Below are 46726 nucleotides of genomic sequence, written 5' to 3'. Positions count from 1 at the left end.
TGAAGTTATCGCAGCACGATACCGATAACGCTTGAGCTGGTGCGATCGCCAAATGCACGTGAAAAAAACATTTCACAGTACGACATGGGATCCTCCTTTTCTATTCAGTTAGTTGATGGGTGACGGCAGTGTAGAGGGATAAAGGGTTTTTGGCTAGCGATGAACGACCCTGGACCTGATTTTCAGGCCTTGGGTCGTTCCTTCGTTTTATCAGCAGCGTTTTCGCTTAAATCGAAGTCCGGCGATAATTCCGGTATTCCGGTTGCCAGAAGTTATCGGCAATCGCCTGCAACAGCGCTTCTGCCGACGTTTTCACCGCCACGCCCTGTTCCTGGGCAACTTTCCCCACAGCAAAAGCAATCGCACGCGAAACGGTTTGAATATCCTTCAGTTCCGGCAGAACCGGGCCCTCACCGTTATTCACCAACGGTGAGTGTTTCGCGAGAGTCTCGCTGGCGGCCATCAGCATCTCGTCGGTGACGCGGGATGCGCCGGAAGCAATAACGCCAAGCCCAATTCCCGGGAAGATGTAGGAGTTATTGCACTGGGCGATAACGTACTGCTTGCCTTTGAGCGTCACCGGCGCGAACGGGCTGCCGGTGGCGACCAGCGCTTCGCCGTCGGTCCAGCTAAGGATATTCTGCGGCGTTGCTTCCACGCGGGAAGTTGGGTTCGACAGCGGCATCACAATCGGCCGCGGGCAGTGCTTATGCATCTCGCGGATTATCTCTTCGGTGAACAGCCCCGGCTGGCCGGAAACGCCGATTAAAATATCCGGTTTGACGTTGCGTACCACGTCAAGCAACGACAGCACATCGTTAGTGGTATCCCACCCTTGCAGAGACTCGCGCTTTTGCACCAGTTTGCTCTGGAACGACAGCAAGTTCGGCATGGCGTCGGTCAGCAGACCAAAACGGTCAACCATAAATACGCGTTTGCGAGCCTCTTCTTCGCTTAAACCTTCACGTTGAATCTGCGCCACGATCTGCTCGGCGATACCGCAGCCCGCGGAACCGGCACCAAGGAAAACAATTTTCTGCTCGCTCAACTGGCTGCCCGCGCCTCGGCTGGCGGCAATTAGCGTGCCGACGGTCACTGAAGCGGTACCCTGAATATCGTCGTTAAACGAGCAGACTTCATTGCGGTAACGGTTAAGCAGCGGCATGGCGTTTTTCTGCGCGAAGTCTTCGAACTGCAGCAGCACATCCGGCCAGCGGGCTTTAATCGCCTGAATAACGTCATCGACGAACTGGTAATACTCGTCGTCGGTGATACGCGGGTGACGCCAGCCCATATACAGTGGGTCATCGAGTAATTGCTGATTGTTGGTACCAACATCCAGCACTATCGGCAGGGTGTAAGCCGGGCTGATGCCGCCGCAGGTGGTGTAGAGCGAGAGCTTACCGATAGGAATACCCATCCCGCCAATACCCTGGTCGCCGAGACCGAGAATACGCTCGCCATCAGTCACGACGATCACTTTGACGTTATGGTTCGGCACGTTTTGCAGGATGTCGTCGAGGTTATTACGGTTCTGATAAGAGATAAAAACGCCACGGGCGCGACGATAGATCTCAGAGAAACGTTCGCAGGCAGCACCTACTGTCGGAGTGTAAATAACCGGCATCATCTCGTCGAGATGGTTGCCAACCAGGCGGTAGAACAGCGTTTCGTTGGTATCCTGGATGTTGCGCAGATAAATATGCTTGTCGATCTCGGTCTTAAATCCCTGATACTGGATCCACGCGCGTTCGGCTTGTTCTTCGATGGTTTCGACCACTTCTGGCAGCAGTCCCAGCAGGTTAAAACTGCTACGCTCTTCCATACTGAAGGCGCTACCTTTGTTGAGTAACGGAAACTCAAGGAGAACGGGGCCTGCGTAAGGGATGTAAAGAGAACGGTTTTTCTTATGAGTGAATTGCATCGCACTAACTCCTTGGTGAACGCTTCAGCCCAGGCGCGGCGACAGGCGAGGGGCTGGCAGGGAATTGCAGCGGGCAGAGTATAGAGCAGATGGCATCAAAGAAGGGTAAACATGCAGTCGATAGTCTTAAAAAAACACCATCCTGCATGCAGGACGGTGTTTCTATCATCACTCAGCTGAAAAATTAGCCACCGCGGCGTTTGCGACCGGTAGCATGGATGTGGTTTAGCGTGGTTTCCGCATCGCCTTCCAGCAGCACTTTTTTCTGCTGGGAAAGTTTGTAGTTCAGACCAAGAAGATGACGTGCCTGATGGTTCGATTTCATTCTTACTCCTTTATCCTGTTCTGGTTTCAAGGACAAGCCCGATATATATCGGACGAAATTTAACCCTAAGTTCGCCGCCCATTTTTGGTGCGGCGATAATCAGCGTGGTTCACATTCCCACCAATAGCAAGGTTACAACGGCTGATTAAGAACAATCTCTGATAACGACCGGTAAGACGCGAGCCATCGTCCGGCGCAAATACCCGTAATAGCCAGAATTACCACTTCATCTCGCCGGTATTCACTTTGGCGCTCAGCTCCAGCGAGCTCTCTTCTGCGAGCCCGGGCCAACGTTGTTTCATAGCCTTAATCACGCCAGCCGAATCTTTATGCTCGTTAAGCGCCTGCTCAAACTGCGTCAGGTAATCGCGGGTGAAGACAATCGCGCGGTCGCCTGCTGGCGGCGTGCCAAGATAGTGGCCGGGGATCACCTGCTGCGGATGCAGTGAAGCCATTTCGTTGAGCGTATTAATCCACTGCTGGCGGCTTTCGACGCTCTGGGTATCCGCCGTCCAGACGTGCATTCCCCATGCCACGCCGGTTCCGCCGAGAATCGCCTTATTTGCCGGGATCCACACGAAAGCGGCGTAGTTCTGCGGCTGGCGGATTTCGACTTTTTCGCCGTCGATAGTGAAGGTATTCGCTGCCATCACCTGCGGGACGTAAAGCTCTTTCGGCACACCGTCTTTCATTTGCGGGCCCCAGTACGCCAGTTTGGCTTCTTTGGTAGCATTAATATGTTTGACCACTTCAGCGGTAGCGACAATTTTGGCTTGCGGGAACGCTTTGACCAGCGGTTCCAGGCCAAAATAGAAATCCGGATCGCCGGAGGTGATCACGATACGAGTCAGTTTCTTACCGCTTTTTTGGACCATCTCGACCAGCTTCTCACCATCCTTCACGCTGAACTGGGCATCGAACAGTACCGCTTCATGCGGGCCGGTGGCGAGGGTGGAGTTGACGGCAAAAATGCCATTCTCCTGTGGGTTGTAGGTTTGCAGCGTCAAAGGCGCAGCCAGTACGGTGGTGCTGAACAGGGTGGTAGCGATGGCAAGGACAGATGATTTCATGCGCGTTTTCTCTTTATCAGGTGAATGAATGCTATTTTACGCATTTCATGATTTGCGAATATTCCTGAAAAAAGAGATGCTGAGTTTCATAAATCGTGCAGATGGAATCGAATGATGGATCGGGTGATCGCCGCTCAGGTGTATATACGTATTTGTGAACTGGGGAGTTTGAGCGCTGCCGCGCGAGCGTTGGGGATGTCGCGCCCGATGGTTAGCCGCTATCTCGAGCAGATGGAGCAGTGGGCCGGAAGCCGGTTGGTACACCGTTCAACCCGTAAGCTGACGCTAACCTCCGCCGGGGAAAAGGTACTGCAAAAAACGCGCACGCTCACGCAGCTGTCGGATGAAATCGCCGGACAAACCGAGCGTGCGGTCCCCAGCGGGACGCTGCGCGTTGCCTGCGCTCATTTCACTGCGATGCAGCTTATTTCGCCTATGTTGCCTGATTTTCTCGCCCGCTATCCGCAGCTGCGCCTTGAGCTGGATATTAATAATCACCCGGTGAGCCTGATTGGCGAACGGATAGACGTGGCGATCCGCATCACCGATAACCCGGAGCCGGGAGCTATCGCTCGTCGTCTTGGTGTTTGTCGTTCAGTGCTGTGCGCCTCGCCACGCTGGCTACAGCAGAATGGACCACTGCACACGCCGGATGATTTATCTCGCCACAATTGCCTGCATTACAGCCATTTCGCCAGCCAGACCTGGCAGTTTACTGATCCACAAGGCGATAGCGTGGCGGTGGCGGTTTCCGGTAATCTTAGCGCCGGGATCTCCTCTCTCTTGCTGGAGGCGGCGGTGGCCGGTTGTGGCATCGCGATGCTCCCGGAGCTGGAGGCGCAGCGGGCGCTTAACGGCGGGGCGCTAAAGCAGGTTTTACCAGCTTATCAGCCAAAAGCGCTAAGCGTGTATGGGATTTATCTCTCACGCGATTATCAGCCCAGCGCGCTGCCGCTGTTTCTGGAAGAGGTTCAGCAACGACTGGCGCAACCCACGGATCTTAAAGGAGTGAATGGATGATTTTGTTTCGACCCATGTGCGAGGATGAGTACCCGGCTTACCTCGATTATTTTATCCCCGATTACGCGGCGGAAATTGCGGCAAACTACGGGCTTTCGCCGTCGGCGGCTTTATCTCAGGCACAGCAGGAAATAGCCGATGATTTACCCGATGGCGTTAACACTGGCGGCCAGGTTCTGCTCTGTTTACTCAATCATGTTGAGGGCGTGGAAACCCGAATTGGCTATCTCTGGTATAAGCCGGATGTGAAAACGCGCTCTGCGTTTATCTGCGATTTCTATATTTCCCCCATTTTTCAAGGGCAGGGATTGGGCAAGCAGGCGATGACCGCTTTTGAACGTGAACTTGCAAGCAAAGGGTTTGTGCAAATTAAACTGCGCGTCGCCGGGGATAATCAACGCGCTCGCCATGTCTACGAAGCCACCGGATTTCGCGTTACCGGCGTTAATATGAGCAAAAATATCCCATTGGATTCGTCTGATTAAAGGATAGTGCGCTGCCTGAAAGGGAAATGGCTTCTATACTTTATTTCTTTAATGTCAAAAAGGAGCGATATCATGGCAATCCATAAGAAAGGTCAGGCGCATTGGGAAGGGGATCTGAAAAGCGGTAAAGGAACCGTCTCCACCGAGAGCGGCGCGCTGAACCAGCAACCTTATGGCTTTAACACCCGCTTCGAAGGCGTGAAGGGAACCAACCCGGAAGAGCTGATCGGCGCGGCCCATGCGGCCTGTTTTTCGATGGCGCTGTCGTTGATGCTCAGCGAAGAGAGCTATACCGCAACCTCAATTGATACCGTGGCGGTGGTGACGCTGGACAAATCCGGCGGCGGTTTTGCGATTACCAAAATCGCGCTGCAGAGCAAAATTGTGCTGCCTGGCATCGAGGCCGATGTGTTTGACGGCATCATTCAAAAAGCGAAAGCCGGTTGCCCGGTCTCGCAGGTGCTTAATGCTGAGATCACCCTCGACTATCAGCTTAATCCATAATTCCCCGCTGCCCGCATCAGGCGGGCACTCCCTCCTTTAACGCCACGGCTGGCAAATGTCACCCGCGTAGATTAATGCTATCTTTGCCGCTTACGCAAAGGAGCAGGTAACGCAATGAGCAGCATACGCGGAATGATTGAAGCTCAGGTTTTGGGCTTAACCGGCATGGCACTCAAAGAGATCGATTTTGAACACCCCAAGGGTGAGCCGGGGCTGTTTGGCCCGCAGTCGGCCATCTGGCAGGTTCATGGAGATTTTACTTCTATGCTGTGCGGCGGGGTCAGCGCGTTGCTATTGCAGATGCTGCATCCGTTAGCGTTGGCTGGCGTCTGGGATCACTCGAACTTTCGCGAAGATATTTTTGGTCGCCTGCGCCGCACCAGCCAGTTTATTTCCGCCACTACCTTTGGTACCACTGTCGACGCTGAACGGCTGATTGCCAAAGTGCAGGAAATTCATCTGCGCGTGGGCGGTCAGGATAAAGACGGTACGCCGTATCAGGCCAGCGATCCGGCGCTACTCACCTGGGTACACGTTGCCGAATGCAGCAGCTTTATGGCTTCCCATTTGCGTTACAAACGGACCGTGATCAGCGCTGCCCGCCAGGAACAGTACTATCAGGAAGCTGCCGAAATTGCCCGCCGTCTGGGGGCACGCGACATCCCGGTCACGCCGCGGCAGGTTGCCGACTATTTGCAGGATATGCGACCTGTGCTGCGCTGCGACGAACGCACGCAGGAAGTGGCTAACGTGCTGTTATCTACGCGGCTGCCGGGCCGCCTGATTCAGCCGGTCGGGCGGATGATGATGCGCGCCGGTATCGACCTGCTGCCATCCTGGGCGCAGGAGATGCTTAATTTGCCAATGAGCGCTATGCAGCGACATAGCGCGCGAATGGCGGTGCACGGTGTGGCTCGCGTATTGCGCGCTTCGGTACGCAATGGCGCTTATCATTGCGCGATGCGACGGATGAATGAATATTAATTATTCGGGAGTGCAAAGCGTTGCATAAATATAGCTAAGGCTATTATTGTTGAGGCTATATTTTATAAAAAGAAATTATTCGCATTTAAATATTGACGGTATTATAAAAATTTAAATATTGGCTTAACGGCAGCATGTTGTTCAGGAAAAATTAAACAAAATCGTGTACGTTGTCTCTCTTTCAATAGAGGTGTTCAATGACGATGAAAACTCAGGCTGATGATAAATATCATCAGCGTTCCACGGTCGCACGTAAAAGTACGCTAATCAGCGTGGTGGTAAATCTTTTTTTATCCAGCTTTCAAGTGCTGGCAGGGATATTTTCCGGCTCACAGGGTTTGATAGCCGATGGGATTCACTCCTTTTCCGATCTGATCGCTGATTTTGTGGTTCTGCTAGCCAATAAAAAAAGCCGCAAGCCTTCGGATAGCGATCACCATTATGGTCACTGGCGTTATGAGAACGGTGCTTCAATGGTGATTGGCGCACTGTTGTTGCTCGTTGGGTTGGGTATGCTGTGGTCTGCTGGCAACAAACTGCTGCACCCCGAATCCATTCAGGATGTTCATATCATCGCCCTGTGGGTCGCTCTTGCCGCGCTGGTCGCCAAAGAAGTTTTATTTCGCTATATGCTGGCGGTGGCGAAGCGAATTCAGTCCTCAATGCTGATTGCCAATGCCTGGCACGCCCGTTCCGACGCTGCATCGTCGGTGGTGGTGGCGGTTGGTATTATCGGTAATCTCGCCGGGGTCGTATGGCTTGACCCGGTTGCCGCACTGGTTGTCGGCGTGCTGGTCACCCGCATGGGTTACTCGTTTGCCATTGATGCACTGCATGACTTAATGGATCGCGCTGTGGATAGCGATACCGAACAGCAGATAAAAACGACTATTCTGGCGACGCCCGGCGTCATCGCACTGCATGATCTGAAAACCCGCCGCGCCGGAGATTTGATCCTGGTGGATGTACACGTTGAGGTGGCGGGGAATTTGTCAGTTGTTGAAGGACATGATATTGCGCTATCGGCCCGCGCGCGGGTATTAAAAAATCATAACGTTCTTAATATGATGATTCATATCGACCCCTGCCAGTCGGCAACTAAGTCTGTTCTAACTTAGCTGAGGGTATGGTTTTATTTCCATGCTGCACTCATGGTTATATATTTTTAGCATGAGATTGCCAGCGAAATAAAAAGGGTCCATAATTCAGCCGCTATTTTACATCGCGGATTAATAGCAGGTCTGACGCATTGTCGTGTTTTTAAACAATATAAAAATACAATCGGTTAATAGATAAATGATTATTCGGCCAGAACAACACTGGTTTCTTCGTCTGTTTGACTGGCACGGCTCGGTGCTGTCAAAAATCGTCTTTCGCCTGCTGCTTAACGTGGTGATGTCGGTTATCGCCATCATCAGCTACCAGTGGTATGAACAGTTGGGTATCCATCTGACCGTTGCGCCATTTAGCCTGCTGGGGATCGCTATCGCTATTTTCCTCGGCTTTCGTAATAGCGCCGGATATAGCCGTTTTGTCGAAGCGCGAAATCTGTGGGGAACAGTGCTGATTGCTGAAAGAACGCTGGTTCGTCAGTTGAAAAATATCCTTCCGGCGGAAAGCGAATCTCATCAACGTCTGGTTAGCTACCTGGTCGCTTTTAGCTGGAGCCTTAAGCATCAGCTGCGCAAAACGGACCCGGGCGCGGATTTAGCGCGGCTACTGCCGCCACAGACGGTTACCGAGATTCTTGCCAGCTCGATGCCGACCAATCGCATCCTGCTGCTGGCGGGCGATGAGCTGGGGCGGCTTCGCGCAGAAGGGAAGATGAGCGATATCACCTTCGGTCTGATGGATAATAAGCTCGATGAGCTGGGTCATGCCCTTGGCGGCTGCGAGCGTTTGGCCAGCACACCGGTGCCTTTTGCCTATACGCTGATTTTGCAGCGTACGGTTTATCTTTTCTGTACGCTGCTGCCTTTTGCGTTGGTTGGCGACCTGCATTACATGACGCCGTTCGTGTCGGTTTTTATCTCCTACACCTTTCTGTCGTGGGATTCTCTGGCGGAGGAGCTGGAAGATCCGTTCGGTACTGCGGCCAATGATTTACCGTTGAATGCGATGTGCAACACTATCGAACGTAATCTGCTGGATATGACCGGCCAGCATCCTTTGCCGGATAAACTTGAGCCGGATCGCTACTACAATTTGACCTGATGTCGTTGGCTTTCTGTATGTTTATTATTCGTTAAATAAGTTAAATCTAACGCGTGATAGATAACATTGATTATACAGCTACCGCCCTGATTGTTATGCTTTCGTTAATAAAACGCCCGTTATACTTACTGGTTGCGGGCGATAAGAAATAATGCGGCGCTTCACCTGCAATCCGCCGCCGAAAGCGTATCAGGAGTCAACATGAGTAATAAAAGACGCGTCGTCCCTGGCGTCCATCCCTATGATGGCCCGGCGGGCGGTTGGGGAGCATTAAAAGCCACCGCCATCGCCGTTCGCACGCAAATGGATGCGCTTGATGCCCCCGCCACGCTACTGCGTACCAACCAGCCGGATGGTTTTGATTGCCCCGGCTGTGCCTGGCCGGACAAAGAGCATAAATCGACGTTTCAATTCTGCGAAAACGGTGCGAAAGCGGTCACCTGGGAAGCCACCAGCAAACGCGTCACTGCGGAGTTTTTGGCAGCTAACACCGTCACTTCGCTGCTGGCGAAGAGCGATTTTGAGCTGGAAGGCTACGGGCGCTTAACCCAGCCTTTGGCTTACGACAAGCAGAGCGATACCCTACGTCCGGTTTCATGGGAGGATGCCTTCAGTCGTATTGGCGAAATCCTTCGCACCATGCAGCCCAACGAAGTGGAATTCTACACCTCCGGGCGTGCCTCCAATGAAGTTGCTTATTTATTCCAGCTTTTTGCCCGCGAATTTGGCACCAATAACTTCCCTGACTGTTCAAATATGTGCCATGAGTCGACCAGCGTCGGCCTGCCGCAGTCTATTGGCATCGGCAAGGGAACGGTCTCACTCGATGATTTTGACAAAACCGAGCTGGTTATCTCCATCGGTCATAACCCCGGCACCAACCATCCGCGCATGATGGGGACGCTGCATGAACTCGCGCGTCGCGGCGTGCCGATTATTGTTTTCAACCCGCTAAAAGAGCGCGCGCTGGAGCGTTTCGCCGACCCACAGAACGTCATCGAAATGGCCACATACCGTTCGACCAACATTGCCTCTACCTATTTCCAGGTGAAAGCGGGGGGAGATGCGGCGGCGCTTAAGGGGATTGCGAAGGCGTTGTTACGTCTGGAAGAAGAGCAGGGTGAGGTACTGGATCAGGCGTTTATCGCCGAGCATACGTTGGGTTTTGCTGACTTTGCAGAGGATCTGCATGCCACAAACTGGCAGGACATTGAACGCGAGTCGGGTTTGACGCGCGACAGCCTTGAACGCGTGGCGGCGGCTTACGCTAAATCGAACGCCACCATTATTACCTACGGTATGGGCATCACCCAGCATAACAAGGGCACCTCTAACGTGCGCCTGATTGCCGATCTGCTGCTGATGCGCGGTAATATCGGCAAGCCGGGGGCGGGAATTTGTCCGCTGCGCGGCCATTCCAACGTTCAGGGTAACCGCACCGTTGGCATTACCGAAAAACCGAGCGCCCAGTTCCTTGCCAATCTGCAGCGGGTGTTTGGCTTCACGCCGCCGCAGGAGCACGGTCACGATGCGGTAAAAGCGTTACAGGCAATGATCGACGGCGAATCGAAAGCGCTGCTGTGCCTTGGCGGTAACTTTGCGGTGGCGATGCCGGATCACGAGCGCGCTTTCCCGGCGGTGCGAAGTCTGGATCTAAGCGTGCATATTGGTACCAAACTTAACCGCTCGCATCTTCTGGTGGCGAAAGAGACCTTTATTCTGCCGTGCCTTGGCCGAACTGAACTGGATATTCAGGAAACGGGGCGCCAGTCGATTACCGTGGAAGATTCGATGTCGATGGTTCACGCGTCATCCGGTAAGCTGAAACCCGGCTCGCCGCAGCTGCGTTCGGAACCGGCGATTGTCGCCGCGATGGCAATGGCGACCTTACCGGAGAGTAAAATTGACTGGCTGGCGCTGGTCGCTGACTACGACAGGATCCGCGATCTGATCGAGCAGACGATTCCGGGTTTCGATGATTACAACCAGCGTATTCGCCACCCCGGCGGTTTTCGTATGCCGCTGCCGCCAACAGAACGTATCTGGCCGACGCCGACCGGCAAAGCGATGTTCTCGGTTTTCCACGGCGTGCACGAAAACCAGCAAGTCGATGGTGACGATGTGATGCGTCTGGTCACGCTGCGCAGCCACGATCAGTACAACACCACGATTTACGCCATGGACGACCGCTATCGTGGGGTTTTTGGCCGCCGCGATGTGCTGTTTATGAACGAACAGGATATGGCTGCGCAGGGGTTCGAGCACGGTGACCGGGTGGATATTCGCTCCGCGCTGCCGGGTAATCACCAGCGGCTGGAAGATATCACGCTGGTCGCCTACAGCATCGCGCCGGGCACCGTTGCTGCCTACTATCCGGAAGCTAACGTCCTGGTTCCTCTGGACTATCTTGATAAAGAGAGCGGTACGCCTTCCTATAAATCAGCGCCTATCCGTTTGACACTGCGTTCGAAAGAGATCCGCGCCCTCGAAGGAATTCGCTAGCCGAAATTTCGCCCACGACGCATCTACCGCCGTGGGCGTTCCGCTACTTCTGCGCCAGAATCAGCCTAATACCCAACCCGACAAAACCGGCGGCAAAGCCCACTCTGAGCCCCTGTAAAACCCTGGGGCGAGTCAGCACGTATCCGCGCATCGCCGCCGAAAACGCGCCATAGAGCATAAAAATCAGCAGCGTCATCAGCATAAACACCCCGCTCAGTATCAGCATCTCCCTGACCGGAGAAGCCGAGCTGCTGTGGATAAACTGCGGCAAAAAGGCGAGAAAAAAGAGCGGCAGCTTGGGGTTAAGCAGATTGATCAGAATTGCGTGGGTAATCACCTGGAGTAGATTGCGTCTCTCACTGTTTTTCACACTCAGGCTACCGCGCTGGGTGAGGGTGGCCCACGCCAGATACAGCAACCAGGCGACGCCCGCATATTTCACCACGTCGAATGCGGCGGGCGTGCTGTGGAGGATCGCCGCCAGCCCGGTTGTCGCCGCAAGCATATGCGGAATAATGCCCAGCGTGCAGCCGAAGGCGGCGGCAAAACTCATACGCCTTCCCGCTGATAAACCGGTGGCGATGGTGTAAAGCGCCCCGGTGCCGGGGGCGATAACCACAATAAGTGAAGTCAGAAGAAACTCAGGGCTGATTAACGACATAACGTAGTTCCTGGCGTAAAGAATCGAAGGCCTGAGTATTTATGAAAGCGTCGCGTCGGTATTGAACAAAATTGCACTCCGCCAGCTAACGGAGCTCCTGATAGCGTCCTGGCGTCATGGCGAACTGTTTTTGAAAGGCGCGGGTGAGATGGCTTTGATCGGCAAAACCGGCCATCAGGGCGGTATCAGCAGGTGAATGGCCAGCAGCTAACAGACGGCGTGCCAGCCGCACGCGGGACTGTATCAGGTAGGCGTGTGGCGTGATGCCGGTTTCGCGAGCGAAGCCGCGGATCAATTGAAAGCGGCTGATACCGCTCAGGGCGGCGAGAACGTCGAGAGAGATTTTCTCTTCGGGGGCATCATCAATATATTGCCTGGCCAACGCAATGGCGGGGGAATCGCTTTTGCCGGGCAGCCGTGCACAAAGATGAAAACGGGTGATCTGCATCAGGCTTAGCAGTAGCGCTTCTTCCACTGCGGTGTCGTCGGCCACAAGGGCGGTAATTTCGCCGAAAAGCCGTTGCATAAGCTCCCGCAGCAGTGGATCGTCAACAACCGGGCGCAGGAGAATATCTTCGGCCTTCCTCTCTCCCTGAAATTCGCCAGCAACGAGTTCAGGATCGAGATAAACCATCTGCCAGCTGCGGGGGCCATCCAGCGGGATGCCATCGTGCATCTCCCCAGGGTTGACCATAATGATATTTCCGGCGGCGGCCTCGATTTTGCCAAGATGGCTCCACGAGCGCTGCGCGCCCTGAGTGAAAATGCCGATACCAAATTGATCGTGCGAATGGCGCGGAAAGCTCTGTTCCGTGACTAACGACATGGCTTCCAGCCCCGGCAGAGTTAGCCGGTGCTGCTGAACGTGATGAAGGCGAGTTTTCAACGGTTTCTCCTGCCAGCGCATGATACGAGTGTAGCCTTGTGAACGCAGGACGAGCAACAGCCTGATGGCGCTTGAATTTCATGGTTGCTGAACATAACATTTAACTAACATTTTTCCTGCTGCGCTCACCATGGATAACGGATGGATATCAAACAGCTTAAATATCTGATTGCGCTCGACAGGACGCGTCATTTTGGCCAGGCCGCGGCGGCTTGCCATATCACCCAGCCCACGCTTTCGATGCGTATCCGCAATCTTGAAGAAGAGCTTAATTTGACGCTGATCCAGCGCGGGCAGCGATTTGAGGGATTTACCCCAGAAGGGGAACGCATTCTGGCGTGGGCACGAGCGCTGCTGGCAGCGCACGACGGGCTGGAAGCGGAGGCGGCTATCTGTCGCGGGCAGATGGTCGGCCAGCTAAGAGTAGGAATGGTGCCGTTAGCCAGCCTGAATCCGATGCAGCTGATTAAACCACTGGCTGATAAATACCCGGAGCTGCAGTTCAGCCTGCTGTCGATGACTTCGGAGCAGATTATCGACGGCGTCAGCCGCAACCAGCTGGACCTGGGGATCTGCTATCTGCATCACGTCGATAGCCAATTGTTTAATGTGGTCTGGTTGCCCAATACCCGCATGGGGTTGCTGCATGATAAACGTCACTATCAGTTTGAGGATACGACTCCTGAATGGGAGACGCTGGCCGCACTGCCGCTGGGGTTTCTGACCAAGGGCATGTATTACCGTGAATCAATTGAAATGAGTTTTAAAGCCAAAGGGCTGGCGCCAAAGTACGTTTTTGAAAGCGACTCCACTTTTCAAATTATTCAGGCGGTGCAGGCCGGGATCTGCTGCGCGATTATGCCGCTCAATAACGGTCTTGAAGCGTTGAGCGATAATCTGGATATCAGGCCCATCGCGGAGACGGAAGTCGACTCGATGCTGGCGCTGATTATGCGTAACAAAGAACCGGTGTCGTCGTTGGCGGAAAAATGTTTTGCTGATGCGCAGGTGATTTTTGGCGAATCAACACACGCCGCCGGTTAATCCCGGCGGCGCTTGCAATCAGATATTCTCCAGGCTTATTCCCCGGGTTTTTGGACCGAAAATACCCACTGACAGCATCACCATCAGCATGCTGGCGACAATAAAGCTGATGACGCCAGGCGTACCGGCATATTGCAAAATAATACCGATCAGAATGCTGGTGATCGCTGTCGACAGGCGGCTAAAGGAGTAGCAGAAGCCTACCGCCCGCGCGCGAATATGGGTCGGAAAAACCTCCGCCTGATAAGCGTGATAGCTGATGGTCAACCAGGCGTTTGACCAGGTTATCATAAATCCGCAAATCACCAGCAGTAGCGGACTGTTTTGCAGGGCAAACAGGGTGCCGAACACTACCGTCATCAACGCGGAAAGAACAATTTGCCATTTGTTTTCAAAGCGGTGTACGAAGCGGGTGCAGAACAGACAGCCAATCGGGTAGGCGAGGGTAATAAAAAACGCATACAGCAGGCTATGGGTAATGCTCGCCCCCTGGCCCGAAAGCAGCGCGGGCAGCCAGTTGCCAAAGCCAAAGAAGCCGATGGCCTGGAAGAAGTTCATCACCATTAGCATGATGGTGCGTTTGCGGTACTGCGGAGCCCAGATCTCTTTAAAGTTTCCCAGTTTACGCGGGCTGTTGTGCTGCTCAACGGAATGCCGTGGTGACGGAGAAACGCCGCAGCGCTGCTCCATTTCGCACATCACCTTGTGGGCGTCCTCGTGGCGGCCTTTTTCCTCCAGCCAGCGCGCCGACTCCGGGAGCTTCTTACGGATAACCCATATCACCAGTGAGCAGAGCGCGCCGAAGATAATCACCCAGCGCCAGCCGGTGAGACCAAAAAGCGTGGTGGGCACCAGCATCCACGACATCAGCGCTACGGCGGGAACCGATAAGAACTGAATAAAGAAGGCGAAAGCGAAGGCTTTATTACGCAGATGGGTCGGTACCCATTCGCTTAAGTAGGTGTCAATGGTGACCAGCTCAATGCCGAGACCGACGCCGACCAGAAAACGGCAGAAAATCACGCCTTCGGCGCTGCTCTGTAGTGCCATGATCAGGGAAAAAACGCCGTACCAGGCGAGGGCGAACATAAACGTCAGGCGGCGCCCCAGTTTATCCGCCAGAGGGGCAAGCAGGCTGGCGCCGATAAACAGTCCCATAAAGGTTGACGAGGCAAACGCCGCCTGGTCGGATATACCGAAGATTCCGTTCTCGCCGGTATGGAAAATATCCTCCGCCAGCAGGCCTGTGCTGATATATCCTGTCTGGAAAAGATCGTACAGCTCGAAGAAACCGCCCAGCGCCAGCAGCGTGATAAAGGTCCACAGGCCAACGGAGGCGGGAAGCGCATCAATGCGAGCGGTTAAGCTGGCGTGGGGGTGTCCTGGGGAGACGAACGGTGTATCGCCCAGAACCTGGGTGGTAGACATATTATTATTTTCCTCAGATAAAATGTTTGCCTGCTAATGTTAATTGATTGTTAATAGTTTTAAATTTTTAATCGCTCGTCATACGAGCAACGCACAGCCGAAAATGTTGATAAAATGTGAAAATGTTGATGAATGAACTGGTTTTTGCTAAAGCCGCCTGCAGGTTTTGAAGTAAACCACCGGGAAGAGAGGATGAAGGTTATCGTTGTCAGCGCTGAATGATGTTAAAACGCGAATAATTTGTTTTATTAGACAATTCTAAACAAATCCTCACCGAAGCGAGATTTTAACTTTACTCAAATAATTGAATGACTATAATGAGCACAAATTCAAACAGGAGAAATATGTTGGACAGTCACCCTTACTTAAACATCAAGGCAAGCTGACGCTATTTTTCCTGCGCTGCTTGCCAAACCGGCGGGCAGCAATCTCCTCACTCAGACGATTGCATCCCATAAAGAAAAACGCAGCATAGCTGCGAGGATAATCGTCATGTTCATGTTTAAAAATACATTATTCCCTCCGCCGTCAACACGACGTTAATCGCCTCCCCGGCGACAATTTGTCGTGTGCTGAATAAAGCACGTATTTAATTCTTCCAGCAAAAATGGAGGAACGTATGTTGATGTTTCCTTATATCGCAAATTTACTCGCAGCGATGCTGTTGGGTGCGCTGATTGGCGCCGAAAGACAATGGCGTCAGCGTATGGCGGGTCTACGCACTAATGCACTGGTGGCAACCGGCGCGGCGGTTTTTATTCTCAGCTCAATTTCAACATCGCCGGATAGTCCTGGGCGTATTGCGGCGCAGGTGGTCTCCGGCATAGGCTTCCTTGGCGCGGGCGTTATCATGCGCGAAGGTATGAACGTGCGTGGCCTGAATACCGCCGCCACGCTGTGGTGCTCCGCGGCGATTGGCGTGCTGTGCGGTCTGGGCCAGTTCTGGCAAGCAGCGGCGGCAACGCTGATCATTCTGTGTGCGAATATTTTGCTTCGCGAAGCGGCGCAGCGGATTAATCAGATCCCCGGCGCGACTGAAGAAGAGAAATGCTACGTCCTGAATATTATCTGTAATAGCGAACATGAAAGTGCTATTCGTCAGCTATTACTGAATATCAGTAAAGAGATGACGCTCAGTTTACAGGGGCTAGTTTCAATAGCAGCAAAAGAACAAGGGCATAAAGAAATTCGTATTGAGCTGGTCGGCAATGCTGATTATCGAAAGTCACGAGACCTTATTATGTCAAGAATTGGCGGTCACGAAAATATTACGTCAGTCCGCTGGTGCGTCGAGGGGAGCTAATCTCCCTGATATTTTACTATTGCAATGGTTTGCATAAGGAGGGAATGATGGATATTCCCATAGGCCTAAAGTAATACGCGCTTCAAAGCGAAAGAAATACATTATGCATAGACATTTTATGCAGGGACAAACACGTTTTAAATTTGGGGAACAATCATGACTGACATGAAAATAGAAAACCGGAAAGTAAACCGGTCTGCGTCAGAAAATGATAAGCAGCATAAAAAAAGTTTTGCTATTGAAACTGAGGCCTTTAACAGCCCTGACCATACGCTGGCGCGGCTCAACAGCAGCCGTCAGGGGCTGACAACGGAAGATGCCTTCGAGCGACTGGAGGATTATGGCCGCAATGAGGTTGCGCATGAACAGGCACCTCCGGCGCTGATCCAGCTTTTGCAGGCATTCAATAACCCGTTTATTTACGTTCTGATGGCGCTGGCCGCCGTCAGCTTCGTGACCGATTACTGGCTACCGCTGCGTAACGGCGAAGAGACCGACCTGACCGGAATTATCATTATTGTGACGATGGTCAGTCTGAGCGGGTTATTGCGTTTCTGGCAGGAGTTTCGTACCAACAAAGCGGCACAGGCGCTGAAATCGATGGTTCGTACTACGGCGACGGTGCTGCGCCGCGGGCCCGGCAATATTGGCCCGGTACAAGAGGAAATAGCGATAGAGGAGCTGGTGCCTGGGGACATTATCTTCCTGGCTGCGGGGGACCTGGTTCCGGCGGACGTTCGCCTGCTGGAGTCCCGGGATCTGTTTGTCAGCCAGTCGATACTCAGCGGCGAGTCGCTGCCGGTTGAAAAGTATGACGTCATGGCCAGCGTGTCCGGCAAAGGCAGCGACAGGCTCCCGGAGCCGAACAAGGACAAGAGTCTGCTTGAGATGGGCAACATTTGCCTGATGGGAACCAACGTGACCAGCGGCAGGGCGCAGGCGGTGGTTGTGGCCACCGGCAACCGCACCTGGTTTGGTTCACTGGCGAAATCCATCGTCGGAACTCGCACCCAGACCGCGTTCGATCGCGGGGTGAACAGCGTTAGCTGGCTGTTGATCCGCTTTATGCTGGTGATGGTGCCGATCGTCCTGCTGATCAACGGATTCAGCAAAGGCGACTGGGTAGAAGCCTCGCTTTTTGCTCTGGCAGTGGCGGTTGGCCTGACGCCAGAGATGCTGCCGATGATCGTCAGTTCTAACCTCGCGAAAGGCGCCATCGCGATGTCACGGCGCAAAGTGATCGTGAAACGCCTGAACGCCATTCAGAACTTTGGCGCGATGGATGTTCTATGTACCGATAAAACCGGCACCCTGACTCAGGACAATATCATTCTCGAGCATCATCTTGACGTGAGCGGTACCGAGAGCGATCGGGTACTGACGCTGGCGTGGCTTAACAGCAGCAGCCAGAGCGGGGCGCGTAACCTGATGGACAGAGCGGTGCTGCGTTTTGGCGAAGGACGAATTACACCCTCGACAAAAGAACGTTTTGTGAAGCTCGATGAACTGCCGTTCGACTTTGTACGTCGTCGGGTGTCAGTCTCGGTGGAAGATGTACGCCACGGTGACAAGAGCCTGATCTGCAAAGGCGCGGTCGAAGAGATGCTGATGGTGGCGACCCACCTGCGCGAAGGCGATAAGGTGGTTGAGCTGGATCAAACCCGCCGAGATCTGCTGTTAGCCAAAACCGAGGACTACAATGCTCAGGGGTTCCGCGTGCTGCTGGTGGCAACCCGCAAACTGGATGACTCCGCCTTGACCACGCCTCTCAGCACTGCCGATGAGCAGGGATTGACGGTCGAAGGTATGCTGACTTTCCTCGATCCGCCGAAAGAGAGCGCCGGAAAAGCAATTACGGCACTGCGTGATAACGGCGTGGCGGTGAAGGTCCTGACCGGCGATAACCCGGTGGTCACGGCGCGTATTTGCCTCGAAGTCGGGATTGATGCCCACGGTATCCTGACCGGTGCGCAAATTGAGGCGATGACGGATAACGAACTGGAGCGCGAAGTGGAAACACGCTCGGTGTTCGCTAAGCTGACGCCGTTGCAGAAGTCGCGCATTTTGAAAACGTTACAGAAAAACGGCCATACCGTCGGTTTCCTTGGCGATGGCATTAACGACGCGCCAGCGCTGCGCGATGCTGATGTGGGGATTTCGGTTGACAGCGCGGCGGATATCGCCAAAGAAGCATCCGATATTATCCTGCTGGAAAAGGATCTGATGGTGCTGGAAGAAGGCGTTATCAAAGGCCGTGAAACCTTCGGCAATATCATTAAGTACCTGAACATGACCGCCAGTTCTAACTTCGGTAACGTCTTTTCGGTACTGGTGGCCAGCGCGTTTATTCCATTTTTGCCGATGCTGGCGATTCACCTGCTGATCCAGAACCTGATGTACGATCTGTCCCAGCTTTCGCTGCCATGGGACAAGATGGACAAAGAGTTTCTGCGCAAACCGCGTAAGTGGGATGCCAAAAATATCGGCCGCTTTATGCTGTGGATTGGCCCAACGTCGTCGATTTTTGATATCTCCACTTTCGCGCTGATGTGGTACGTGTTCGCGGCGAATAATGTTGAAGCGCAGTCCCTGTTTCAGTCAGGCTGGTTTATTGAAGGGCTGCTGTCGCAGACGCTGGTGGTGCATATGCTGAGGACGCAGAAGATTCCGTTTATCCAGAGCCGCGCCACGCTGCCGGTGCTGCTTACCACCGTGCTGATTATGGCGATGGGGATCTATATACCCTTCTCGCCGTTGGGGGCGATGGTCGGGCTGGAGCCGCTGCCGCTGAGCTACTTCCCGTGGCTGGTTGCGACGCTGCTCAGCTATTGCCTGGTGGCGCAGGGCATGAAGCGTTTCTATATCAAACGTTTTGGTCAGTGGTTCTGATGATAAGGAGGCGCAGAGATGAATCGTTCTCCGGACACCCTCATTGCGCTGATATTTTTCCTGATGGGTCTGCTGGTGCTGCTGTTGGCTCTCTGGCAAATCCTGTTCTGAAGAGGGGGAACAATGCGCAAAGGATCGCTGGATAAAGTCTTTATTCAGGTGGCGATTATTGCGGCCATCATCATTCTGTTGACCATCTGGATAAGATAAAAGGAACCCCGGGACTGTGGCCGGGGTTTTGACTTACCGTTGCGGCGGTAGCGCCTGTAAAATCCGCTCAGCCTCTTTCTTATTAAGCGGATAATCAAAAAAGCGCTGATAGAAATCACGGGTGACGCTCACCATATCAACATTGGCAAAGCGCTGAGGATGAAGCAGCTTAGCCGCCCACTGAATTTGCAATGCGCTTTCGGTGCCATAACGATCCCACGGGAAAACGCCTGATGGATTCTGCACCACCTGACCGTTTTTCACCGCGTTCAGGCTGGCGAAAAGCCCAGCCCAAGGGGATGTCTTCCAGTCGCCGCTGCCGGGGCCGAGAATGATAATGTCCGGCTGCCAGGCCAGCACTTTCTCCGGCGAAATCTCCTGCATATTGCCGTTAATTTCCTGCGCGACGTTCCTGCCGCCCGCCAGATGGATCCAGGTGTCAATCAGCGTATGGCTGCCGTCAACTTTGAGCGGCTTCAGCGATTGAATATGCAGTACCCGTGGGCGCTCATTGTCACTGAGTGACGCTGTTTTTTGCCCGACGATATCAATAACTGATTGAAGATATTGATTATATTCGCTAGCCCGCGCCAGAGCCTGTTGACTACCAATCACCTGCGCGGTAGTGGTTAACGAGTGCTGTAGCGAAGGATAGTCGGTAAAACGCATCTCCATAACCGGCAGGCCCGCCTGGCGAAACGCCGCGGCATCACCGTTATCTTTCGCGACAAATACGACCTGGGCTCCATGAGCGAGCAGCGCCTCGCTGGTGAAGTGCGGCCCGCGAGCGATAAGCGCTTGATGCAATTTCGGCGCAATATGGAACATCCACGGCCGAGCGTCGGGGCGGTTGACGGTAGCGACGATGTTATCGCCAACCCCCAGTGTCATCAGCAATGAATGGTGGGCGTACCAGCCTTCGGCAATCCTGTCCACGCTGTCGGGAAGGGTAACGTTGTGTCCGGCATCGTCGGTCACCTGACGGGAAGCCAGCGCCGGGAAGGCCAGAACAGCGCAGAGTAAACCAGCAGCTAATTTTTTCATTGGGCTCCTTAGAAGTCGAACTGCACTGAGACCGTCGCTTCACGCGGCGCGCCTAATTGCGCGCTGGCGTATCCCGCACCGGTATAACCGGTTAACGCGCCGGGAACGATATTGGTCCAGTAGTGACGATTGGTAATGTTAGTCACTGCTAACCTAAAGGTGGTGTCGGTATTGAACAACCGGGTGCGATAGTTGCTGCCGAGATCGACGGTGGTATAGCTGCCGACCCAGCTATCGTTAGCGTTATCGGTCGCGCGCCGACCAACGTAATGAATGTTGCCATTCACGTCGAGGCCCGGCAGCTGCTGGATGCTGTAAACCGCCAGCATATTGGCGGTAAAGCGCGGAAGACCGACCACCTGTTTATCATCCGCGTTGGCGCTTGAGGTGTCATGCAGGCGCGGATCAAGCCAGGTTGTTCCACCAAACAGGCGCAGGTTGCGAGTAACGTGGCCATCGGCCATCAGCTCGATCCCGCGGTTTTTCTGCGTACCGTCCTGGGTAAAATCGCCGTTGCCGTTGGTGTAGGCAAAAGGGCGCTCGGCCTGAAACAGCGCGGCGCTTAACAGCAAGTCTTCGCCCGGCGCATATTTAGCGCCGACTTCAATCTGATGGCTGCGGTAAGGATCGAGCACTTCTCCGGCGTTATTGGCCCCGGTCGGTGCGGTGTCGCCTTGCTGCATGCTGTTGGCCCAGGTGGTATAGAGGGTCACATTATAAATCGGTTTATACATCAGGCTGGCGGAACCGCTGACGCCGTTATCATCGCTTTTGCTGCTGCGCTGGCTGCTTTTGTTGTAGTTACTGACGGTAAACAGGTTTTCACTGCCGGAAAGCAGCAGGCTCCACTGCGGGTTAAAGGTCAGCGTATCGCTGAGTAAAAAGACGTGCTGGGTGGTGGTAGCCGAATGGTAGCGGTCAGTGAAGTCAGGGTAATCTGGCCGCTCAAAAGTTGGGTTATCGCTGAGTGATGAACTGCCTAATGTCTGGGTGCCGCCGCTGCGCGGATTATAGTTTTTCCAGACAAAACCGCGCATGCCGAGCGCCAGATCGTGCTGTAGCCAGCCAGTCTCCACGCTGCCGGTGAGGTTCGCCAGATAGCTGTTGATCGTAAAACGGCTGGCGGCTGAGTTGGCAGTCGTGGTGGTGTAGTTGCCTTTATTATCGGTAAGCGTATTGGTGACGGCGGTGGATTCGCGATCGGCAATCTGACGCAGCACGCCAACATCCAGCAGCCAGTTGCCGTCAAAGTCATGTTTGATATGCAGGCTACCGGTAGTGGTGGTGTCATCATTCCCGGCGTAATACTGGCCATATTTATCTTTCGTTGGATCCAATGCCGACGGGAAATGGGTGCCTTTGGCGAGAGCAAAGCTGCCGGGCATCCCTTTTTGATAGAAGTGGTAGTAGCTGAAGTTGCTCTCCAGCACGGTTTTATCGGTCAGCTGAAAATCCAGCGCCAGCCCGGCATACTGATTGCGCTGGCGGCTGCCGTGAGTATAGCCGCTGCCGTCCTGATCCATCAGGTTGAGACGATATTTAACCCGGTCGCCCGCATCCAGTGGTCCGCTCAGATCCAGCGCCGCGTTGGCACCTGAACCCGTGCCGCCGCCGACGGTTACCCGACGCAGCGGGACATCGGTTGGCCGCTTTGATACCAGGTTAAACATCCCCGCTGGGTTAGCCGGCCCGTACAGCGCGCCCGCCATACCGTTCAACACCTCGATACGCTGGAACTGCTCCGCCGGGTATTCGGTGGTTGAGACTGCGTTAAGGCCGTCAATCATACTGTTTTGTACTACGCTACCCTGCATGCCGCGGGTTTGCGGGCGCACGCCTTCGCCCTGTACGGAAGGCATATAGCGGTAAACGTCTTTAACGCTGCCGAGCTGCTGCTGGCGAATCAGAGAATCCGATATGGTTTGTACCGCCCACGGTACATCGAGAAGCTTGCGTTTGCCGAGGTTGCCCAGCGTCGCCTGCTTTTGTGCGGCAGGGGTATTGTCATCCAGAGATTCTGCGTTGGCCTGCGGCGCGGCGCTGACCACCATGGTTTCTTCCGCATGAGCGGTAATCGCCATAAACAATGAGGAGCAGGGAATAACCCCGGTCAATAGAGCGAGTTTCGTTAAGCGCATGAGTTTTAATTTCAGACTGATGAAAGTGGAATGAGGCGAGAGCGACTCACGTCTCCGTCTGAAGGGTACGAATTATAATTGTATGATGATTAAGGGTAGGGATGATCGATATGTATGTCAATATATAACGATTGTTGCCAGTCGTTAAACTTTGCCTGGTTCCGTTATTCGGCGCTTTTATTTAATTGATTATTATATAAATTTAATGACGTTCTCCCCATCAGGGAGTAGGCTCTGTTCCCCTGAAGGGCTCAGGGGAACGGCAATTACTTGAGAAGCGGTAATTCGGCAAGCATCTGCTTAAGGTTTATTGCGTCCCAGGGCAGATGTTCAGCGACGGTGAGTCCTACCGGTAATGCCAGCGCAGTAGCCTGATTTACCAGCGTGACCACTTCACTCATCGTCAGTTTCCCTTCGGCTACATCACCAAAATCGTGTTCACCGCGTCCGGGTCTGGCAAAGAGTACCGAGCGAAACAGATCGGGATTCAACACATCAAGATCGAGGTGGATCGCCAGATATTCAATACCTTCGCGGGTTATCCAGTCACTTACCGCTTGAGCGCCGTCTCTCACCGCTTGCGGATCGCAGGTCGCAATAGCGTGGTCGGCAATAAACTGAGCTTCATATTCCAGCGGGCTGTGAATACCGGCAATCATCGCTTTACGCGGCGATAGAGGCGTTTTAACGTCGCGAGTCAGCTCGCTGTCGCCCACGCCCATCAGCGCGCCAAGAACGTGAGCATGAGAGTGCGGATATTGTGCCGGGGTCATCACGTCCGGGTGCGAGTCAATCCACAGGATGCCGAGCTTATCGCCATATTTCTCAGTGAGATAAGCGAACGGCGCCAGCGAGACCAGGCAATCGCCACCCAGCGTCACAATGGTTTGTGGACGGTGCGCGGCGATTTTCTCCTGCGCATCATGCAGTTGGGCGACAACCTGGCGACGTCCCACAATCCCGTTTTCATTAACCAGCGGTTTATCGGATGGTGGTGTGACGGCGACTTCAGCAACCGACCCCTTCGATGCGGGAGCCAGCCAGGCAAGAAGCTGGGAACCAAAATAGTAGGGCGCATTGTTGCCGCCCTGCCACTGTGGAAATATCAGACGGAGATTGTTGTGAGTTGAGTGAGTCATGAAGTCCTCGGTTCAGATATGAACATGAAAATGAACGAACGTTCATTCACTCTATCTCTCAGCTGAAGTTTGCGCAAGTATCACGATACAACGTCTAGCCAGTCGCGCGCAAAAGAGGCTAAAATTGCCCATCGCTGGAGGTTGTAAAAATGTCAAAAGATTCAGAAACGTACCATAAACTGATCGTCGCGGCGGCGGCCTGCTTTGCTGAAAAGGGCTTTAACGGCACCAGCGTGCGGGAGATTGCTTTGCGGGCAGGGATTAGCCTCGGGGCAATGTATACCTATTTCAAAGGCAAAGATGAGCTGATTGAAGCGATCATCTTTGAGGAGCAGAAGTCCGCACTGGCAAAGCATCAGGAACAGTTTCACGGCTCCTGTTTCGAGCAGATTTGCAGTCTCACGACCTCGTGCATACAGGAAGTGGGCTATCCGTCATCCCATCAACTGTGGGTGGAGATCATTGCGGAGTCGGCCAGAAAAGAGAACCTGCGTGTGGCGTTTATCGCCAGCGATAAGGTCATGCGTGAAGGCGTGGCGGACATTATCCGCAAAGGCGTAGCAGCTGGAGAGTTTAGTCCACATGTTGACACGCAAGAGGCCACAATGACCATTTTCGCGCTTATTGATGGCTTTATTGGCCGCAAAGCGATAAATCCTGCGTTTAACGTTAAAACAGATGTGCGGAATTTTACAGTCATAATGGCGAGTATTTTGCAAAAGTTGCCGTGAACCGACTGATGGAAATAGGGAGAGAAAAAGCCCCGACAGGCGAGAAGCCCGTCGGGGGAAGGGATTACAGATCGAAGCGATCCAGATTCATCACTTTGGTCCATGCCGCCACAAAATCGGTGACGAACTTCTGCCGCGCATCGCTGCAAGCGTAAACCTCAGCCAGCGCGCGAAGCACAGAGTTGGAACCAAACACCAGGTCAACGCGGGTGGCGGTGTATTTCTCTTCGCCGCTCTTACGGTCGCGGCCAATAAACAGCTCAGACTGCTCGTCAGCGGCTTTCCAGACGGTGCCCATATCGAGCAGATTGGCGAAGAAATCGTTGGTGAGTACGCCTACGCGGTCAGTAAACACACCGTGCTTGCTGCCGTCGAAGTTAGCGCCCAGTACGCGGAGGCCACCAACCAGCACCGTCATTTCCGGCGCGGTCAACGTTAACTGCTGTGCCTTGTCAATCAGCAGCGTTTCAGTGGAAATACCCCCTTCAACGCGACGATAGTTGCGGAAACCATCGGCCAGCGGTTGCAGCAGATCCATAGCTTCAACATCAGTCTGATCCTGACGCGCATCGACGCGGCCAGGGGCAAAAGGCACGCTAACCTGTACGCCCGCCGCCGCCGCGGCCTGTTCGATACCAACCACACCAGCCAGCACGATAATATCGGCCAATGACGCTTTGCCCGATGCTTTCTGAATCGCTTGTAGCGTCGGCAGAACGCGGGAAGCAATAGCGTTGACCGGCCAGGATTTCTGCGGCTCCAGCGCCAGGCGCGCGCCGTTAGCGCCACCGCGTTTATCACCGCCGCGGAAGGTAGAAGCAGATGCCCAGGCCACTGAAACCAGTTCGCTAACCGACAGACCGGCATCGGCAATCGACGCTTTCAGGGTAGCGATATCATCGGAGGTCGGGTTGTGGGTGGCTGCCGGTAATGGATCTTGCCAAATCAGATCTTCTTTCGGCACTTCCGGGCCCATGTAACGGGATTTCGGCCCCATATCACGGTGGATCAATTTGAACCACGCGCGGGCAAAGGCTTCGTTAAAGGCCTGCGGATCGTTAAGGAAACGGCGGGAAATCTTATCGAATTCCGGGTCGAAGCGCAGCGTCAGGTCGGTGACCAGCATCGTTGGCTTGCGTTTTTTCTCCGGATTGAATGGGTCAGGAATAATCTCCGGCGCGTCTTTCGCTTCGAACTGAATCGCGCCGGCCGGGCTACGGGTCTGCACCCACTCATATTTATACAGGTTTTCGAAGAAGTAGTTGCTCCACTGGGTTGGGGTTTGCGTCCAGACCACTTCCAGCCCGGAAGTGATAGCGTCCGCGCCAACGCCGCTGCCGTAGCTGTTCGCCCAGCCGAGCCCCTGAGCTTCAATGGGTGCGGCTTCCGGTTCTGCGCCAACATGGCTGGCTGATGCGGAACCGTGCGTTTTACCCAGCGTATGACCGCCGGCGATTAGGGCGACAATCTCTTCATCGTCCATTGCCATATTGCCGAAGGTGGCGCGAATCGCGGAAGCGGCGGAGAGCGGATCACCGCTGGCGTTAGGGCCTTCAGGGTTAACGTAAATCAGCCCCATCTCGGTGGCGCCAATAGCTTGCTTATTCAGGCTTTCCGGATGACGATGCGCCAGCCATTCGGTTTCATTACCCCAGTCAACGTCCAGATCCGGTTCCCAAACGTCTTCACGACCGGCACCGAAACCAAAGGTACGGAAACCGGAGTTTTCCAGCGCTACGTTACCCGCCAGCATATAAAGGTCGGCCCAGGAAATTTTCTGACCATATTTCTGTTTCACCGGCCACAGCAGGCGGCGAGCTTTGTCCAGACTGACGTTATCTGGCCAGGAGTTTAGCGGTGCGAAACGCTGCTGTCCGCGGCCCGCGCCGCCGCGACCGTCAACGGTACGATAGGTACCTGCGCCGTGCCAGGCCATACGAATAAACAGCCCGATATAGCTACCCCAGTCAGCAGGCCACCACTCCTGTGAGTCTGTTAGTACGGCGCGGATATCGGCCTTCAGCGCCGAATAATCGAGCTTTTTGAATTCTTCCCGATAGTTAAAATGTTCACCCAGCGGGTTCGAACGATTGGAGTGCTGATTCAGCAAATCAACACGTAGTTGGTTTGGCCACCAATCGCGGTTGCCGGTACCACCGCCTGCGCTCTGGGTTGGCGCTTCGGCGTGGAAGGGGCATTTCCCTGCGGGTGCGTTATTCGAAGGGTCGTTTGACGTGCTCATATCAGGCTCCGTTTGCTTTTGTGAATGCCATTACGATATACACTGCTACCAATAAGCGATATTTGAATGAGTCTACGGATTTAATAGCTATTTCCGTTCAATTACTATTATGAAAACCGTGCAATTATTGTTGTTAAACGGTTGGTTATCAAAACCACCTCATTAACCATAGTCGTAACGAAGGGGTATAGGAAACGTTAAAGTGGGATCGCCATCGCCGAATGCTAATTGTTTGAGTTATGACAACTTTAGTGCGTATAACCGCTTAGTGCTGCCAGTATAAAGGTGTACCAAAAACGTCGATAAAATAGTCGATCACCGTGCGCACGTTCAGTGAGGGGTGCCTGGCATGAGGGTAAATGGCTGAAATCGGGGAAGGTACGCTGCTGATCGAGGCGCTATAATCGGTCATCAGCTTAATAAGCCTTCCCTCTCTAATCGCTTCGTTCACCATCCAATCAGGAAATAGCACCACCCCCATACCGCCCAGGGCAGAGGTCAGCAGCGCATCGGCATTGTTTGAGGCCAACTGCGGTGTTTGCGGATAGTGCACCCATTCTCCATCCGCAAGGCGGAACAGCCAGCGATTAGGTCCGTTTGAACCGCTGTAGACCAGCGTGTTGTGTTGCCGAAGATCCTCCGGTGTCTCCGGAATGCCGCACCGTTGTAGATATTCCGGGGCTGCAACCAGGTAGTGGTGCTGCATACCAAGCACTCTGGCATGAATGCTGGAGTCCGGCAGGCTACCGATACGAAAAATCACGTCGGTCGCTTCACGGTGCGGGTCGATAAAATCATCGGTCAGCGCCAGTTCAATTTGCATCTGCGGATACTGTTCCGTCAGGCCCGGCAGCCACGGCGCGATATGGCGCTGACCAAAATAGACCGGGGCGTTGATGCGCACCAGGCCACCAGGCTGGAGGCTCCGGTCCTGAAGATCGCGCCTGGCGGCGCTGAACTGTTCGCTGATGCTTCTGGCATGAACGGCAAACAGGCGTCCGGCTTCGGTTGGCACCACTGCGCGGGTGTTGCGATAAAACAGCTGTTGGCCGAGGGAATCCTCAAGCTGATGGATGACCCGCGACACCATAGAGGGAGAAACGCCTTCCCGCCGTGCGACGACTGAAAAACTCTGGCTGTCGTAAACAGCGATAAATAGCTGTAGCGCCCGAAAACTCACATTGTCTGCATCGCTCATTAATGCAATATCCGCAAAAGTGTTTCCTTGATTATATCGTTTTTTACATCACTCTGCTGCTTTATGCTCTGCCGCCTGATCAATAAGCGAGTAGCAATGATGCAGTTATTACTGATTTTTTTGGTGATTGTCGGCGGTATGGGATTGTCCGTTGAAGCCGGTCTTTTAGGACCGCTGGCCGGCCAGGTAGGGGATTTATGGGCCACATTCAGTATTTTTAGCGTTGGAACCGCGCTGACGTTTCTGTTGATGCTGCTGTTTGGCCCACGGCAAAGTCCTTCATTTTTCTCTTTGCCGGGCTGGCAGCTCACCGGGGGTATTCTGGGGCCGATTTACGTCGTCATCCTAACCGTTGCCGTGCCGGTTATCGGTATCGCCATGACCATGATCGGCATTCTTGCCGGTCAGGTATGCAAAAGCCTGCTGATCGACCATTACGGATTATTCGGTTCGCCAAAACGTAAAATTGATGGTCGGCGGCTTATCGCTCTGCTGTTTATCGTTGTCGCCCTGATTTTAATCGCCACAAGCTGAGGATATCTCATGAGTAGCATAATGATTTTGCTGGCGCTGGTTGGCGGCGCAATGTTGAGCATGCAGGCAGCGATTAACGGCCGTTTAGGCAGCCAGGTTGGCGTATTTCGTAGCGCGTTTCTCACTTTCGCGGTAGGGGGAGTGATTACGGCGCTGCTGATTTTTTACTTTGAACCCCGCCAGGTGGTTACGCTACTGGATGTACCGAAATGGCAGCTATTAGGCGCGTTTTGCGGCGTGCCCTATATTGTGATTATGGTGCTGGCGGTACAGCGTATTGGTACCGCAACGGCTACGGTGGCGGTAATTTTTGGTCAACTGGCCATGAGTCTGTTGATCGATAACTTTGGCTGGCTGGGAAATGATGCCATCGCTTTTTCGCCTGGACGGCTGGGGGCGATTATCTGCCTTGGGCTGGCGCTTTTCTTTATCTATCGCTCCAGTACGGCGGAAAAAGACAAAATCAGCTGAAAGAGGGCGCCTACCTGTTCAGGTGAGTTGCCGCTTGCCGACGAACGCGATCATACTGTTCTGCACCATGTTACTGGCGCTTAAGACAGGTTACTGTCGGGGAGCATGGTGTTAGCCGCCGCGCGCCTGGGCATCACTTCATTCACTGGAGATACGCTATGCCTGAATTTTCGTCGCTGCTAACCTTTGCTCTTGTCGCCCTTGGTCTGGTGCTGACGCCAGGGCCGAATATGATCTATCTGATTTCACGCTCGATTTGCCAGGGGAGAAGGGCCGGGCTGGTTTCCCTGGGCGGCGTGGCGCTGGGTTTCGTGTTTTATATGCTGTGTGCCGCCTTCGGTATTACCGCGCTGATCTTCGCCGTTCCCTATGCGTATGATATTTTACGCATCAGCGGCGTTGCATATTTGCTCTATCTGGCCTGGCAGGCGGTGAAGCCCGGAGGACGCTCGGTCTTTGCGGTGCGCGATCTGCCCGCAGACAGCGGCCGCAAACTGTTCTTGATGGGCTTTGTGACCAATCTGGCGAATCCAAAAATCGCCATTATGTATCTCTCTTTATTGCCGCAGTTTATTACTCCGGGACACGGCAGCATCCTCTCTCAGTCGCTGATACTGGGGTTTACCCAGGCGATAATTAGCGTGGCGGTCAATGCGCTGATTGTGGTGATGGCCGGACAGGTTTCGTTGTTTCTTGCCGGACGCCCTTTATGGCAGCAGTTTCAGCGCTGGTTGATGGCGACGGTACTGGCGGGGATGGCGGTTAAAATCGCCTTTGAGGCCCGTAGATAGCAGATGGTCCTCTCTGTATACCGGTTAATCGGTATTGACCTCTGTTGCGTTGCCAACAGAGGTCAATAGTGTGACGTTGTCACTTATTATCCCTCACATACTGATACATTTCTGCCAGATCATTAGCAACCTTTCGGTAGGGCTCCCGCGTCGATAACGCTATTCTTCCCCGCTTTTCCCTTTTCAGGCCCTTTGTAATCCAGGTAAATGACCGCTAATGTCCCTAATGAGAGATGAAATTCGCGACCACTCAGCGGAAGAGATGCTATTTATTCGCCGTGCTGTCATTGCTTTTCTACTGGTGGTGGTCTGCTTTGCCATCCTGATTATTAACCTCTACCGCCTGCAGGTAGATCAGCACGACTTCTATCAAACCCGCTCAAATCAGAACGACATCAAAATGCTGCCCATCGCGCCGAGCCGGGGGCTGATTTTCGACCGCAACGGCATTCCGCTGGTGCAAAACATCACCCTGTACCGTTTGCAGGTCATCCCGAGCAAAATCGCTGATATGACGGCGCTGCTGCAGCAGTTGACGCCGATTGTCGATCTCACCCCGGAAGATATCGCCGGTTTTCGCGACGATATGCATCACAACAGCCGCTATAAAGAGGTGACCTTAAAATCGGATCTCAGCGACGTGGAAGTGGCGCGCTTTGCGGTCAATGAGTTTCATTTCCCCGGTGTTACCGTTGAGAGCTATCAGCAGCGCGATTACCCCTACGGCGCAGAGCTGGCGCATGTGGTCGGCTATGTGTCGAAAATCAACGACAGCGATCTGCAAAAGCTGGCGAAAGCGGGTGAAGAAGAGAACTATGCCGCCGACCATAATATCGGTAAGCAGGGCATTGAAGGCTATTACGAGAAAGCGCTGCACGGCACTACGGGTTATCAGGAAGTTGAGGTGGATAACCATGGCCGGGTGGTGCGCTTGCTAAAAGAGGTGCCGCCGGTTGCCGGGAAGAATATCTACCTGACGCTGGACCTGCACCTGCAGCAGTATATCGAGTCGGTGCTGAAGGGGCAGCGTGCGGCGGTCGTTGCGGTCGATCCGCGTGATGGCGGGGTACTGGCGATGGTCTCCAGCCCGAGCTATGACCCAAACCCATTTGTCAGAGGTATTGGCTATCAGGCCTACCGTTCACTGCTCGATAACCCGGATCGGCCGCTGATTAACCGGGTCACCCAGGGGCTGTATCCGCCGGCCTCCACGGTTAAACCCTATATGGCGCTGTCGGCGCTGTCGGCTGGGGTCATCACCCCAACAACTTCTTTCTTCGGCGCGCCGACCTGGACGCTGCCGGGAACCCAGCGCCGTTATCGCGACTGGCTAAAGAGCGGTCACGGTATGCTGAATGTGACAAAAGCGATTGAAGAATCGGCGGATACCTTTTTCTATCAGGTAGCGTTCGAAATGGGCATCGACCGTATCCATGAGTGGTTAAGCAAATTTGGCTATGGCCAATCAACCGGCATCGATCTTAACGAAGAGTACGCCGGAGTGTTGCCGAGCCGGGAGTGGAAGCAGCGAGTGCATAAAAAACCGTGGTATCAGGGGGATACTATCTCCGTCGGTATCGGCCAGGGCTACTGGATTGCCACGCCAATCCAGATGGTGAAAGCGCTGACTACGCTGATTAACAACGGTAAGGTACAAAACCCGCATCTGCTCTATTCCATGAAGCAAGGCAACAAGGTCGAGCGCTATCAGCCGCCGCAGAATCTGCCGCAGGTTGGCGATCCGCATTCACCATACTGGAGCGTGGTGCGTAACGGCATGTATGGCATGGCGAACTTGCCAAATGGCACCGGCTATAAGCTGTTTCATACCGCACCGTATCAGATTGCGGCCAAGTCCGGGACTTCCCAGGTCTTTAGCCTGAAAGAGAACCAGACCTATAACGCCAAAATGATCCCGGTACGCCTGCGCGATCATATTTTCTATACCCTGTTTGCGCCATATCAGCATCCGAAAGTGGCGATGGCGCTGATTCTGGAAAACGGTGGCGGCGATGGCGTGGTTGCGGGGCCAACGGCGCGGGCAATTCTTGACCACATTTTTGACCCGGCGAATACGCCGGCGGCGCAAGATGCACAATCGACCGTGCCGCAGGTAGACAGCGCCGACGCGCAATAGGGCATTATTCACTCAAAGCATAAGCGTTAACGGATTGGTTATTTGCCGCCGTTAGCGCTTTTGCTCATAGTAGAGTTCTGTGTTGTTGTGAAAAAGGCGTTCTGATGTCGTTAAGCCGAAATACGCTACTTCTTATCCAGACCGGCACGCCGCCGGTCGAAATCGCCTCTGACCATGGCGATCTTCCCGCTTGGTTTGGCAATTTACTCGCGCCGTGGCGCAATAAAATCCGCGTGGCGCGGGTATTTGCCGGGGAACCGCTTCCCGCGCCAGATAGCGATACCATCGCAGTGATTACCGGTTCATGGTATATGGTGACTGAGCGCCTGGCGTGGAGCGAAATGACCGCCAGGTGGATCTGCGACGCGATGGCTATTGAGATGCCGCTGTTTGGCGTTTGCTATGGGCATCAGCTTATGGCGCATGCCCTCGGTGGTAAGGTGGATTACCATCCTGCAGGGCGCGAAGCCGGAAGCAAAACCGTTACTCTCTCTGCGAATGGATTGACTGACGGGCTGCTGGCTGACCATCCGGCCCCCTTCAGCGCACATCTTACGCACATGCAAACCGTAAGCCGGTTGCCGCAAGGGGCTACGGTGCTGGCTTCGTCGCAGCACGATCCGCACCAGATTGTTCGCTATGGCGAGCATGCTATCTCCACGCAGTTCCACCCGGAAATCACTCCGGAAATTGCCCGCTCGCTGATTGCTTACCGTCAGGCGGCACTGCGCAATGAGGGGATTGATCCGGACAAGCTAAGTCGTGAAGTCGTAGAGAGCCCGGTGGCCTCGGCGATTTTGACTCGTTTTGTAGCTAACTATTTGCCGCCGGATAACGTCTGATTTTTCCGTTTTGTATCACCGTGTATCTGAGCGCAATGACGATACACGGTGCGACAAAATCCCCCCTCTGCACGCACAGTGCAGATACATCGCGGTGTTGTGATAGGCCTGTCATCCAAACCATGAAGAGGCAACCATCATGAGCACCACTTTTTTATCCCGTAAATATGCCGCCCTGGCGCTGATCTGCTCCTCACTGGTTTCCGCCAGCGTCTGCGCGGCGGAGGACAGCGCCGCCTTTAACGCTCTGCATCAGATACAGGCGGGCGATCTTAATATTGGCTATGTGGATATCGGCCCCCGCGACGGGCAAGCGGTGATCCTGCTGCACGGCTGGCCTTATGATATCCATAGCTACGCCGCCGTCGCCCCGGCGCTGGCGCAGAAGGGCTACCGGGTTATCGTGCCTTATCTGCGCGGTTACGGCACCACGCGCTTTGTTTCCGCGAAAACGCCGCGCAACGGTCAGCCTGCGGCGATGGCGAAAGATATCGTCAATCTGATGGATGCCTTGCATATCAAACAGGCTGATTTTGCCGGTTTTGACTGGGGCGCGCGCACGGCGGATATCGTAGCCGCGCTGTGGCCTGAACGGGTGAAATCGCTGGTTTCGGTGAGCGGGTATCTGATTAGCAGCCAGCAAATTGGCGAAAAACCGCTGCCGCCGCAGGCCGAGCTGTCGTGGTGGTATCAGTTCTATTTTGCCACTCCGCGCGGTGAAGCAGGTTATCGGCAGAATACTCACGATTTTGCGAAGTTTATCTGGCATCAGGCCTCGCCGGGCTGGCAGTTTAGCGATACGCAGTTTGCACAGAGCGTGCAGGCGCTGGATAACCCCGATCACGTGGCGGTGACCATTAGCAACTACCGCTGGCGCTTAGGGCTGGAGAAAGGCGAAGCGAAATACGCAAACTACGAGCAGAAACTGGCGGCTTTGCCGACTATTGGCGTTCCAACTATCACCATCGAAGGTGATAACAACGGCGCGCCACACCCGGCACCTGAAAGCTATCGCGCTAAATTTACGGGCAAATACGAGCATCGCGAATTCAAAGGCAATATCGGCCATAACCCGCCGCAGGAAGCCCCGCAGGCGTTCGTGCAGGCAGTTGTCGATGCCGATCATCTGTAACTGCTGCGCCGGGGTGTGAAGTTGCGCTTCCGGCGATAGCGCATATTCTCTTTGAGTGGCATTTTTTTACCGGAGCCTGCTTTGGAACGTATTGATCATATTCTGGTTGTTGATGATGACCGCGATATTCGTGAGCTGGTCACCGGTTATCTGGAAAAGTCGGGATATCGCGCGACGGGGGCCGCCAACGGCAAGGCGATGTGGGCGGTGCTCAACGCGCATCAGGTGGATCTAATTGTTCTGGATCTGATGCTGCCCGGCGACGACGGTTTACTTCTCTGTCGCCAGCTACGCAGCAACGGCCAGCAGGATATTCCGGTTCTGATGTTGACCGCGCGCACCGACGACAGCGACCGAATTCTGGGGCTTGAAATGGGTGCCGATGACTATCTGGTGAAGCCCTTTGTCGCCCGCGAACTGCTGGCGCGCATCAAGGCTATTCTGCGCCGCACCCGGGCGCTGCCGCCCAATTTGCAGATTACCGAGGCCGGACGACTCATCGCCTTTGGCGACTGGCTGCTGGATACCTCGGCAAGGCATCTGCTTGATGACAGCGGCACTATCGTCGCGCTAAGCGGTGCGGAATATCGGCTATTGCGGGTTTTCCTCGACCACCCGCAGCGGGTACTGAATCGCGATCAGCTGCTGAATTTGACGCAGGGAAGGGATGCCGAACTGTTCGAGCGCTCCATTGACCTGCTGGTGAGCCGTTTACGTCAGCGCTTGCGCGAAGATGCCCGCGAACCGGCCTATATCAAAACCGTCCGTAGCGAAGGCTATGTGCTTTCGGTTCCGGTGTCGATTCGCGAGGTCCGCGAATGAAGCTCTGGCCCGCATCGTTGCAGTCCCGACTGGTCGTGATGATTTTCCTCGCGCTGCTGCTGGCCAACGCCTTAACGCTATCATTGTTACTTTATGAGCGGATGAGCAGCGCCCGCAGCGTGATGCTGGGCAACCTCGAATACGATGTCGCCACCAGCGTGGCGATCCTTAATCGTCTTCCTGCCGCCGAACGCCCACAGTGGCTGGCGCGGCTGGCGCGCGGTAACTATCGCTATCAGCTTACGGCGGGGCAAGGTGGCGACTATCCCACCAGCTGGCGGGTACGTGATGCGGTGCGGACTTTGCAAGAAACGCTCAGCGGCACTTATCCGCTAAGCATTGTGGCGATCCCCGGTCCGCGCGAGCATATCCAGGCCCACGTCACCCTGCACGACGGCGCGCCGCTAACCATTGACTTGTGGCCGCGCCTGCCGGCGATCGCCCGTTGGCTACCCGTGGTACTGGTCGCACAATTCTTACTGTTGTTGTTTTGTGCCTGGTACGCCGTGCGTCAGGTGGTGCGCCCGATGACCCGTTTCACCCGCGCCATTGACCACCTCGAACCGGCAATGAATGTGCCTGAAGTGATGGCGGAACAGGGGCCGGTTGAAGTTCGCCACGCGGCGCGGGCATTTAACGCCATGCAGGCGCGTATTCACGACCATTTGCAGGAGCGGGCGCGGATCCTCGCGGCGATATCTCACGATCTGCAAACGCCAATTACCCGTATGAAGCTGCGGGTCGAGATGGCGGATCGGCCAGAACTACGCGACAAGCTTTTTGAGGACTTGGACAATATGACCAGACTGGTCAGAGAAGGGATCGCTTTTGCCCGCTCCGCCCAGCCGCTGGAGGAGACGCGCCAGCGTCTCAACCTGAATGATTTTCTCGACACTATCGTCTGTGATTACGCTGATGTCGGCAAAGCGGTGCGCTTTATTCCCGGCAGTATCCAGCAACCGGTGCTGATTCAACCGCAGGCGCTGCGGCGCATTATGAGCAATCTGATTGATAATGGGCTGAAATTTGGCGATAGCGTCACCGTTAGCCTCGAAGATGCGCAAAACGGTGATGTTACAGTCAAGGTTGCCGATGAAGGGCCAGGGATCCCCGATGATCAACTGGAGGCGGTGCTGCAACCTTTTTATCGGCTGGAGAATTCGCGCAATCGCGATACCGGTGGCACCGGTCTGGGTCTGGCAATTGCCGCACATCTAGCCAGCCAGATGGCGGGAAAACTGACGCTGCGCAACTGCTCAAGCGGCGGTCTGGAGGCCTCGGTGCTGCTGTTTGCCACCGCTTTGTATCCTTCTGTATCCCCGGGCGCTACAGATAACTAAGCTGACAAATTCCCGCTATTTCAGACACTTTAGCCATACATACGCCTGCTGTAATGGGTTGGCTGCCGCTTCAGGCAGCTAATTCATCTGAGGAGAGCGTGTATGTCCATTCTGATTGCTTTTTTCGGCGGTATGCTGACGCTGCTGAGCCCTTGCACCTTGCCGGTTATCCCGTTAATTTTTGCCAGCGTGCGTGGTAAAAGGGCACATCTGCTGCTGATGCTCAGCGGCATGGTGCTGATGTTTACCACCGTTTCGCTGCTGGTAACGGTTGCCAGCAGTTGGGTGGTGAGCCTGACACTTGCCGGACGCTGGCTGGCGCTGCTGTTTTTGGTGCTGGTCGGAGTGAGCCTGATATCCACAAAGGCCGCGCAGCGCCTGACGGCTCCGGTGGTGGCGTTAGGTAATCGTATTAACGCGCGTAGCTACCAGCACGCCGGAGGAGCGGGCGCACTGCTGGCGGGTCTGGCAATTGGCCTGCTGTGGGCACCGTGCGCCGGGCCGGTACTGGGCGCGATCCTCAGCCTTGGATTTATTCAGGGCAGCTCGGTCACCAGCGGATTACTGCTGCTGTCTTACGGCAGCGGCAGCGCGCTGATGCTGGCTCTGTTGTGGCTGTTCGGCTCCCGGTGGACTGCGCGTTTGCGTAAAGGTCTGGCTTTTAGCGAACGCCTGCGTCAGCTGGCGGGCGTGGCGATGCTGGCATCGGTGGGGCTGATAGCCAGCGGGGCGGATAGTTTTCTACAAGGGGCTACCGGATTGACGCAACGGCTGGAGCAGAGTCTCAGTGCTAATTTGCCGCAGTCGGAGCAAAAAGCGTTTCTCCAGCCGGTTGTTGCGCCACAGCCAACCAGCGAAATGCCTGCACTGGAAGGCGGCAGCGCGTGGATTAATAGCCCACCGCTGAGCAACTCCGCACTAAAGGGGAAAGTGGTATTAATCGACTTCTGGACCCGGGATTGTATTAACTGCCAGCACACGCTGCCCTACGTGCGCGAGTGGGCGAATAAATATCGCGCTGCCGGGCTGGTGGTGGTGGGCGTACATACTCCGGAGTATCCATGGGAGCGTTCGCTGCCTGCGCTGCGTGAAGCGATCACAAAATGGCAGCTGACTTACCCTATTGTGGCGGATAACGGTTACGCCATCTGGAACGCGTTTGGTAATCAGTATTGGCCCGCGCATTATCTGTTCGATGCCAAAGGCAAGCTGCGCTATACGGCTTTTGGCGAAGGAGATTACGTCCAGCAGGAGAAGATGATCCAGCAGTTGTTACAAGAGGCGAGAGCCTGAGCTAGCGATTGCAGTTGCATTGCGGCTGTTTTCCCGGAGGCAGCTGTGTAGCTGTAGCCCGGACAGGTGCGCAGCACCGCCTCCGGGAAAAATGTAAAAAAAAGCCGATAATGTGAATTATCGGCTTTCAGCGTTTATTGCGAAACTAGCTTACTGCGCCAGCAGTTCCTGAGCGGTGCGTTCTACCAGATTCAGCAGCACCTTAACGTCATCTAAGGTGACGATCGGGTTCAGCAGCGTCAGCTTCAGGCAGGTCACGCCATTGTGCTCGGTCACGCCGACGTTCGCACGACCGGAGGCCAATAGCGCATCGCCAACGCGCTGGTTGAGCAGGGCGATGGCGGCATCGTCGCTGCCCGCCATCTGCTGCGGGCGCGAACGAAACAGCACGCTCGCCAGCTGCGGCTGCATTACCAGTTCCAGCGTTGGCTGCGTCTCGATGTAATCCGCCACGTTCAGCGCCATCGTCACGCCGTGATCGATGATCTCCGCGTACTGCTTCTGGCCCAGCGCCTCAAGACCCATCCACAGCTTCAGCGCATCGAAGCGGCGGGTGGTTTGCAGCGATTTTGACACCAGATTTGGCACGCCGTGCTCTTCATCGAACTCAGAGTTCAGATAGGCCGCCTGATAGCGCATCAGCTCATAATGGCGGGCTTCTTTTAGCAGAAACGCACCGCAGCTGATGGTCTGGAAGAACTGTTTGTGGAAATCCAGGGTGATGGAATCCACTAATTCAAGGCCGTCCAGACGATCGCGATATTTCTCCGACATCAGCAGTGCGCCGCCCCAGGCTGCGTCAACGTGCAGCCAGATCTGATGCTCTGCCGCTACTGTCGCGATTTCCCGCAGCGGGTCAATTGCCCCCGCATCGGTGGTACCTGCGGTGGCGACGATCGCCATAATTTGCTCGCCGTTAGCCTGGGCTTGCGCGATTTTCGCTTTCAGGTCAGCAACGTCCATTCTCGCGAATTCGTCGGTTTTCACCAGCGTCACGGAACGGTAGCCAAGGCCCATCAGCGCCATATTCTTCTGCACCGAGAAGTGGGCGTTTTCAGAACATAGCACTTTGTATTGGCGAATATCGCCCGGCAGACCATCCTGCTGGATGGAATGACCCATACGTGCGAAAAAGGCATCGCGCGCCAGCATCAGACCCATCATATTGCTCTGGGTGCCGCCACTGGTGAATACGCCTGCATCGCCAGCGCCGTAGCCTACCTGAGCGCGCAGCCATTCAATCAGCTTGATCTCAATGATGGTCGCTGACGGGCTTTGGTCCCAGGAGTCCATGCTCTGGTTAGTGGCGTTAATCAGCACTTCCGCCGCCTGGCTAATGACCAGGCTCGGGCAGTGCAGGTGCGCCACACACTGCGGGTGGTGTACCGACAGGCTGTCTTTCAGGAAGTACTCGATCGCACGTTCAATCGCCGCCTGGTTGCCCAGACCCTGTTCGTTGAAATCAAGGGTGATGCGCTCACGCAGCTCGTCAACGCTTTTCCCCTGATACATCTCAGGTTGCTGCAGCCACTGCGCTACCGCCTGGCTGGTCTGGGCGATAGCTTGCTGATAGGCGTCAATACTCTGCGCAGAACCAGCAAGAATCGGATTCAATTTGGACATTGCGGTCACTTACTCCACTCAGACCGGTTTTACGCCGGCGGCCAGCAGGGCCTGTTCAAATTTGTCGAAGAAAATTTCCAGTTCTGCGTTGCTGATCAGCAGGGACGGCAGCAGGCGCAGTACGCAGCCGTGACGGCCACCGCGCTCGAGGATCAGGCCCGCTTCGAAGCATTTTTTCTGCAGCAGTGCAGAAAGTTCGCCATCCGCCGGGTAGCTACCCATGTGATCCGGCGCTTCGTTCGGTTTCACGATCTCGATACCGATCATCAGGCCCAGACCGCGCACGTGGCCGATAACCGGGTAACGTTTCTGCATCTCGGCCAGTTTGCCTTTCAGCCACTCGCCCTGGGCGGCGACTTTATCGGCAATGTTGTTGTCTTTCAGGTGACGCAGGGTGGTCAGGCCGGTAGCCATCGCCAACTGGTTGCCGCGGAAGGTGCCGGTATGGTGACCCGGTTCCCAGGCATCGAACTGTTTTTTGATACCCAGAACGGCCATCGGCAGACCGCCGCCTACCGCTTTAGACATCACGATGATGTCCGGCTCAATGCCCGCGTGTTCGAAGGCGAAGAATTTACCGGTACGGGCAAAGCCCGCCTGGACTTCGTCGATGATCAGCAGAATGCCGTGTTCCTGCGTCACTTTACGGATGCGCTGCAGCCACTCGACCGGAGCCGGGTTCACGCCGCCTTCACCCTGAACGGCTTCGAGGATCACCGCCGCCGGTTTACGCACGCCGCTTTCAACGTCGTTGATCAGGTTTTCGAAGTAGTAGGTCAGCGCTTTCACGCCTGCGTCACCGCCGATACCCAGCGGGCAGCGGTACTGGTGCGGATAAGGCATAAACTGCACTTCCGGCATCATACCGTTGACGGCTTCTTTTGGTGACAGGTTACCGGTGACGGACAGCGCGCCATGGGTCATCCCGTGGTAGCCGCCGGAGAAGCTGATAATGGAAGAACGACCGGTGTATTTTTTCGCCAGCTTCAGCGCCGCTTCCACGGCATCAGCACCGGTTGGGCCGGTGAACTGCAGGCAGTATTCTTTACCTTCGCCAGGTAACTGGGAGAGCAGGTATTCACAGAAGCGATCTTTTAACGGAGTCGTCAGATCGAGAGTATGTAACGGCAAGCCGCTGGTAATGACACTTTGGATGCTCTGCAGCACATCAGGGTGGTTGTGACCGAGAGCCAGAGTACCGGCGCCGGCAAGGCAGTCCAGGTACTGTTTGTTATCCGCATCGGTCAGCCAAACGCCTTCCGCTTTGGTAATCGCAAGGGGTAGCTTGCGCGGGTAGCTCCTGACATTCGATTCGAATTCAGCCTGACGGGCCAAAAAGGTATCGTTGTTTGCATCTAATAAATCTGCGCCTAAAGTATCAATACGGACTTTATCCGTCATCATATCACTCCCACAACCAGCGTTACGGTTGAATGCTGGTTGAATAAATTGGTGTAAGAAATTGAATCGCTATGCATAAAGCGGGCACAATATATGGCTTTTTAAATCCGCATTCAACGTTTTATTGATTGCGGTATTTTTACGTTATTTTTACATTGTTAAAAATGGGCGTAACTCATTGATAGAAGTGAAGTGTTTTAAAGGATAAAAGACCTTTAAAATTGTAATTATTAGTGAAGTAATTTCTCATTTTTTATTACCGCTTCGCTGACGTTGCTGGCGAAAAAATTTCCGCCAACACCAGGATGAATCAATGCAGTTCAAGCGCATAATTTGCCAAAGGTGTGACTTTTTTCACCAACTTGTTGTTATATAAAAACTGTTCGTAAGCTTCGTAACGTGGTTTATCCAGCGCGGCCGGATCGGTAGCAAACAGAGGAATGGTTTTCAGCCATGCCTGCTTGTTGAGCTCGGTGTTGAGTTCCGGATGCGCGGCGGCAAACGTCTGCCAGGTCTCCTGCGGATGGGCGCGCAGGTAAGTGACGCCTTTTTGCAACGCGGTGAGGAATGCTTTGATTTTCGGGGCGTTAACTTCATCGCGGTTGGCGACAATAACCAGCTCATCGTATGCCGGTACGCCATAGTCCTCGACGTTCATCACCACAGGGTCTTTCCCCTGAAGCTTAATTTCCAGCGCTTCTATATTACGGTAACCGCCAATGACCGCATCAACCTGACCGGCCAGCAGGGCGCTGGTTAACTGGAAGTTTACATTGATAAGCTTAATGCTTTTGGGATCGATTTGTGCGTGTTGCGCCATGGTTGCCAGCGTTGCCTGTTCGATACCGCTGACCGAATAACCGACTTTTTTATCTTTCAGGTCAGCTGGAGTTTTGATGTTTTTATCCAGCGCAATGACCGTGTTTAGCGGCGAGTTAATCAGTGTACCAACGCGCACCAATGGCAGCCCTTCATCAGCAAAAAAATGCACCTGTGGCTGGTAGGTGATCGCCAGGTCGGCCTGACGGGCAGCCACCAGTCGTGGCGGCAGCGCCGGGTCGGACGGTGGTACAATTTTAACGTCCAGGCCCGCTTCTTTAAACGCGCCAATCTGCTCGGCGACCATGATCGGCGCATGATCGGGGTTGATATACCAGTCCAGCACCAGTGTGAGCTTCTCGTTAGCCTGCGCCTGAGCGCTGAGCAGCGCGGTGAAGGCCATCCCGGTGAATATATGTTTATGCATCATTACTCCTTATATTTCGAAAAGGTTATTCCGGCGTCCAGTTGATCAGCCGATGTAAAAAAGCATCCACCGCCAGCCACAGCAGGACGGTCAGCAGTACTAAAATAAACAGGGCGGCAAAGCAGATATCGGTTTGCAGGCGGGCGTTGGCGTTAAGCATGACGTAGCCCAGTCCTTCAGCTGAGCCGACCCATTCGCCGATAATTGCGCCGATGGGGGCCACGGCGGCGGCCATCCGCAGGCCCGAGCCGAGCGCCGGGAGCGCCGCCATCATCCGCACGTGGCGCAGCTGAGCGCCAAAAGATGCTCCCATGGTGCGCGCCAGATCGAGATAGTCGTTATTGACCCGCCGCAGACCGTCAAAAAATGCCGAAGTGACGGGGAAGAAAATCACCAGCACCGCCATCATGACCTTGGCGCTCATGCCGAATCCAAACCACAGCACCAGCAGCGGGGCGAGGGCAAAGACCGGGATTGCCTGGCTGGTCAATACCAGCGGCATCAGCCAGCGCTGAAGACGCGGCGAGACAATCATGCACAGCGCCAGAACCACGCCGAGCAGAACGCCAAGCAGCAGTCCGCTGAGAATTTCACTCAATGTGATGAGCAAGTGCCAGCCGAGATAAGTCCGATTGACCCACAACGCGCTGGCTACCGCCGAAGGAGAAGGCAGCAGGAAAGCGGGAATGCCGCTGCGGCTCGCCAGCCACCAGAGCAATAGCAGGCCGCAGAACACCACGCAGCCACGAAACAGTTTTGCGCTCATCCGTTAGCCCTTATTAACTGTTGTAACAGTTCAGCCTGACTGGTTAATAGCTGCGGATCGTCCGGCGCGCGCGGCGGTACGCCGGATAAGCGGTGTGAATCGTCGATATTACCGGGGGCGGGAGAGAGCACCAACAGGCGATGGCTTAGCCGACAGGCCTCCATCGGATCGTGGGTGATAAGTACCACGGTGCGGTTCACCAGCAGCTCGGCGGCCAGCGTCTGAATTTTCGTGCGGGTGATGGTATCGAGCGCGGAAAAAGGCTCGTCCATCAGCACAATGGGTCGGTCTTCATAAAGGGTGCGAGCCAGCGCCGCCCGCTGGCGCATACCGCCGGAGAGCGAGGCCGGGCGGTCATTAGCGCAATGCTCAAGGCCAACCTGCTGTAATAAAGTCGCAACCCGCTGGGTATCAACCCGTTCCCCGCGCAGACGCGCGCCGAGGGAGACGTTGTCACGCACGTTTAGCCAAGGATAGAGCAGATCTTTTTGCCCCATCCACGCCAGCCGTTTAGCTATCGGTTGACCATCGCTGGCGCGAACCTCGCCCGCAGTTGCTTTTGCCAGCCCGGCGAGAATGCGCAGCAGGCTGGTTTTCCCGGCACCGCTGGCCCCCAGCAGCGAAACCCACTGACCGCCGGGGATATCAAACGTCAGATTGTCGAAAACCAGCCGCGAACCGAAGCGCAGGCTCAGACCACGCACCGTAATGCCGGGCGCAGTCACGCCGGGCGCTCCGTGACGACATTCAGCCCCATTTGCCAGAAGTTAGCTTCCAGCCGCGTGGCGGTGGTAAAAATAGTGCTGAGTTCAGCAAAACGTGCCTCGCCGCCGCGCTGTTGCCAGAGCGTTTCCAGCAGGCTAATGGCGGCATTGACGCCGTTCAGGTAGCCCTCATCACCGTAGTTACGGATCCAGGAGGCGTAAGGATTAGTGGTGATGTTAGTCGCGGGATCGTGGAGCAGACCGAGGCCGATTTCCGCGTATCCGGCAACGCAGGGCATCAGCGCCGCCAGCAGATCCAGCGCGTCGCCGGAATAACCAATATCCAGCACGTAGCGGGTGTAGTTGACGGTTTCCGCGGCTTCAGGTTCGCTGGCCATTGTCACCTCATTTAGCCCCCAGCTGTTGCAGTAGCCAACATGCAGCGGGAGTTCGTCGAGGATGGCGTTCATCGACGCGGCAGCGGTACGCATTTCCGGTAGCGTACGCAGTTTGCTGACCAGCAATGCATAGCTGCGGGCAAAGTGGATCAGGAACAGGTAGTCCTGGGTCAGATAGCGACGGAAAGCGGGTTCGGGCAGGGTGCCGTCGGCAAGTTGGCGCAAAAAGGGGTGGGCGACGTAATGTTGCCAGTCATCACCGGCCTGCTGGCGCAGATGACCGTAAAGACCTTGAGTAAACGCGGGAAGAATCACAGGACCTCCTGATTAAAGGGAGATCCGGGCGTGCTGAAGTGTGAACAGGCAATGGCGCAAAACTGGCGGAAATGCCAACCCGTCCCTTCGCTGGCATGACCCAGATCAGGTTCAAAGGGTTCGGCTTACGCCATCTCAGCCCTCACGGGACACCCCTCGGTTTGGCCAATGTTATACGACATTCGCTTTTTGATTACAATGCTGTGATTTTGTTGGTTTTATGTGACGTTGTCACGATAGTGTGGCACGAGAAAGTGGTTTTGTGCGACATTTTGCCGGGTGGCGGCTGACGCCTTACCCGGCCTACGGTGATCGAGGCCGTTGCAGGCCCGGTGAGCGCCACCGGGCAAATGTCCCCACGGAAGGTTAACGAAACTCAACCCAGCTGGCGCCCTTATCCGCCGAACGCACGCAGTTCTCCACCCAATGCACGCCGAGCGCGCCGGCTTTGGCATCCGGATACCAGAAGTTTTCCAGCAGCGCAGCATCGCGGCGATCGGTCGCATCCATGGCGATAGCAAAGCGCCGATACAGGTTTGACCATGCCTCAAACAGCCCCTCGGGATGACCGCCGCCGATCCTGTCGTCCTGCAAGGCTAGCGGATCGAGATAGGCCATCCCGCGTTCCAGAATTCGCACCGGCTCGCCCTGGATTTCATAGCGAAGCTGGTTTGGCTGTTCATCCCACCACTCCAGGCTGGCTTTTTCACCGACGATACGTACTTTCTGCCCGTGCATTGAACCGCTGTTGACCGCCGAGCACCACATCGAGCCGATCGCGCCGTTGTCGTATTCCATCAGCACATGGGCGTTATCCTCCAGCGGGGCGCGGCTTTTGACAAAGCTCTGGCGAGAGCACATCAGACGGGTAATGTTGAGCTTCGGGGCCATGGTTTCTGCCAGAAACAGCGGATGCGTGGCCAGGTCGCCCAGGACATAGCTGGGACCGACAAATTTCGGGTCAACGCGCCAGCGGGTGCTGGGGTTTTCCTGCTCTACCGGCTGATTGTGGAAACCGTGTGCGAACTGCATATTGACGATACGGATCTCGCCCAGCAGCCCTTGTTCAATCATCTGTCGGGCCTGCAAAATCAGCTGATGCCCGGCGTAGCCATAGGTGACGCCAATGATTTTGTGCTGCTTTTCGCTAAGCGCCACCAGCGCATCGGCCTCTTCGCCAGTAAAGCACAGCGGTTTTTCGCAGACTACATGCAGCCCGGCTTCCAGCGCCGCCCGGCAAATCTCGTAATGAGTGTTGTTCGGCGTAGCGATGGAAACAGCTTCAATACCGTCTTCTCGCGCCGCTTCTTCACGAAACAGGGTTTTATAGTCGGGATAGCAACGTTCAGCGCTCACCCCCAACTGCTGACCAAATTCTCGCCCCCTTTCGGCATCAATATCGAATGCGCCTGCCAGCAGGGTAAACGCACCGTCGCGCAGCGCTGCCGAGCGGTGAATATAACCAATCTGGCTGCTTCCTCCGCCGCCAACCATGCCCCAACGTAACGACCGGCCTACAGGTTTTGTACCGTTAATCATGTGGTTATCTCCTGATTAAAATCCGACGGAGCGCAGGTAGCGCAGGCTTTCCGTGACCGCCTGCAAACTGCCTTCGACGTTGCGCGGGTCACGTTCTTGTTCAATGGTTATCCAGCCCTGATAGCCGCGCTTATCCAGAAACGCGTGAACCGCCGGATAATCAATAGCGCCGCTGCCAAGCGGGCACATCACACCTTCCGCGCAGGCGGCGAAGAAGTCGATACCGCGGGAAATCACGCTATCGAAGACTTCCGGATCGACATCTTTAAAGTGCAGGTAGTCGAGCCGGTCAAAGTGGCGATCCAACCAGCTAATCGGGTCCATACCTGAGTAGTAGAGGTGACCGGTATCAAGGCATAGCCCGGCAACGTCGTGCGGGATTTGCGTTGCCAACAGGTCTATTTCATCGGCAAATTCGATACAACCGCCAGCGTGAGGGTGGATAACCGGGCGAACACCATACTCCTGCCACGCCAGTTTGCTGATGGTGATAATGTGACTAATCATCCGCTTCCAGTCGGCGGGGGAAAGCCGTGGTGCCAGGTCGCTGCGTCCGGCGAATTTGGCCCGTTGCGGATTACCGAAATCAATGATCACCAGATAGGGCGGTTGGAACGAGTTTCCGGGCGTTTTTTCCGCCGTTGGAACCTGCGACAGATTGCGACAGAGGTTGTGCGTGAGTTCGACAATGTTCGGGAAGTTCTCTTCGCTGACCAGATCGTCAAAGATCGTTCCGGCAACCAGCGACAGTCCCTGTTTATTCAGCGCGGCACGAAGCTCATCAGCCTGGGTTGGCAGATAGCTCCAAGGCCCCAGTTCAATACTTTTGTAGCCTGCGGTCGCCGCTTCCTGTAGTACCTGTGACCACGGCGGTAAATAAGGGTTTTTGGGATCATCGACGCCCCAGCTACATGGCGCATTGGCAATATGTATGGTCATGATAGATTCCTTTTTAGAATGAGGAGAAAACATGACCAGTATTGAATGAAAATTTCAAAATCAACAATGATGAAATTTAAATTCTTTGATGTGATTCAAGCTTTATTTTGATGGATAAAATGATTGTTTTTTATCAAATGCAGTGGCGAAGCGGGGCGCGGAGAATTTCCCATGCCCCTGCCGATTAGAGGTTTTCTTTAGTGATTAAATCAAACGGTTGTAGCGCGTTGATAAATGACGCCTGCGGATGGCTGGCAGCCTGGACAAACGCGGAGATTGTCGCGGTGGCAAACTCGCTCAGCCGATGCGCAATCATCAAATCAATGGTGCCGTCGATTAACGCCAACTCGCCGTTCTCTACGGGACCATGGCAAATCAGCGTGACCTGATGCTGGCGCTGATGAGCATGCAGCGCGGCGATGATGCCCTCAACGCCTCCGCAGGGCGCGTAAATCGCCGTCAGTGAAGGGTATTGCTGCAACATTTTGTCCG

At 54.8% G+C, this 46726-nt stretch carries 42 protein-coding genes and 2 riboswitches; of the genes, 22 read left to right on the top strand and 20 right to left on the bottom strand.

Annotation, left to right across the window (positions count from 1 at the left end; all coding sequences use genetic code 11):
* Positions 1-226: 226 nt before the first annotated feature.
* The 3 genes from QVF11_RS23275 to QVF11_RS23265 form a co-directional block, all read right to left on the bottom strand.
* Entirely contained in the window at positions 227-1924 is a 1698-nt protein-coding gene (locus tag QVF11_RS23275) for an NAD-dependent malic enzyme (RefSeq protein WP_287859557.1), read from the bottom strand.
* A gap of 184 nt (positions 1925-2108) precedes the next feature.
* The gene (gene sra / locus QVF11_RS23270; protein WP_110276534.1) at positions 2109-2249 is read right to left on the bottom strand and encodes a stationary-phase-induced ribosome-associated protein; all 141 of its coding nucleotides are present in this window, start codon (positions 2247-2249) and stop codon (positions 2109-2111) included.
* A gap of 218 nt (positions 2250-2467) precedes the next feature.
* On the bottom strand, positions 2468-3319 hold the full coding sequence (locus QVF11_RS23265; RefSeq protein ID WP_287859554.1) for a Vmh family MBL fold metallo-hydrolase: 852 nt from the start codon (positions 3317-3319) through the stop codon (positions 2468-2470).
* A gap of 114 nt (positions 3320-3433) precedes the next feature.
* Between QVF11_RS23265 and QVF11_RS23260 the strand changes: the two genes are divergently transcribed.
* From QVF11_RS23260 to QVF11_RS23230, 7 genes are all read left to right on the top strand, one after another.
* Positions 3434-4339: a LysR family transcriptional regulator gene (locus QVF11_RS23260; protein ID WP_287859566.1), complete on the top strand. Its 906-nt coding sequence runs from the start codon at positions 3434-3436 to the stop codon at positions 4337-4339.
* On the top strand, positions 4336-4824 hold the full coding sequence (locus QVF11_RS23255; RefSeq protein ID WP_142513830.1) for a GNAT family N-acetyltransferase: 489 nt from the start codon (positions 4336-4338) through the stop codon (positions 4822-4824). Before QVF11_RS23260 ends, QVF11_RS23255 begins: the two co-directional genes overlap by 4 nt.
* A 72-nt stretch (positions 4825-4896) precedes the next feature.
* Complete coding sequence (locus QVF11_RS23250; protein ID WP_112214211.1) at positions 4897-5328, top strand: OsmC family protein; 432 nt, start codon at positions 4897-4899, stop codon at positions 5326-5328.
* 114 nt (positions 5329-5442) lie between these two features.
* Positions 5443-6312, top strand: coding sequence for an oxygenase MpaB family protein (locus QVF11_RS23245; protein WP_287859550.1), 870 nt, complete (start codon positions 5443-5445; stop codon positions 6310-6312).
* Between the two features lie 203 nt (positions 6313-6515).
* The gene (locus QVF11_RS23240) at positions 6516-7430 is read left to right on the top strand and encodes a cation diffusion facilitator family transporter (protein ID WP_425402914.1); all 915 of its coding nucleotides are present in this window, start codon (positions 6516-6518) and stop codon (positions 7428-7430) included.
* 178 nt (positions 7431-7608) lie between these two features.
* The gene (locus QVF11_RS23235; protein WP_112214876.1) at positions 7609-8526 is read left to right on the top strand and encodes a bestrophin family protein; all 918 of its coding nucleotides are present in this window, start codon (positions 7609-7611) and stop codon (positions 8524-8526) included.
* Positions 8527-8727: 201 nt separating this feature from the next.
* Positions 8728-11028 carry an FdhF/YdeP family oxidoreductase gene (locus QVF11_RS23230; protein WP_112214877.1) on the top strand — a complete coding sequence of 767 codons (2301 nt, stop codon included), beginning with the start codon at positions 8728-8730 and terminating at the stop codon, positions 11026-11028.
* Positions 11029-11071: 43 nt separating this feature from the next.
* Here the strand turns inward: QVF11_RS23230 and QVF11_RS23225 are convergent, their stop codons facing one another.
* A complete protein-coding gene (locus QVF11_RS23225; protein WP_112214878.1) occupies positions 11072-11689 on the bottom strand; it encodes a LysE family translocator in 618 nt (205 codons plus the stop codon).
* Positions 11690-11774: 85 nt separating this feature from the next.
* On the bottom strand, positions 11775-12575 hold the full coding sequence (locus QVF11_RS23220; RefSeq protein ID WP_287859541.1) for a helix-turn-helix transcriptional regulator: 801 nt from the start codon (positions 12573-12575) through the stop codon (positions 11775-11777).
* Between the two features lie 141 nt (positions 12576-12716).
* Between QVF11_RS23220 and QVF11_RS23215 the strand changes: the two genes are divergently transcribed.
* Positions 12717-13619 (top strand): LysR family transcriptional regulator, encoded by a 903-nt coding sequence (locus QVF11_RS23215; RefSeq protein ID WP_142513824.1) that lies wholly within the window; start codon positions 12717-12719, stop codon positions 13617-13619.
* 18 nt (positions 13620-13637) lie between these two features.
* On the opposite strand, the gene QVF11_RS23210 is transcribed toward QVF11_RS23215, so the two are convergent.
* Positions 13638-15047, bottom strand: coding sequence for an MFS transporter (locus tag QVF11_RS23210; RefSeq protein WP_142513823.1), 1410 nt, complete (start codon positions 15045-15047; stop codon positions 13638-13640).
* A gap of 607 nt (positions 15048-15654) precedes the next feature.
* On the opposite strand from QVF11_RS23210, the gene QVF11_RS23205 reads away from it, so the two are divergent.
* The 4 genes from QVF11_RS23205 to mgtU all read left to right on the top strand — a co-directional run bounded on the left by QVF11_RS23205 (position 15655) and on the right by mgtU (position 19449).
* Complete coding sequence (locus QVF11_RS23205; protein WP_112214881.1) at positions 15655-16350, top strand: MgtC family protein; 696 nt, start codon at positions 15655-15657, stop codon at positions 16348-16350.
* A 156-nt stretch (positions 16351-16506) separates the two neighbouring features.
* Positions 16507-19239: a magnesium-translocating P-type ATPase gene (gene mgtA, locus QVF11_RS23200; RefSeq protein ID WP_287859535.1), complete on the top strand. Its 2733-nt coding sequence runs from the start codon at positions 16507-16509 to the stop codon at positions 19237-19239.
* Positions 19240-19257: 18 nt separating this feature from the next.
* Complete coding sequence (gene mgtR / locus QVF11_RS23195; RefSeq protein ID WP_112214883.1) at positions 19258-19350, top strand: protein MgtR; 93 nt, start codon at positions 19258-19260, stop codon at positions 19348-19350.
* Between the two features lie 12 nt (positions 19351-19362).
* A complete protein-coding gene (gene mgtU, locus QVF11_RS23190; RefSeq protein WP_254244378.1) occupies positions 19363-19449 on the top strand; it encodes a magnesium transporter protection protein MgtU in 87 nt (28 codons plus the stop codon).
* Between the two features lie 33 nt (positions 19450-19482).
* Here mgtU and QVF11_RS23185 read toward each other — a convergent pair whose 3' ends face one another.
* From QVF11_RS23185 to QVF11_RS23175, 3 genes are all read right to left on the bottom strand, one after another.
* Positions 19483-20493, bottom strand: coding sequence for an ABC transporter substrate-binding protein (locus QVF11_RS23185; protein ID WP_287859532.1), 1011 nt, complete (start codon positions 20491-20493; stop codon positions 19483-19485).
* 8 nt (positions 20494-20501) lie between these two features.
* Positions 20502-22631, bottom strand: a complete 2130-nt coding sequence (locus QVF11_RS23180) for a TonB-dependent receptor (protein ID WP_287859529.1) — start codon at positions 22629-22631, stop codon at positions 20502-20504.
* Positions 22632-22897: 266 nt separating this feature from the next.
* Complete coding sequence (locus QVF11_RS23175) at positions 22898-23770, bottom strand: arginase family protein (RefSeq protein WP_287859527.1); 873 nt, start codon at positions 23768-23770, stop codon at positions 22898-22900.
* 149 nt (positions 23771-23919) lie between these two features.
* Here QVF11_RS23175 and QVF11_RS23170 point away from each other — a divergent pair, with 149 nt between their 5' ends.
* Positions 23920-24501 (top strand): TetR/AcrR family transcriptional regulator, encoded by a 582-nt coding sequence (locus QVF11_RS23170; protein ID WP_287859524.1) that lies wholly within the window; start codon positions 23920-23922, stop codon positions 24499-24501.
* Positions 24502-24565: 64 nt separating this feature from the next.
* Here the strand turns inward: QVF11_RS23170 and katG are convergent, their stop codons facing one another.
* Positions 24566-26743, bottom strand: a complete 2178-nt coding sequence (gene katG / locus QVF11_RS23165) for a catalase/peroxidase HPI (protein ID WP_287859521.1) — start codon at positions 26741-26743, stop codon at positions 24566-24568.
* A 265-nt stretch (positions 26744-27008) separates the two neighbouring features.
* Positions 27009-27941 carry a LysR family transcriptional regulator gene (locus QVF11_RS23160; protein ID WP_287859518.1) on the bottom strand — a complete coding sequence of 311 codons (933 nt, stop codon included), beginning with the start codon at positions 27939-27941 and terminating at the stop codon, positions 27009-27011.
* 99 nt (positions 27942-28040) lie between these two features.
* On the opposite strand from QVF11_RS23160, the gene QVF11_RS23155 reads away from it, so the two are divergent.
* The 9 genes from QVF11_RS23155 (at position 28041) to QVF11_RS23115 (ending at position 37303) form a co-directional block, all read left to right on the top strand.
* Positions 28041-28475, top strand: a complete 435-nt coding sequence (locus QVF11_RS23155; RefSeq protein ID WP_142513980.1) for a DMT family transporter — start codon at positions 28041-28043, stop codon at positions 28473-28475.
* A 9-nt stretch (positions 28476-28484) separates the two neighbouring features.
* Positions 28485-28946: a DMT family transporter gene (locus tag QVF11_RS23150; RefSeq protein WP_112214891.1), complete on the top strand. Its 462-nt coding sequence runs from the start codon at positions 28485-28487 to the stop codon at positions 28944-28946.
* Positions 28947-29005: 59 nt separating this feature from the next.
* A riboswitch (ZMP/ZTP riboswitch) is annotated at positions 29006-29085 on the top strand.
* A gap of 19 nt (positions 29086-29104) precedes the next feature.
* Complete coding sequence (locus QVF11_RS23145; RefSeq protein ID WP_112214892.1) at positions 29105-29737, top strand: LysE family translocator; 633 nt, start codon at positions 29105-29107, stop codon at positions 29735-29737.
* Positions 29738-29954: 217 nt separating this feature from the next.
* Positions 29955-31874, top strand: coding sequence for a penicillin-binding protein 2 (gene mrdA / locus QVF11_RS23140; protein WP_287859514.1), 1920 nt, complete (start codon positions 29955-29957; stop codon positions 31872-31874).
* Between the two features lie 104 nt (positions 31875-31978).
* Positions 31979-32716: a glutamine amidotransferase gene (locus QVF11_RS23135; RefSeq protein WP_287859512.1), complete on the top strand. Its 738-nt coding sequence runs from the start codon at positions 31979-31981 to the stop codon at positions 32714-32716.
* A 139-nt stretch (positions 32717-32855) separates the two neighbouring features.
* A complete protein-coding gene (locus QVF11_RS23130; protein ID WP_287859510.1) occupies positions 32856-33848 on the top strand; it encodes an alpha/beta fold hydrolase in 993 nt (330 codons plus the stop codon).
* Positions 33849-33929: 81 nt separating this feature from the next.
* Positions 33930-34670 carry a response regulator gene (locus tag QVF11_RS23125; protein WP_287859507.1) on the top strand — a complete coding sequence of 247 codons (741 nt, stop codon included), beginning with the start codon at positions 33930-33932 and terminating at the stop codon, positions 34668-34670.
* On the top strand, positions 34667-36010 hold the full coding sequence (locus QVF11_RS23120) for an ATP-binding protein (RefSeq protein WP_287859504.1): 1344 nt from the start codon (positions 34667-34669) through the stop codon (positions 36008-36010). Before QVF11_RS23125 ends, QVF11_RS23120 begins: the two co-directional genes overlap by 4 nt.
* Positions 36011-36112: 102 nt before the next feature.
* On the top strand, positions 36113-37303 hold the full coding sequence (locus QVF11_RS23115) for a cytochrome c biogenesis protein/redoxin (protein WP_287859502.1): 1191 nt from the start codon (positions 36113-36115) through the stop codon (positions 37301-37303).
* A gap of 150 nt (positions 37304-37453) precedes the next feature.
* Here the strand turns inward: QVF11_RS23115 and QVF11_RS23110 are convergent, their stop codons facing one another.
* The 9 genes from QVF11_RS23110 to QVF11_RS23070 form a co-directional block, all read right to left on the bottom strand.
* A complete protein-coding gene (locus tag QVF11_RS23110; RefSeq protein ID WP_185928519.1) occupies positions 37454-38935 on the bottom strand; it encodes a pyridoxal phosphate-dependent decarboxylase family protein in 1482 nt (493 codons plus the stop codon).
* Positions 38936-38944: 9 nt separating this feature from the next.
* Positions 38945-40330 carry a diaminobutyrate--2-oxoglutarate transaminase gene (locus QVF11_RS23105; protein WP_181486203.1) on the bottom strand — a complete coding sequence of 462 codons (1386 nt, stop codon included), beginning with the start codon at positions 40328-40330 and terminating at the stop codon, positions 38945-38947.
* Positions 40331-40637: 307 nt separating this feature from the next.
* A complete protein-coding gene (locus QVF11_RS23100) occupies positions 40638-41573 on the bottom strand; it encodes an ABC transporter substrate-binding protein (protein ID WP_287859560.1) in 936 nt (311 codons plus the stop codon).
* Positions 41574-41598: 25 nt separating this feature from the next.
* Complete coding sequence (locus tag QVF11_RS23095; RefSeq protein ID WP_287859495.1) at positions 41599-42339, bottom strand: ABC transporter permease; 741 nt, start codon at positions 42337-42339, stop codon at positions 41599-41601.
* Complete coding sequence (locus QVF11_RS23090) at positions 42336-43064, bottom strand: ABC transporter ATP-binding protein (protein ID WP_287859492.1); 729 nt, start codon at positions 43062-43064, stop codon at positions 42336-42338. The genes QVF11_RS23095 and QVF11_RS23090 overlap by 4 nt, the downstream gene beginning before the upstream one ends.
* Entirely contained in the window at positions 43061-43756 is a 696-nt protein-coding gene (locus QVF11_RS23085; protein ID WP_287859489.1) for a TenA family protein, read from the bottom strand. Before QVF11_RS23085 ends, QVF11_RS23090 begins: the two co-directional genes overlap by 4 nt.
* Before the next feature lie 65 nt (positions 43757-43821).
* Positions 43822-43923, bottom strand: a riboswitch (TPP riboswitch).
* A gap of 199 nt (positions 43924-44122) precedes the next feature.
* Positions 44123-45295 (bottom strand): Gfo/Idh/MocA family protein, encoded by a 1173-nt coding sequence (locus tag QVF11_RS23080; RefSeq protein WP_287859487.1) that lies wholly within the window; start codon positions 45293-45295, stop codon positions 44123-44125.
* Positions 45296-45310: 15 nt separating this feature from the next.
* Positions 45311-46234, bottom strand: a complete 924-nt coding sequence (locus tag QVF11_RS23075; RefSeq protein WP_287859484.1) for a TIM barrel protein — start codon at positions 46232-46234, stop codon at positions 45311-45313.
* A gap of 184 nt (positions 46235-46418) precedes the next feature.
* The coding region (locus QVF11_RS23070) for a type 1 periplasmic-binding domain-containing protein (protein ID WP_462661276.1) at positions 46419-46726 on the bottom strand (308 nt) is incomplete at its 5' end.

The organism is Klebsiella sp. (assembly GCF_027492335.1).
GTDB lineage: Bacteria > Pseudomonadota > Gammaproteobacteria > Enterobacterales > Enterobacteriaceae > Klebsiella > Klebsiella huaxiensis.
The sequence above is the reverse complement of the archived record's forward strand: the minus strand, read 5'-3'. Positions and strand labels throughout refer to the sequence as shown.

Bases quoted from the DNA above. Each gene is read 5' to 3' on its own strand.
- QVF11_RS23275 (WP_287859557.1), bottom strand. From the start codon at position 1,924: ATGCAATTCACTCATAAGAAAAACCGTTCTCTTTACATCCCTTACGCA.
- sra (WP_110276534.1), bottom strand. From the start codon at position 2,249: ATGAAATCGAACCATCAGGCACGTCATCTTCTTGGTCTGAACTACAAA.
- QVF11_RS23265 (WP_287859554.1), bottom strand. From the start codon at position 3,319: ATGAAATCATCTGTCCTTGCCATCGCTACCACCCTGTTCAGCACCACC.
- QVF11_RS23260 (WP_287859566.1), top strand. From the start codon at position 3,434: ATGGATCGGGTGATCGCCGCTCAGGTGTATATACGTATTTGTGAACTG.
- QVF11_RS23255 (WP_142513830.1), top strand. From the start codon at position 4,336: ATGATTTTGTTTCGACCCATGTGCGAGGATGAGTACCCGGCTTACCTC.
- QVF11_RS23250 (WP_112214211.1), top strand. From the start codon at position 4,897: ATGGCAATCCATAAGAAAGGTCAGGCGCATTGGGAAGGGGATCTGAAA.
- QVF11_RS23245 (WP_287859550.1), top strand. From the start codon at position 5,443: ATGAGCAGCATACGCGGAATGATTGAAGCTCAGGTTTTGGGCTTAACC.
- QVF11_RS23240 (WP_425402914.1), top strand. From the start codon at position 6,516: ATGAAAACTCAGGCTGATGATAAATATCATCAGCGTTCCACGGTCGCA.
- QVF11_RS23235 (WP_112214876.1), top strand. From the start codon at position 7,609: ATGATTATTCGGCCAGAACAACACTGGTTTCTTCGTCTGTTTGACTGG.
- QVF11_RS23230 (WP_112214877.1), top strand. From the start codon at position 8,728: ATGAGTAATAAAAGACGCGTCGTCCCTGGCGTCCATCCCTATGATGGC.
- QVF11_RS23225 (WP_112214878.1), bottom strand. From the start codon at position 11,689: ATGTCGTTAATCAGCCCTGAGTTTCTTCTGACTTCACTTATTGTGGTT.
- QVF11_RS23215 (WP_142513824.1), top strand. From the start codon at position 12,717: ATGGATATCAAACAGCTTAAATATCTGATTGCGCTCGACAGGACGCGT.
- QVF11_RS23210 (WP_142513823.1), bottom strand. From the start codon at position 15,047: ATGTCTACCACCCAGGTTCTGGGCGATACACCGTTCGTCTCCCCAGGA.
- QVF11_RS23205 (WP_112214881.1), top strand. From the start codon at position 15,655: ATGGAGGAACGTATGTTGATGTTTCCTTATATCGCAAATTTACTCGCA.
- mgtA (WP_287859535.1), top strand. From the start codon at position 16,507: ATGACTGACATGAAAATAGAAAACCGGAAAGTAAACCGGTCTGCGTCA.
- mgtR (WP_112214883.1), top strand. From the start codon at position 19,258: ATGAATCGTTCTCCGGACACCCTCATTGCGCTGATATTTTTCCTGATG.
- mgtU (WP_254244378.1), top strand. From the start codon at position 19,363: ATGCGCAAAGGATCGCTGGATAAAGTCTTTATTCAGGTGGCGATTATT.
- QVF11_RS23185 (WP_287859532.1), bottom strand. From the start codon at position 20,493: ATGAAAAAATTAGCTGCTGGTTTACTCTGCGCTGTTCTGGCCTTCCCG.
- QVF11_RS23180 (WP_287859529.1), bottom strand. From the start codon at position 22,631: ATGCGCTTAACGAAACTCGCTCTATTGACCGGGGTTATTCCCTGCTCC.
- QVF11_RS23175 (WP_287859527.1), bottom strand. From the start codon at position 23,770: ATGACTCACTCAACTCACAACAATCTCCGTCTGATATTTCCACAGTGG.
- QVF11_RS23170 (WP_287859524.1), top strand. From the start codon at position 23,920: ATGTCAAAAGATTCAGAAACGTACCATAAACTGATCGTCGCGGCGGCG.
- katG (WP_287859521.1), bottom strand. From the start codon at position 26,743: ATGAGCACGTCAAACGACCCTTCGAATAACGCACCCGCAGGGAAATGC.
- QVF11_RS23160 (WP_287859518.1), bottom strand. From the start codon at position 27,941: ATGAGCGATGCAGACAATGTGAGTTTTCGGGCGCTACAGCTATTTATC.
- QVF11_RS23155 (WP_142513980.1), top strand. From the start codon at position 28,041: ATGCAGTTATTACTGATTTTTTTGGTGATTGTCGGCGGTATGGGATTG.
- QVF11_RS23150 (WP_112214891.1), top strand. From the start codon at position 28,485: ATGAGTAGCATAATGATTTTGCTGGCGCTGGTTGGCGGCGCAATGTTG.
- QVF11_RS23145 (WP_112214892.1), top strand. From the start codon at position 29,105: ATGCCTGAATTTTCGTCGCTGCTAACCTTTGCTCTTGTCGCCCTTGGT.
- mrdA (WP_287859514.1), top strand. From the start codon at position 29,955: ATGTCCCTAATGAGAGATGAAATTCGCGACCACTCAGCGGAAGAGATG.
- QVF11_RS23135 (WP_287859512.1), top strand. From the start codon at position 31,979: ATGTCGTTAAGCCGAAATACGCTACTTCTTATCCAGACCGGCACGCCG.
- QVF11_RS23130 (WP_287859510.1), top strand. From the start codon at position 32,856: ATGAGCACCACTTTTTTATCCCGTAAATATGCCGCCCTGGCGCTGATC.
- QVF11_RS23120 (WP_287859504.1), top strand. From the start codon at position 34,667: ATGAAGCTCTGGCCCGCATCGTTGCAGTCCCGACTGGTCGTGATGATT.
- QVF11_RS23115 (WP_287859502.1), top strand. From the start codon at position 36,113: ATGTCCATTCTGATTGCTTTTTTCGGCGGTATGCTGACGCTGCTGAGC.
- QVF11_RS23105 (WP_181486203.1), bottom strand. From the start codon at position 40,330: ATGATGACGGATAAAGTCCGTATTGATACTTTAGGCGCAGATTTATTA.
- QVF11_RS23100 (WP_287859560.1), bottom strand. From the start codon at position 41,573: ATGCATAAACATATATTCACCGGGATGGCCTTCACCGCGCTGCTCAGC.
- QVF11_RS23095 (WP_287859495.1), bottom strand. From the start codon at position 42,339: ATGAGCGCAAAACTGTTTCGTGGCTGCGTGGTGTTCTGCGGCCTGCTA.
- QVF11_RS23080 (WP_287859487.1), bottom strand. From the start codon at position 45,295: ATGATTAACGGTACAAAACCTGTAGGCCGGTCGTTACGTTGGGGCATG.
- QVF11_RS23075 (WP_287859484.1), bottom strand. From the start codon at position 46,234: ATGACCATACATATTGCCAATGCGCCATGTAGCTGGGGCGTCGATGAT.